Source organism: Streptococcus canis, from assembly GCF_900636575.1.
Classification (GTDB): Bacteria; Bacillota; Bacilli; order Lactobacillales; family Streptococcaceae; genus Streptococcus; species Streptococcus canis.
In genome coordinates this window covers 1,290,514-1,348,184 of sequence record NZ_LR134293.1, presented here as the reverse complement: position 1 = coordinate 1,348,184, position 57,671 = coordinate 1,290,514, and the positions used below count along the sequence as shown (strand labels likewise).

General features: G+C 39.1%; 50 protein-coding genes and 6 pseudogenes (2 of these 56 only partly in view). 7 read left to right on the top strand and 49 right to left on the bottom strand.

All coding sequences use genetic code 11. The annotated features are described in order from the left end of the window. Positions 1-103 carry the 5' portion of a hypothetical protein gene (locus EL097_RS06900; RefSeq protein WP_003044027.1) on the bottom strand. Its footprint begins 104 nt before the window's first position, so only the first 103 of its 207 coding nucleotides appear in the window; it begins with the start codon at positions 101-103; its stop codon lies beyond the left edge, outside the window. Positions 104-343: 240 nt separating this feature from the next. On the opposite strand from EL097_RS06900, the gene EL097_RS06895 reads away from it, so the two are divergent. Next, positions 344-1,449 (top strand): IS3 family transposase gene (locus EL097_RS06895; RefSeq protein ID WP_086014927.1). Its coding sequence is split into 2 segments (ribosomal slippage): positions 344-620 and positions 620-1,449, totalling 1,107 coding nucleotides; the frame shifts between segments, so codons are not numbered across the junction. A gap of 43 nt (positions 1,450-1,492) precedes the next feature. Here EL097_RS06895 and EL097_RS06890 read toward each other — a convergent pair. The 28 genes and pseudogenes from EL097_RS06890 to EL097_RS06750 all read right to left on the bottom strand — a co-directional run. Further along, positions 1,493-3,025: pseudogene (locus EL097_RS06890) on the bottom strand (phage tail tip lysozyme); the annotation flags it as partial. A 1-nt stretch (position 3,026) separates the two neighbouring features. Then, positions 3,027-3,911 (bottom strand): annotated as a pseudogene (locus tag EL097_RS06885) (VirB4-like conjugal transfer ATPase, CD1110 family); the annotation flags it as partial. 82 nt (positions 3,912-3,993) lie between these two features. Beyond that, entirely contained in the window at positions 3,994-5,667 is a 1,674-nt protein-coding gene (gene ltrA / locus EL097_RS06880; RefSeq protein WP_003044036.1) for a group II intron reverse transcriptase/maturase, read from the bottom strand. A 554-nt stretch (positions 5,668-6,221) separates the two neighbouring features. Next, positions 6,222-7,748 (bottom strand): annotated as a pseudogene (locus EL097_RS06875) (VirB4-like conjugal transfer ATPase, CD1110 family); the annotation flags it as partial. Beyond that, on the bottom strand, positions 7,660-8,049 hold the full coding sequence (locus EL097_RS06870) for a PrgI family protein (protein WP_129545002.1): 390 nt from the start codon (positions 8,047-8,049) through the stop codon (positions 7,660-7,662). The gene EL097_RS06870 and the pseudogene EL097_RS06875, both read right to left, overlap by 89 nt. A 3-nt stretch (positions 8,050-8,052) precedes the next feature. After that, positions 8,053-8,316 (bottom strand): conjugal transfer protein, encoded by a 264-nt coding sequence (locus EL097_RS06865; RefSeq protein ID WP_129545039.1) that lies wholly within the window; start codon positions 8,314-8,316, stop codon positions 8,053-8,055. A 17-nt stretch (positions 8,317-8,333) separates the two neighbouring features. Continuing rightward, positions 8,334-9,197, bottom strand: coding sequence for a VirB6/TrbL-like conjugal transfer protein, CD1112 family (locus EL097_RS06860; RefSeq protein ID WP_129545001.1), 864 nt, complete (start codon positions 9,195-9,197; stop codon positions 8,334-8,336). An 11-nt stretch (positions 9,198-9,208) separates the two neighbouring features. Beyond that, positions 9,209-9,424: a Maff2 family mobile element protein gene (locus tag EL097_RS06855; protein ID WP_129545000.1), complete on the bottom strand. Its 216-nt coding sequence runs from the start codon at positions 9,422-9,424 to the stop codon at positions 9,209-9,211. Between the two features lie 3 nt (positions 9,425-9,427). Beyond that, positions 9,428-9,739, bottom strand: a complete 312-nt coding sequence (locus EL097_RS06850; protein WP_129545038.1) for a single-stranded DNA-binding protein — start codon at positions 9,737-9,739, stop codon at positions 9,428-9,430. A 202-nt stretch (positions 9,740-9,941) separates the two neighbouring features. Next, complete coding sequence (locus EL097_RS06840; RefSeq protein ID WP_129544999.1) at positions 9,942-10,250, bottom strand: 4-fold beta flower protein; 309 nt, start codon at positions 10,248-10,250, stop codon at positions 9,942-9,944. 40 nt (positions 10,251-10,290) lie between these two features. Continuing rightward, positions 10,291-12,072, bottom strand: coding sequence for a VirD4-like conjugal transfer protein, CD1115 family (locus EL097_RS06835; protein WP_129544998.1), 1,782 nt, complete (start codon positions 12,070-12,072; stop codon positions 10,291-10,293). Beyond that, positions 12,069-12,554, bottom strand: a complete 486-nt coding sequence (locus EL097_RS06830; protein ID WP_129544997.1) for a PcfB family protein — start codon at positions 12,552-12,554, stop codon at positions 12,069-12,071. The genes EL097_RS06835 and EL097_RS06830 overlap by 4 nt, the downstream gene beginning before the upstream one ends. A 1-nt stretch (position 12,555) precedes the next feature. Further along, positions 12,556-13,566, bottom strand: a pseudogene (locus tag EL097_RS06825) (DUF6017 domain-containing protein). 99 nt (positions 13,567-13,665) lie between these two features. Then, positions 13,666-14,286: a class I SAM-dependent methyltransferase gene (locus tag EL097_RS06820; RefSeq protein WP_129544996.1), complete on the bottom strand. Its 621-nt coding sequence runs from the start codon at positions 14,284-14,286 to the stop codon at positions 13,666-13,668. Positions 14,287-14,326: 40 nt separating this feature from the next. After that, entirely contained in the window at positions 14,327-14,608 is a 282-nt protein-coding gene (locus EL097_RS06815; RefSeq protein ID WP_129544995.1) for a CD1845 family protein, read from the bottom strand. An 18-nt stretch (positions 14,609-14,626) separates the two neighbouring features. Continuing rightward, positions 14,627-16,258 (bottom strand): 23S rRNA (uracil(1939)-C(5))-methyltransferase RlmD, encoded by a 1,632-nt coding sequence (gene rlmD, locus EL097_RS06810; RefSeq protein WP_129544994.1) that lies wholly within the window; start codon positions 16,256-16,258, stop codon positions 14,627-14,629. A gap of 82 nt (positions 16,259-16,340) precedes the next feature. Continuing rightward, positions 16,341-17,840: an LCP family protein gene (locus tag EL097_RS06805; protein ID WP_003044051.1), complete on the bottom strand. Its 1,500-nt coding sequence runs from the start codon at positions 17,838-17,840 to the stop codon at positions 16,341-16,343. A gap of 226 nt (positions 17,841-18,066) precedes the next feature. Further along, a complete protein-coding gene (locus EL097_RS06800) occupies positions 18,067-18,558 on the bottom strand; it encodes a shikimate kinase (RefSeq protein ID WP_003044055.1) in 492 nt (163 codons plus the stop codon). Further along, complete coding sequence (gene aroA, locus EL097_RS06795) at positions 18,551-19,834, bottom strand: 3-phosphoshikimate 1-carboxyvinyltransferase (protein WP_003044058.1); 1,284 nt, start codon at positions 19,832-19,834, stop codon at positions 18,551-18,553. Before aroA ends, EL097_RS06800 begins: the two co-directional genes overlap by 8 nt. Before the next feature lie 129 nt (positions 19,835-19,963). Next, positions 19,964-20,929, bottom strand: a complete 966-nt coding sequence (locus EL097_RS06790; protein WP_003044061.1) for a YihY/virulence factor BrkB family protein — start codon at positions 20,927-20,929, stop codon at positions 19,964-19,966. Between the two features lies 1 nt (position 20,930). Then, positions 20,931-21,791, bottom strand: coding sequence for a methionyl aminopeptidase (locus EL097_RS06785; RefSeq protein WP_003044066.1), 861 nt, complete (start codon positions 21,789-21,791; stop codon positions 20,931-20,933). A 15-nt stretch (positions 21,792-21,806) separates the two neighbouring features. Then, positions 21,807-23,090: a CBS-HotDog domain-containing transcription factor SpxR gene (spxR, locus tag EL097_RS06780; protein WP_099983190.1), complete on the bottom strand. Its 1,284-nt coding sequence runs from the start codon at positions 23,088-23,090 to the stop codon at positions 21,807-21,809. Then, on the bottom strand, positions 23,083-23,637 hold the full coding sequence (locus EL097_RS06775) for a GNAT family N-acetyltransferase (protein WP_003044072.1): 555 nt from the start codon (positions 23,635-23,637) through the stop codon (positions 23,083-23,085). The genes spxR and EL097_RS06775 overlap by 8 nt, the downstream gene beginning before the upstream one ends. Before the next feature lie 480 nt (positions 23,638-24,117). Next, positions 24,118-24,789, bottom strand: a complete 672-nt coding sequence (locus tag EL097_RS06770; protein ID WP_003044075.1) for a FadR/GntR family transcriptional regulator — start codon at positions 24,787-24,789, stop codon at positions 24,118-24,120. A gap of 41 nt (positions 24,790-24,830) precedes the next feature. Next, a pseudogene (locus EL097_RS06765) lies at positions 24,831-25,370 on the bottom strand (glycoside hydrolase family 2 TIM barrel-domain containing protein); the annotation flags it as partial. Between the two features lie 55 nt (positions 25,371-25,425). Further along, positions 25,426-26,685: a UDP-N-acetylglucosamine 1-carboxyvinyltransferase gene (locus EL097_RS06760; RefSeq protein ID WP_003044080.1), complete on the bottom strand. Its 1,260-nt coding sequence runs from the start codon at positions 26,683-26,685 to the stop codon at positions 25,426-25,428. A gap of 208 nt (positions 26,686-26,893) precedes the next feature. Continuing rightward, complete coding sequence (gene metK / locus EL097_RS06755) at positions 26,894-28,090, bottom strand: methionine adenosyltransferase (protein WP_003044083.1); 1,197 nt, start codon at positions 28,088-28,090, stop codon at positions 26,894-26,896. Between the two features lie 536 nt (positions 28,091-28,626). Beyond that, positions 28,627-30,996: a leucine-rich repeat domain-containing protein gene (locus tag EL097_RS06750; protein ID WP_003044086.1), complete on the bottom strand. Its 2,370-nt coding sequence runs from the start codon at positions 30,994-30,996 to the stop codon at positions 28,627-28,629. Positions 30,997-31,171: 175 nt separating this feature from the next. On the opposite strand from EL097_RS06750, the gene birA reads away from it, so the two are divergent. After that, a complete protein-coding gene (gene birA, locus EL097_RS06745) occupies positions 31,172-32,113 on the top strand; it encodes a bifunctional biotin--[acetyl-CoA-carboxylase] ligase/biotin operon repressor BirA (RefSeq protein WP_003044089.1) in 942 nt (313 codons plus the stop codon). Here the strand turns inward: birA and EL097_RS06740 are convergent. From EL097_RS06740 to udk, 5 genes are all read right to left on the bottom strand, one after another. Next, complete coding sequence (locus tag EL097_RS06740; protein WP_081587269.1) at positions 32,088-32,291, bottom strand: DUF3272 family protein; 204 nt, start codon at positions 32,289-32,291, stop codon at positions 32,088-32,090. The genes birA and EL097_RS06740 overlap by 26 nt on opposite strands. Before the next feature lie 212 nt (positions 32,292-32,503). Beyond that, positions 32,504-34,186: a DNA polymerase III subunit gamma/tau gene (dnaX, locus tag EL097_RS06735; protein ID WP_003044093.1), complete on the bottom strand. Its 1,683-nt coding sequence runs from the start codon at positions 34,184-34,186 to the stop codon at positions 32,504-32,506. Beyond that, positions 34,186-34,683 carry a GAF domain-containing protein gene (locus tag EL097_RS06730; RefSeq protein WP_003044096.1) on the bottom strand — a complete coding sequence of 166 codons (498 nt, stop codon included), beginning with the start codon at positions 34,681-34,683 and terminating at the stop codon, positions 34,186-34,188. The genes dnaX and EL097_RS06730 overlap by 1 nt, the downstream gene beginning before the upstream one ends. Positions 34,684-34,804: 121 nt before the next feature. Further along, positions 34,805-35,077 carry a DUF1294 domain-containing protein gene (locus tag EL097_RS06725; protein ID WP_003044098.1) on the bottom strand — a complete coding sequence of 91 codons (273 nt, stop codon included), beginning with the start codon at positions 35,075-35,077 and terminating at the stop codon, positions 34,805-34,807. A 64-nt stretch (positions 35,078-35,141) separates the two neighbouring features. After that, positions 35,142-35,768 carry a uridine kinase gene (gene udk, locus EL097_RS06720; RefSeq protein WP_003044102.1) on the bottom strand — a complete coding sequence of 209 codons (627 nt, stop codon included), beginning with the start codon at positions 35,766-35,768 and terminating at the stop codon, positions 35,142-35,144. Positions 35,769-35,866: 98 nt separating this feature from the next. Here udk and EL097_RS06715 point away from each other — a divergent pair, with 98 nt between their 5' ends. Next, entirely contained in the window at positions 35,867-36,952 is a 1,086-nt protein-coding gene (locus EL097_RS06715) for a DEAD/DEAH box helicase (protein ID WP_003044104.1), read from the top strand. Positions 36,953-37,246: 294 nt separating this feature from the next. On the opposite strand, the gene EL097_RS06710 is transcribed toward EL097_RS06715, so the two are convergent. The 4 genes from EL097_RS06710 to EL097_RS06695 all read right to left on the bottom strand — a co-directional run bounded on the left by EL097_RS06710 (position 37,247) and on the right by EL097_RS06695 (position 42,217). After that, a complete protein-coding gene (locus tag EL097_RS06710) occupies positions 37,247-38,536 on the bottom strand; it encodes a polysaccharide deacetylase family protein (RefSeq protein WP_003044106.1) in 1,290 nt (429 codons plus the stop codon). Positions 38,537-38,621: 85 nt separating this feature from the next. Further along, positions 38,622-40,049 (bottom strand): NADP-dependent glyceraldehyde-3-phosphate dehydrogenase, encoded by a 1,428-nt coding sequence (locus EL097_RS06705; RefSeq protein ID WP_129544993.1) that lies wholly within the window; start codon positions 40,047-40,049, stop codon positions 38,622-38,624. 166 nt (positions 40,050-40,215) lie between these two features. Beyond that, positions 40,216-41,949: a phosphoenolpyruvate--protein phosphotransferase gene (gene ptsP / locus EL097_RS06700; protein WP_003044114.1), complete on the bottom strand. Its 1,734-nt coding sequence runs from the start codon at positions 41,947-41,949 to the stop codon at positions 40,216-40,218. A gap of 4 nt (positions 41,950-41,953) precedes the next feature. After that, positions 41,954-42,217: a phosphocarrier protein HPr gene (locus EL097_RS06695; protein WP_002984031.1), complete on the bottom strand. Its 264-nt coding sequence runs from the start codon at positions 42,215-42,217 to the stop codon at positions 41,954-41,956. 421 nt (positions 42,218-42,638) lie between these two features. On the opposite strand from EL097_RS06695, the gene EL097_RS06690 reads away from it, so the two are divergent. The 4 genes from EL097_RS06690 (at position 42,639) to EL097_RS06675 (ending at position 47,469) form a co-directional block, all read left to right on the top strand. Then, on the top strand, positions 42,639-42,857 hold the full coding sequence (locus tag EL097_RS06690) for a redoxin NrdH (protein ID WP_003044117.1): 219 nt from the start codon (positions 42,639-42,641) through the stop codon (positions 42,855-42,857). 19 nt (positions 42,858-42,876) lie between these two features. Next, positions 42,877-45,036, top strand: coding sequence for a class 1b ribonucleoside-diphosphate reductase subunit alpha (gene nrdE / locus EL097_RS06685; RefSeq protein WP_003044120.1), 2,160 nt, complete (start codon positions 42,877-42,879; stop codon positions 45,034-45,036). 159 nt (positions 45,037-45,195) lie between these two features. Further along, the gene (gene nrdF / locus EL097_RS06680) at positions 45,196-46,155 is read left to right on the top strand and encodes a class 1b ribonucleoside-diphosphate reductase subunit beta (RefSeq protein ID WP_003044124.1); all 960 of its coding nucleotides are present in this window, start codon (positions 45,196-45,198) and stop codon (positions 46,153-46,155) included. 60 nt (positions 46,156-46,215) lie between these two features. Then, positions 46,216-47,469 carry a chloride channel protein gene (locus EL097_RS06675; protein WP_039994688.1) on the top strand — a complete coding sequence of 418 codons (1,254 nt, stop codon included), beginning with the start codon at positions 46,216-46,218 and terminating at the stop codon, positions 47,467-47,469. A 46-nt stretch (positions 47,470-47,515) separates the two neighbouring features. Here the strand turns inward: EL097_RS06675 and EL097_RS06670 are convergent, their stop codons facing one another. The 11 genes and pseudogenes from EL097_RS06670 to EL097_RS06620 form a co-directional block, all read right to left on the bottom strand. Then, on the bottom strand, positions 47,516-48,211 hold the full coding sequence (locus EL097_RS06670) for a CPBP family intramembrane glutamic endopeptidase (protein ID WP_003044131.1): 696 nt from the start codon (positions 48,209-48,211) through the stop codon (positions 47,516-47,518). A gap of 18 nt (positions 48,212-48,229) precedes the next feature. After that, a complete protein-coding gene (locus tag EL097_RS06665) occupies positions 48,230-48,991 on the bottom strand; it encodes a DUF3169 family protein (protein ID WP_003044134.1) in 762 nt (253 codons plus the stop codon). Continuing rightward, positions 48,988-49,203, bottom strand: coding sequence for a helix-turn-helix transcriptional regulator (locus tag EL097_RS06660; RefSeq protein ID WP_003044138.1), 216 nt, complete (start codon positions 49,201-49,203; stop codon positions 48,988-48,990). The genes EL097_RS06665 and EL097_RS06660 overlap by 4 nt, the downstream gene beginning before the upstream one ends. Positions 49,204-49,558: 355 nt before the next feature. After that, positions 49,559-52,177 (bottom strand): alanine--tRNA ligase, encoded by a 2,619-nt coding sequence (gene alaS, locus EL097_RS06655; protein WP_003044144.1) that lies wholly within the window; start codon positions 52,175-52,177, stop codon positions 49,559-49,561. Between the two features lie 384 nt (positions 52,178-52,561). Next, positions 52,562-53,629, bottom strand: a complete 1,068-nt coding sequence (gene prsA, locus EL097_RS06650; protein WP_003044147.1) for a peptidylprolyl isomerase PrsA — start codon at positions 53,627-53,629, stop codon at positions 52,562-52,564. A 62-nt stretch (positions 53,630-53,691) separates the two neighbouring features. Then, positions 53,692-54,399 carry an O-methyltransferase gene (locus EL097_RS06645; RefSeq protein WP_003044150.1) on the bottom strand — a complete coding sequence of 236 codons (708 nt, stop codon included), beginning with the start codon at positions 54,397-54,399 and terminating at the stop codon, positions 53,692-53,694. A 54-nt stretch (positions 54,400-54,453) separates the two neighbouring features. Then, entirely contained in the window at positions 54,454-55,662 is a 1,209-nt protein-coding gene (locus EL097_RS06640) for an L-lactate MFS transporter (RefSeq protein ID WP_003044153.1), read from the bottom strand. 106 nt (positions 55,663-55,768) lie between these two features. Further along, a pseudogene (locus EL097_RS06635) lies at positions 55,769-55,843 on the bottom strand (HAD family hydrolase); the annotation flags it as partial. 17 nt (positions 55,844-55,860) lie between these two features. After that, positions 55,861-56,520: an HAD-IA family hydrolase gene (locus EL097_RS06630; protein ID WP_003044158.1), complete on the bottom strand. Its 660-nt coding sequence runs from the start codon at positions 56,518-56,520 to the stop codon at positions 55,861-55,863. Further along, positions 56,520-57,062 (bottom strand): GNAT family N-acetyltransferase, encoded by a 543-nt coding sequence (locus tag EL097_RS06625; RefSeq protein ID WP_003044160.1) that lies wholly within the window; start codon positions 57,060-57,062, stop codon positions 56,520-56,522. The genes EL097_RS06630 and EL097_RS06625 overlap by 1 nt, the downstream gene beginning before the upstream one ends. Before the next feature lie 222 nt (positions 57,063-57,284). Beyond that, a protein-coding gene (locus EL097_RS06620; protein ID WP_003044162.1) for an NADPH-dependent FMN reductase crosses the window boundary here: on the bottom strand, positions 57,285-57,671 show its 3' portion. It continues 54 nt past the right edge of the window; only the last 387 of its 441 coding nucleotides appear in the window; its start codon lies beyond the right edge, outside the window — the gene reads right to left on this strand; its stop codon occupies positions 57,285-57,287.

The following is a 57,671-nucleotide window of genomic DNA, read 5'->3' as shown; positions in this document are numbered from 1 at the left end:
CGCATTGATTATCGTGCCATTTAACCAGTCCAGCATGTGTAGCATCCCCAATTGCAGTAAAGGTGATTTCTTGTTTAGACCACTTACCTATCGAATCATTCATATGTGATACACCTTTACCTCCTGCTAAGGTTTTTTGGTTCCCATCACTAGATAGACTTTTTACATCAAAAAATGCACCCTCAGCTCTAGCATTTCCATTAACTTCAATTTTTATGTCAGCAATAGCAGTATAGCTACGACCTGATATCGTTTTTACTCCAAAAAGTACAAAATTGAATAGGTTACACTAAACTAGACAGTCTTATAAAGTGTTCTACACTAAAGAAAATAGGAGAATATTATGTCTAGAAAAATACGTCGCCACTTCGCCGACGACTTTAAGCAACAAATCGTTGACCTTCACAATGCAGGGATGAAACGAAGTGAGCTTATCAAAGAATATGAGTTAACCCCATCAACCTTCGATAAGTGGGTACGTCAGGCAAAAACAACTGGTTCCTTTAAAACTATTGATAATCTTACAGATGAGCAGCGTGAGCTGATGGAACTCCGAAAGCGTAATAAAGAACTCGAAATGCAGCTAGATATCCTAAAGCAAGCGGCGGTGATTATGGCACGAAAAGAGAAGTAATCACTGCTAACAAAGACAAATATAGTATTTCAGCCATGTGTCGGTGGTTGGGTATTCCTCGTTCTAGCTATTACTACAAAGCTGTGGAATCCGTATCTGATACCGAGCTTGAAGAAAAAATCAAAGCTATTTTTCTCGAAAGTAAGGCCAGATACGGGGCTAGGAAAATCAAGAAATGTTTGAAAAATGAAGGCATCCAGCTGTCTCGTCGTCGGATTCGTCGCATCATGCACAGACTCAACTTAGTATCCGTTTACCAGAAAGCAGCCTTCAAGCCATATTCAAAAGGGAAGAATGAGGCAGCTATTCCTAATCACTTAGCCAGACAATTTCATCAAGAAAAGCCTCTAAAAGCTTTAGTGTCAGACTTAACCTACGTTCGTGTCGGTAATGGTTGGGCTTATGTTTGCTTGATTATTGACCTCTTCAATCGTGAAATCATCGGTCTGTCAGTTGGTTGGCACAAGACCCCCGAATTGGTCAAACAAGCGATTCAGAGCATCCCTTACGCTCTGACCAAAGTCAAGATATTCCAGTCAGATCGTGGGAAGGAGTTTGATAATACTTTGATTGATGACATGTTGGAGGCCTTCGGAATCACCCGCTCTCTTAGTCAAGCAGGTTGTCCTTACGACAATGCCGTTGCTGAAAGTACCTATCGTGCTTTCAAAATGGAATTTGTCCACCAGGAAACTTTCCAGACGCTAGAAGAATTGGCCCTCAAAACTAAGGACTATGTCCACTGGTGGAATCACCACCGCATTCACAGCTGCCTCAACTACCAAACACCGATGACCAAACGTTTAGTCGTTTAGAAAAAGCACTTTATAAAATCTGTACAGAAAAGTGTTGCCTTTTCATGATAATATTCTCTCCATCAAGAGATACCTTGCCATCCATTGGAGCCACAATGACTTGACCTTCTTTTGCTTCTAAGATGATATGGTGATGAAGCGTTGGTTTCTCATCAATGACCTCATAACCATATCGGTAGGTCATGTTTAAACTATCCTCATCGTTCTGTCCCTGAAAGGGATTGGCCAATTCTTGAAGGGCTAGGTAGTTGCCTTCTTCGGTCAACTCCTTTAGTTCTTCCTGATCCTCATCAGACAGCTTGTAAGCAGGTTCTTTATACAAGTCAGACATGGATTTAATAGAATCACCATCGTTTAAGTATGTCCACACTTGACTGAGAAATGCTTTATAAGTCGCACCACCTGTTTCCATGACATCATCTAACTTGTAGTCTTGGTATTGATGATTCATGTAAACCATGACCTCATCAATCTTGGTGTAATAGGTAATCCCTTTTTCGTTGGTTCTCGTATGCTCCGCATCTTCCCACGTCATGTGGGTATAGGCCTTGGTCAATTCCATTTCATCTTGTTGAATGACACTGCTTCCTGAGACACTCATGAAAAAGCTCAACATCAAAAGGAGTATCAAGAGAATGCCTGAGACAATCCAAGTCAAAGGATTTCCCGCAATAGCAGAAAAGAAGGTCAGACTGCCCTTAATGGCTTGGGCAATCCCCTTAACTCCTGCTAGACTGTGCTTTTTGGCATGCTTTAAAAAGGTTCGGTAGCGTCTTTGTGGTTTAAGAGGTTTCTGCCGTGTGAATCCTTTTCCCTTTTTGAAGTTCTGGAATCGTTCCTTTCCATGAGCCACTTTCGTTTTTGTAAAACGCACACCAGTCTGACCACTTTTCACCGCCACTTTACCTGCTTGATAGGTAAACCTGCCATAGCGTCTGGCTTTCAAGCTAGTATCCTTTAATGTTCTTAGACCATCTAAATCATCATCCTGTGCCACCAAGTCAAGCGATTCAGATGCAACTAAGCCTAATCCAGCTTTGACTTTGGTAGAACTTTTCTTAGACTTTTGGACTTTCTTGAGTTGTTTGACCTCACGTTTGGCAGAACTTACTTCTTTTTCTGCACTTAGTCGATCAAATGATTTTTCTTGGTGAAACTGAAAGCGAGACTTCAAGGAAGGATTTTCTTTTTGGAAAGTAAACTTAGGATTAACTGATTTTGACTTTTCACTTAGTTTCACTTCTGACAAATGTTTTCTTGCCGTCCGCAAACGTTCTTGAGCTTGCGGAAGTCGATACTTCTTGATTTCCTTTACCTTCAACAGTCTAGGAGACACATAGGTAATTTCCTTTAGGAACTTCTCTTCTGCTTCCTTTTGGCTACTGAGTAGATTTTCTTTTAACTCTGTATTCTTTTCCTGAAAAAGAGAATTTCGGGTTGGTTTTCGAAATCGTCCTTTTTTTGGAACAGTCTGTCTTAAGGTCCTAACTTCTTTCCGGTAATACATACGTGCTGATTTTAAGTTGCTTCGAAAGTTTTGTCTGGCTTGTTTGATCAGCTTTTTATCCTCTTTCATCTCATGTCCTCATCTTTTCTGGATCGGTACTCATGATGTCAAAGAGCTTGGTTTGGTGAGGAATCTTATTTTTGAAAGGAACAACTGTTGCCCCTGCTTTAATAAGACCTGCCCCTTTTTCTGGATTGACCAAGTATTTTTCAAGCTCTTTTGATAGCCCCAACATGTGAACCAACTCTTCACGGTCGTTTTTTGCTTGCTTCAAGAGAATCATGAACTCACTATTTGCGATAATACGTCTGCCATTGGCATCTAAAAGAAGAGTCTCTACATTTTGAGTAATGCCTGTTGGAATGGCCCCATACTTACGAACACGACTCCAGAGCTTGAAGAAGAAATCAGAAGCGTACTTATCCAACAACAGAAGCTGCATTTCATCAAAGTAAATCCAGGTCTTCTTGCCAAGTTTTTGGTTTTTAACCACACGATTCCAAATCTGGTCAAAGATGACCATGAGGGCAATCTGCTTCAACTCATCCCCTAACTTTTTAACATTGTAAATGAGGAAATGACTATCGGTTTTGATGTTGGTGTGGTGTGAAAAAATGTCTAGTGAGCCTTCAACATAGAGTTCCATATCGAGTGCCAAGTCCTTGGCTTCTTGTTCAGGCTGTTTAGAGAGAACAAAGACCCATTCTACGAGAGATGGTGTCTCAAAATGCTTATAGGTTAACCGTGTCACACGGTCAATCAGGGACTTTTCTCGACCGTCCATTTTCCGGTCTAAGAGTTTCCCAATCCAAGACAATAGAAATTCAGATTTGACCTTAATAGGGTCTTCATCCATATTGTCATCGGATAAGTCTAAAACGTTTAAGAAAGTGGTAGAGTCAGGCGCAATATCAATGCTTTCCCCACCAAAGGCTTGACCAATGATACTGTAGTCGAGTAGGTCAGTGGTATTACTACCACCTTCCTCTCTAAAAACCGTACGTGAGAGTTTCCCCTCATACGGCTCAAGCATTTCATCACTCTTTCGAGCGGCTCTCAATAAATAGTCGCTGACAATAACGATGCACATAAGCCATATTGTCAACGTCTTCCACACCTCCCTTGGATTTTGGAATTTTGAAGAATATTTCTCTATCTTCTCCAATCTCCATCGGGAGTCCACAGTGATGACAGCGTCCGTCTTGTTGCTTCCAAACAAGTTTAAACCGACCTGTCAATCGTTTCATACCATGATTAAAGGCTCGTTGAGCAAAGTATTCTGTATCCAAGTAAGGATTGGCGTGTTCTCTAACCTTTGTATGTCTGACAATAGCAGTGTGGTCAACTCGAATGAGTTCTTTATCGCCTGAAGCAAATACCCAACTGCGACTGCCTCTTCTATGCCAATACTTGGTCGAAATCCACCATTGACCTTTCTTCGGATGGCGACGTTTTGCCCACCGCCACAATAATTCATATAAATGGTAATCCAGATAGGAGAAGGCTTCACTAGCACAAACGGATTGGTGGTAGTTGGTCCATCCTCGTATCTGTTGATTTAGTTTCATGATTAAGACTTCTTGTTCCCATGCTTTTCCTCGCTTGAGGATGGTTTCTGAGAATTTACCAATGACGGTTTGAATAGAATTCTTAGAAGGTTTGACAATTAATTTACCTTTGTACTTCCGAAAGTTCCAACCAAGCAGGTCGAAACCATCGTTGATATGAGTCACCAGTGTCTTTTCTTCTGATAGCTCTAAGCCTCGCCCAAGCAGAAATTCCTTAATCACTTCTTTAGCTTCCAAAGCAATTTCTTGTGTCGCAGCTGTGACGATAAAATCATCCGCATAACGGACAAGATTGACCTTATGGCTGTTCTTGAATCGAAGGTCGATTTTTCCTAAACGATTGGTATGGAATCTATCCGATAAGACTTGTTGTAACCCATCGAGTGCCATATTGGCAAGAATAGGTGAGATGATACCACCTTGTGGTGTGCCATCTTCCGTTGGGAATAACTCGCCCTTGAATACAAAACCTGATTTAAGAAATTGCTTCAAGATGGATTTGTCCATCGGAATATTCTCCAAGAGCCAATCATGGCTAATGTTATCAAAACAACCTTTGATATCGCCTTCTAAAATCCATTCAGGAGAAGCTTTTCGTGATAGCGCTGTAAAGATATACTCACAAGCATCTTGGCAGCTTCTCCCTTTTCGGAAACCGAACGATTTAGTATCTGCAGTTGTTTCTGCGATAGGTTCGAGCGCTAAGGCATAAAGTGCCTGCATGGCTCTATCGTACATGGTAGGAATCCCTAATGGACGCTTTTTCTTCTTACCCTTTTTGTCGATGTAAACCCGTCTCAGTGGACTGGCTTTATAGCCTTTGTCCGTTAGAGATAAGAGAGCTTCCATCTTTTGAGCAGGTGTCGTCCAAAGTTCACCATCTACACCCGCCGTTTTCTTACCTTTGTTAGTCGTCACTCGACGAACGGCAAGTGCCTTGGCGTAAAAAGAATGTGTTAGTAAATACTGAAGTCTTTTCACTGTGTTTGTATTTTTGGCTTGAGTAGCCTTGACAATCCTGATTTGTAGCCTATTCACTTCTTGTTCTGCCCGCTTCCAATCAATACTTTTCCATTGATTAGCGAGCAGTTGCTTGTGTGATAGCTTCTCAGCTTGTGCTGTCGTTGAATGCTTATCATTCATAGGTTTACCTCCATTTCTTGTCATGAAATACCATAGGATAAGTCTGCACCCTTTCAGGTCAGGGCAAAGTTTGAACCCCTATCTCCTGCCATTACAGCTGGAGCCTTCGCTTTTTATCCTTTCCTCTACCCTCTGTATCATCTATCCCTCTTGCGAGTTCAATACCTTCTAACAAATTAGAAGGAATACATAGGGCTTACCAAGTTCCGTATGATAAATAATTGTGAATACCTTAGGTGCCATCTTTGAGCCGGGAAGAATGTGTCCATTTGTCATTAGGTTATGAAAGCCCCAATGACCTCCTCCGTACCTTTTGGTGTAAGTGTTTCAGCCTTATTTCACTTAGTCCCTGTAACGACTCTTGCAATGATTCACTATCTGTTCACCATAGTATTCTTATCCTAACAGTCCATCTGATTTAGGCTATCAGACTTTCCATATTGTTCCACAGGCTTCCCAACATGACCGTTACCAGTCAAGCAGGCTGTGGTAGGATTACTCCAAATGGATAGAGTAGCTAAACCAGCAATTTATAACACGACTTCTTGTCGCACCTCTCCTTCCGGATCACAGATAATCACATCATCATCCGTTACTAAAATAGCATTTGCCATCTCCCTTTTAGCACTAAAGGATTTACCACTTCCGGGCGTTCCTAAGATAAGACCGTTTGGGTTCTTTAACTTCTTTCTGTCAGCCATAATCAGGTTATGACTCAGGGCATTTAGACCGTAATACAAACTGTTTGATGAGTTGATAAAAAGCTCCTCTGTTGTAAAGGGCATAAAGACCGCTGTTGATGAACTTGTCAGTCCTCTATCTATTTCAATCTTATTTATCCCAAGAGGCAACACACTCACTAAGCCCTGTTCCTGCGTATGGTCAAGTCTTTTCAATTTACAGTTATGCTTATTGGCAATAGAGCTTATCTGGGAGATGGTGTTATCGAGCTTTTGAATTGTCCTTGCAAAGTTCATAAAGACAATACTTACAACAAACATCCTTTCATCTCTTGTTTGTAAGTCTTTTAAGAGGCTTTTGACATCTTCTCCGTAGGTAATAAGGTCTGATGGGAGAATGTCCATATCATAGCCTGACCTTACAGCCTTTTTGTTTTCCTCAATCTTCATCTTATCAATATCGGTATTTTTTCTTTTTACCATCTTGATGGCTTCTGATTGCTCAATTGCCTTTATATGAAAAGAGATATTGATGTTATCATCTATATCCAAAAACTCGGCAAGCATACGGTCTGAAAGCTCACTTGCAAGAATTTGAAAATGACTTGCTGCTCCGATAAACTTTCCAAACTTAAAATACCTTGACGGTGTAAAGTTAAATTCATCTGGAGCAATATATGTCTTTGTACTTTCCTTTTTCTTTAAGTCCTTATATGAAAATTCAAAGGTCTTATTCGGATTTAAAACATCATGAAGTATCTTTAGCCTTTCCTCTCCGTTAAGGCTTTCTGCTCTTACTCCCATACTTTTAAGGCTTGATAATATATCTATCTCCATTCTTTCCAGTTTTGATGTTGCCTGTTCTAAATTATCCGCTTCTACTGTAAAAGTTACATATTTTGATTTTTTCAGTCCGTTATTTCCCTTGACAATCTGACTTTTTAGCATCTCTCGAAACTCAAGGCGTATATCGTCAAAGCCATCTCCTTTGTCCGGTATTTGAATTGCCGATTTCATTTCTTCATTTCTGCCAAGCTGATTGATATACGAAAACTCTATGCTGATACTTGGATCAAAGGAGTTAAGAAAGTTTGCAAACTGATTAAAAATCAAATCCCTATCTTCTTCTAATGCAAGCTGATAGTTTATATCCTCAAAGGCGATACTCTTATTAAAATGATTTTCATCAATCTGACATATCCCACTTTTTAAGAGTCTAAGGTAGGGAATGGTATCTTCAACAGTATATCTTTTTGGTTCTTTCCTAAAGATAAGGTCAAGTAGCCCGCCTTTATCTTTTTTAGATTTTCCCTTATTTTGCTTTAAGTCCTGTCTTTGAATTCTTAACTTCTTTTTGTTTTGCATGAGCTTTAGCTGCTGAATCTTTCTTTTGTCTTTCAAGGTAAACCTCCTTTCTCACTCTTTTCTGTGGCTGATAAAATTTATGAAGGTAAATATACTTAAAATATTTCTCAAAGTTAAGTCCGTCCTTTTCAAAAAGAGTGATGAAAAATATAGGAAGAGTGGACACAATGAGAAATATGACTGCTATATCATTTGGAACTACCTTTCGCATAAATAAATAGATTGGTATTCCAATAAGTCCTGCAATCGTAAAACCGATAAGCTGTCTTTTCGTCAGGTTAAATGCCACCTTTGTTTTTACCTTCTTTAAGTCTTTAGGTATAGGTACATATGCCATAACTTACCTCCCATCTTCTTTTTCCTTTGAAAGTTCTTCTATATGCTCATATACGGAGCCGATTTCTTCCTGAATACTTGCAATCTGTTCATCTGTACTTCTGTTATATCTTTTCTGAATTAAGCAAAAATCATTATGGCAGCTACCAATGTCTTTTGTTCTTTCTTCCAAAGCATTTACCTTGCTGTGAATCCTGATTCTATCCATCACCGCCATAATACCTATTCCAACTACTACTGCTGTAAATACTGTTTTTCTTTTGTTCATCATATCTTTCCTTTCTTTTAGTGTGCATTTAATACGCTTTTGGCCAGTGTTCCGCTCTTTAACATCATTAACCCCAGCAAAACCGCATATCCAAGTATCGTAAAGGTACTTGTGTGTATATCTGTTATCTGTATTGTCTTAACTAATACTGCATATATTCCAAGACAAACCATTAAAAAGAGTCCTTGTAGTCCTATGGCAAATAAGCCTTTGATATAATTTGTTCCAATCTGACCCCACTCTTTGTTTCCCATTGTGGCAAAGGGAATGGCTGAAACCGATGAGTAAACATAAATCTCAAACATTCTTCCGTAAACCACAAGCATGATTACAACAGAGATTACCTGTATAGCAACCTTGATGAGAGAGGTTTCAAAGAGAATCATGACAAGTTCTCCAAGTTCCTTTTCTTTTAAGGTATCCATCATTGCCACTATCTGATCTCCGGAAACGGTGGCAGAGGTGTTTATCACCCCTGCCGCCTTATTTACCATATGTTGTGCCACATCAAAGACCGCCATTGAAAACTCAAAGGCATGAGATACTAACCATACGGCAATCCACATCTTTATGATGTACTTGAAAAATTCAAAGGTATCCGTATCGTGCATATTGTTCTTTTGCATTACCATGTTGATAAGCTCAATACAAAGGACTGCTGTGATGATTAGCCCTGCTATGGGAATAATGACGGAATCGTTAATGCTTTTGATAAAGGCAAATACATCTCCATTCCACCCCATAGGCGTTTTACCTACATCTGTTGCAACCACACCAACTTTATCGTTAATATCAAGAAACATAGACTCTAGATTTGCTTGGATACCGCCCAGTAGAAGTTCTTTAAAAAATTCTTCTATTTTGTCGAATATCCCAAACATAGGCTATCTCCCTACTTTAATACATTAGCAAGTAGTGGAATCAGCTTTAATCCAATTAGAACAATACCTCCACCCGCCATTAGCTGCTTAATCCCCTGAGACTTTGCTCCGGGATTGTCATTACCATATCCTTCCATAAGATTGATAACACCCCACGCTCCAAGTCCTGCACCTACTGCCATTACTAAAATCTTTAATACATTGACTGCTTGTCCAAAAAATTCCATGATTTATTCCTCCTCGTTTTTTTCTTTCTTTTCAATCTTGTTATATGACTTCACAACAAAGTTCTTGTAAGTCTTTCCCTCTTTTTCACGCTTCTTAAAGTAGCCAAAGATATGGATTAAATCGCCTTTTTCAAAGGCTTTTGCTATTTCTGCCTTTTCTCCATAAGCTGCACAGTTAATGTACTCCTTGCCTTTTCCGTACTTTTTTACAAGCGTGAAGTTTGCAACTTCCACTTTTTCTCCCTCTTTTTCAAATTTTGAGAAAGTCGGTTCTGCCAACAAGTTGGCATCAATATTAATCATTTCTTGCTTCATTAAAATTTCTCCTTTTCTTTTAAATAAAAAAAGCGACCGGACTTCATACTTTGCCAATCGCTTATACTCTTACTATTTGATTTTCCTTTAAGTAGGACTTCTTATCCTTATCATCTTGCCTCCTGATTTTAAGTAATAAAAAAGCAGTAAATCTATGTTCCTTAGACTTACTGCTTTCTCAGTTTTTAATAACTTAATAATATTATTTTTTTATAACGATATCTTTTGCACCCGGTGGCAAAGGCTTATAACCAGCAAACCCTGGGTAGCCTGGATAGCCTGGATAACCCGGGTAACCCGGATAACCTGGATAGCCTCTATATGGATGATTTGAAAAATAATAAATTCTATCTTTATCTACAATAGTTCCTAAATAATCGCCTTCCATAGTAACAACATCATTATCTCCCCATGGAAGCCAGCCAATTATATTTCCATTCGTATCCCAAATAAATTTATTAACTTTAAAGCAAATCCATTCTCCAGATGAATTAAATAAATAATCTACCAATATCTTTCCTCCTCTCTTCCTTACTTTACATATACATATATTATACCCTAAATATCCTTGTATTTGGTGTCAATTTTGCTTTTCCTTTTCGCTTCATGTAGCTTTCTATGTCAAATAAATTCTTCTTGTCATAGTCCTCAAGCAGCTTGTAATTCTTATGCTTTGTAATATCGTATTTATCTGAAAGAAATGGTCTGACGCCTCTAAGCTGAAAGATACATTTTCCACCGTCCATAACCGTTATCTCATCTTGGCTCATCAGTTCCTTACCGGTCTTTTGATAATTAAGTCCAAAGCTCTTTTGATTGTTTCTTGTTTCCGATGTGTTGTAAAGGTCTATTGTTTCTTTTCCAAGTGTTTCAGAAAGTTCTTTTAATGTAGTCTTTTCCCTCCCACCAAGAAACAGGGTACTATCACAGTTACCTACAATCGTATCGGCGTTGTCTTTATAGATTGCCTTTAACTGAGATTGTGCTTGTAAGATAATACTTGCTGAAATCTCTCTTGAACGGATCGTTGCAATTAACTTCTCGAATTTTGGAATTAAACCAATATTTGCAAATTCGTCAAGTAAGAATCTTACATGAACAGGTAATCTTCCGCCATACACATCATCCGCTTTATCACACAAAATGTTAAACAGTTGTGAATACATAATAGATACTACAAAGTTAAAGGTATCATCGGTATCGGAGATAATGACAAAGAGTGCTGTCTTTCTATCTCCGAGAGTATCAAGCTCAAGCTCATCTTCGCTCATCAAGTCTCTCAGTTCTTGAATATCAAATGGAGCAAGCCTTGCACCACAACTAATAAGAATCGATTTTGCCGTTTTGCCGGCAGCAAGTTTATATTTTTTATATTGCTTCACCGCAAAGTGCGTAGGCTCTCTTTTTTCTAAGGCTTCAAAGAGTCTATCTATTGGATTCATATAGGTTTCATCATCTTCTCTAACTTCTGAAGCATCTATCATATCAAGGAGTGTTGCAAAGTTCTTTTCTTCCCTTGGAGCTTCATAGAAGATATATCCAATCAGAGCTGTATAGTAGAGTTTTTCAGCTTTGATCCAAAAATCCTCACCCGCTTTTTCTCCCTCTCCTTTAGTATTTGCAATGATTGTTTGCACCAATTTGAGTATGTCTTTTTCACTTCTAAGATAAGCAAATGGATTATACTTCATAGACTTTTTGAAGTTTATGGTATTTAGAATTTTTATCTCATATCCATTATCTTCAAGCATCTTACCACACTCAAGGACTATCGTTCCTTTCGGGTCCGTAACGCAATAGCTACTGTGCATTTGCATTAGGTTCGGCTTGACATAAAACCTTGTCTTACCACTTCCAGATCCTCCTATGACAAGCACATTTTTATTTCTTGCATATTTAGGATTAGCAGGTCTGCCGTTCATGGTTAATCGTTCTGTTTGCGTAAGCAGGATATTGTTTTGAAACTTCTCATCTACATAAGGCTCAATATCTTTCGCTGTTCCCCATCTCGCCGATCCATATTCTTCATTATGACGAAATTTCTTTGCATTTTTCCCTTTTGTATAGACAATGAATTTGATTAAAGCAGCTACTCCTACGCCTATTAGAATATCAGTTGGATGAAGACTTGGAAGAAAGCTCATGGTGTTAAGTTCCAATATACCTTGAAAGATTTTGTCTATTACATCGCCACCAGTATATGCTCTTACATGATGAGAAAAGATATTGCCAACATAGAAAAATGCAAGATAGGGAATGTTCTGCTTTAGAAACTTTGCCTTATCTTGCACCTTAAATAAGACTTTGATGTCTTTTAGTATCTTATCTATCATAGGCTTTGCTCCTTTTGTTTATTTTTGATTTTCTCTTTTGAAATAGAGTTTTTAGCCATCTCTTTGAACTTCTCAATATTCTTGTGAATAGATTCTTTCCTTTCTGCTTTCTTTTCTGATTTTGAAAGAGCGTGCTTAAAAGCTTTATCCATCACTTTCATATCTTTGGCTTGAAAGAATACAGAGTTTTTACCTGTCTCTTTATTTTTCATCACTGAAAATTTAACACCGTATCTATTCAACTCTTTTTTAAGTTCTTTAAGCTCAGATTCTTCCACTGGTATTTCTTCAAGCTGTCCCTTTTTAACCATATCTTTTAGCTTTACTTCATTTCCGTTGGCATTGATCAGTTTTTCAAGTCCTCCTAATTTCTCTGCTTCTTTCATCAATTTTTTTAATAAGTTTAATAGAACTTTTCCAGTAACTTTACCAGCATTTATCTCCATATTTAAGGTCTTTCTTGCTATTTCTTCATTGATCACATCAATATCCTCCTCTCATATCATAGCTTACAAGAGCCGAATAATAGGCATCTATTCCACTTGGTGCATTATAAGCGGCGGTCAGTACAAAAGCTCTTATATTTCTAATCTTATATTCATTTTATCTTAATATTCCTACTAAGTACTCTAAATGTCCTGAATTAAGTTTCCTAAATCTTTCCTTTACTACTTGGACAGATATCTTTGTTTGGTTGATAGTAATGAAAGATTCATCATCTAATACCATTACATCTGCCAGTATCTTTAATATTTCATCAAACTCTTCAGCCACACGCTTATTCCCAATACTCATATGTTCATAATATCCTGTTTGGTGTCGCAATTCTTCTAAACAATTTTGATATATATTTTTATAGCTTATATCTATCCTCCCTCCCTTCATATTCTCTGAAACTAATTGATTCTTTTCTTTGATGGAAGGATGGATGGAAATATATGCTGAATTATTTGTAGTATTATTTGTTGTATTCTCTGGTAATGGTTGGTGCAAATTATCCTTTTGCATTAGTGCATTTTGAACCTGTGCATTAGTGCAATCTGCATTATTGCATTGGCTGATTTTGCCCTTATCCATTGATGCATTTTGCCCTAATGCATTGGGCATAGAATTTTTTAATGCTTCTGTTTGTATTTTTTGTTTTTTTAAATCCATATCCATATATAATTCTTCAAGTTTATCATTATTAATTGTATACCATTTTGTTTTATCTCTTGGATCCTTATTGTAATTTCCAACTAAAAGATAACCTGCTTTTTCTAACTTTGAAAAAGTCCTTTTTACTGTATCAAAGCTCATATAGTCAAAATCATTTTCTTGCCATGCTCTAATTGAATTATATGTCCAGTATTTACCATCATGATAATTCTTTCCTGATTTTTTATTTATTTCTATCCAATAATTAATCTGCTGTAGTATGAGTGCTTCGTTTAATCCTATTTCTCTAGCAAGAGTTTTATTCGCAACAATAGGTTGTTCATCAAATAAATACATACCATCAAACACTCCTTTCTTTTTTCAAATAAAAAGACGATAGTTTTTCTCTATCGCCTTTGGTAACCATTTTTATGAAATTTTTTCATGCAAAGTTTTTTATGCTACTCTTTTAGCAATCATCACACCAACCGGTGCAAGCCCTCCATGTACTAATTTCATTTCAATTACTGAAAATCCATATTCTTCAATAAAATCTTCAAATTCCTTTTTATCCCATTCTTTATACATCTTAAATCCTAAAATAGACATCAAGCTTTTTATAATTTTACTTTGCTTTCCCTCTTTCCACAGAAAAGTAGGGGCAAACAAAACACCATTAGATTTTAACACTCTATATATTTCCTTCATTGCCATATCCGGATTAGGCATAATATGAAGTGCATTAGCGATTACCACACAATCAAATTCTCCATCTGCAAATGATAATGTTGTTGCATCAGCTATTTCAAATGTAAGGTTTTCGTATTCTCCATGCTTTCTTGCTTCCAGAATCATTCGTTCAGAAAAATCTGTTCCAATCCAACTTTTGACTTGTTTCGAAAGATTAAATGACAATTGCCCTGAGCCACAAGCAAGTTCAAGTACATTCATGTCTTTATTCAAATAAGGACAAATATATCCACAAACTTTATCATAAACTCCTTTATCTTTTCTCATAAAAGGAGCATATAGCTTGGCAAATTTATCCCAAAATTTTTTATTGCTTTTATCACCCACTGTCAACACTCCTCTTAATATATATTATCTTGGTGATCATTTATATTGACCTTATTTTCCCATTTATACTTTCTAAAAAAGCTATAACTACTGCTCCAACCATCGGTATTCCATATGGGCTTAATAAAAAACTTAATACCAAAGTTTCTATACCAAGTGATACATCTTTTTGTATAAATGAGCCTATCGTAGCAACTATACACATCAACATCAAAAGGTAAAGAATAGTTGTTCCTATGCCGAGCAGGAATGTCAAAAATGCAGTGAGGATACTTAATACCAAGCTAATTGGAAATAAGATAATTTTTAATATCCATCTCATAAATACCATCCATTTATACTAAATCATTTTAAAATGTCTTAAAGCATCCATGATAGCTTCTTCTTTTTCAGGCGTACACTGTGGGATAGCCTGATTATCTTTTTTAGATTTATTATAATGTTCTCTCATTTCAATCCCACATTTCTTTTTAATTTGAGCAATATAGAGTGTAGAAACTTTTAGTCCAAATTTTTCTAATGCATACTCCTTGATTTGAGCGTATGTTGCTTTACTCTCTGCACTTGTCAAATCAAGCTCATCCAGCTTTATTTCAACATCTATATGCTTATCGACATCGAGTTTGGACAAAAGTGCTACCGTCTCCACGTGATGTGTTTGTGGAAACAGATCTACTGGTTGAACCTTTTTGAGCTGGTAGCCTAGTTCTTCATAACGTTTGATGTCACGCGCCATGGTGGCTGGGTTACAAGACACATAGGTAATTTTATTGGGTGCCATAGCCACACTGGCTTGGATAAAGCTTTCTGTTAGGCCTTTTCGTGGCGGATCTACAAGAATAAGGTCTGGTTTGATGCCATCTTTAGCCCATGTTGCCATGGCATTTTCTGCGGTATCTGCAACAAAATGGGCATTGGTGATGCCATTCAGAGCTGCATTTTTTTGGGCATCTTGGACAGCTGCTTCAATCACTTCAACACCGTAAACTGCTTTAACTGTTTTAGCAAACGATAGGCCGATGGTTCCTATACCTGAGTAGGCGTCTATAACCACATCATCTTTAGATAGTTCTGAGAAATCAATGGCTGTTTGATAAAGCTTTTCTGCCATAACTGTATTAACTTGATAGAAAGATTGGGCTGAAATTTCATAGCGATTCCCTAACATGGTATCGGTAATGGTATCTCTACCATAGAGGGTGCGGAACTCTTTACCAAAGATAGCATTGGTATTCTTATCATTAATGTTTTGGATAATAGACACCACTTCTGGGAAGGCTTCAACAATTTTTTCAATAACTTGGTCAACACGGAATACTTTTGGCCGTGTGGTCACTAATACTAGCATCATTTCTCCAGAGTAATGGCCTCGGCGGACAACAATATTTCTTAAGAGACCTGTTTGTTCTATTTCATTATACGGTTTAACATCAAAGCGACGCAAGAGATCTCGAACGAAATTAATAAGACAATCAATGTCTTTATTCTGAATATAGTAATCTGAAATGGGTACTAACTCATGGGAATGTTTGCGGAAAAATCCTGTTTCTAACTGACCATTAACACGTCTGACAGGGACTTGAGCCTTATTTCGGTAAGCTAGAGGTTCTGCCATACCAAGCGTGCTTTCAATCGCCACGTCGCTGATGCCAGCAATTTTATAGAGACTATCTTGAACTTGTTTCTGCTTGAAAACCAGTTGATCTTCGTAAGCCAGATGTCCAAGGTCTGCAATGCCTGTTCGTAAATAAGCTAAATTGACATCTCTATTTCTAGCTGATGACAGGCGATGATAGGCTTCTACTTTGCCAAAGCCCCTGTTTTTATTAATCTTTAAGACACGCATGTCAATCACTTCTCCGGGCAAGGCATTGTCCACAAAGAAAACAAGGCCATCGTGTTTAGCTACACCTACTCCTTCATGGCTTAAATCTGAAATTTCAACTTGGATAATATCATTTTTTGTCAACATTCTTATTCTTTTTCCTTTTCTAGGGCTAATCATTGCTCATAAAAAGAAGAGCAACTTTAGTTACTCTCCATTATACCATATTTTAGCGCAGTCCTAATTTAGCTAACGTTTTTTGATACTTGTCAAAATCAATGTGAAGGGCTTGGCCACCATACATATCATATTCATCAACCCAATCGCCATTTTCTGGGATGGTAACGTGCTCAACCCCATTTTTTCCACTGCCTAAAATAGAAACCCCGTTTTTGAGGACAAAAGGAAAGGAAACATTGGTCGAAGTCAAGGCATAAATTTTACCAATGGCTGCAGAACCTGTAAAGAGTTTAGCTGGGTCCTTAATTTGGGACATAACAGCTGACATGACCTGTTGCTGACGGACGGTTCGTCCAAAATCTCCCTCATCATCTTTACGAAAACGGGCATAATTCAACAAGGTTCTACCGTCCATCTGTTGTTCTCCAACGTCGATGGTTTGGTTGGGAACAACCCCATCTTTCATTCGTAAATCATCTGGAACTTCTACGGAGTCAACGGCTACACCACCTACTGTTGCAAATTTAGCATCAATTGTAACACCATTAGGGAAAAGTGTGTCAATAGCTTCTGCAAAGGTTTCAAAGTCAACCATCACATAATACTTGATGTCAATGTCAAAATTATGTTTGAGGGTTTGGCGAACAAATTCTGCCCCGTGATGATTTTCTTGTTCTCCTAAATTGAAGGAAGTGTTTAACTTAAGGTCATAGGAATCACTATCATTATAACTATATCCTGGAATGTTAACCAAGGTATCTCGCATAAAGGAGACCATTTTGGTTTTTTTATCTTTATTGCCGACATTAACAACCATAATGGTATCTGTCCGAGCTTCGGTAGAGCCTTGGGTAACCCTCTGATCAGAACCTAGAATAAGGATATTGGTTCCGTCTTTGGTCTCTTTGCCGTTAAAGGCTTGAGAAACAGCTGGCTTGTAATTGACTTTGTTAGTAGACACCTCAAAAATGCCTTTGGCAAACATGAAACCGAGCCCTAAGACCATGACCAGTAACAGTAAGCCAATCAGTTTAAAAAACCCCTTCAGGTAGCTCTTTTTCTTGCGGCTTCTTTTTTTAGTCTTTGGCAGTGGTGTTGGGTCAGCATAGTCTTCTTGATAAGTATAATCACCATATCTCGGGTTCAGGTCTTGGGGATATTCTTGACAATAGCCATAGACTGGTTCTTGGCTAACCATGGCTTGACGAGTGGCTACTTTAGCCTGTCTTTTTGAGCGGCGGTTTTCTTCCCTAGGATATAAGGGCAAGCCACTAGGACCTAAGGGTGCTCCTTCTTCAGTGTAAGTCTGGTCTAGGTAAGTTTTGGGATAATCCCCTTGGTAGTAACCGTCTACTGGATAGGAAGTCGGCTGCCTTACCTCACTTCGACTTTTCGAAGAACTAGAGTGGGTACGACCAGCCTCCATTTTTGACTTTAAAAAAGCAAACTCTCTTTTTTCATTCTCACTAAGGTAAGTTAGGTTCCTTAGGAGATAAAAATAACGCAATTCTTCATGGTGACTAAGGCCACCGCTGGTGTATTTTGTCATATCATGTCATCTCTTAGTATTACAATACAATCTATTCTTTTTAACTAGCACTTCTATTATAACCTATAATGGTCAGATTGTCCTCTCAAAATTTTAATGATAGCAGATTAACTAGTTTTATTTACTGATTTTTTAATAAACAACTATTAGAACCTTGGTGTTCTAATAGACCTTCCAAAAAACAGCTGACCTCTGTGACATTAACTATTTTGCCAAAGAAACAAACTTAAAAAGCGGCAATTAGTTTTGCGACTTCTTCAGGTCTACGATAATCAACATGAATCACTAAATCTGCTAGACCTTCATAAAGTGCCATACGACGCTTGTAAAGCTGATGAAACTCTTCTTTAGTGTATTTGAGAAAAAGAGGCCTTTGAGATAGGCTATCCTCTTGCAAGCGTTGGTAGAGGACTTCAAAGGAAGCAACCAGTAGAATATTATGCTGCCGATTTGCTGCCAACAAGCGACGATTTTCTTCCGAAACCACAACACCGCCACCTGTAACAATCACAATATCCTCTTTTTCCAAGAGCAGCTGTCTCAAAATCTGGCTTTCAATCTCTCTGAAGGTTTCTTCTCCATACTGATCAAAAAAACTCGCAATTGACATGCCAATTTGAGTCTCAATGATGGCATCCATATCTTTGCACTGGCCGTCCAATTGTTTTGAAACGGTTGTTTTGCCTACTCCCATAAACCCTAATAAAACTTTAACCATGGCATAACCTTTCCAAATCGGTGAAAAAGCTTGGGTAAGACGTCATGATAGTCTCTTCTCTTTCCAAAATAACTTCCCCTTGTGATACGAGTAAAGCTGCAATAGCTGTCATCATGCCAATTCGATGATCTCCAAAGGTACTTGTTTGGGTTCCATGAAGGGGGGTCGGACCTTGAATCATCATACCATCAGCTGTCGCTTCAATATTAGCACCCATACTATTAAGAATATCGGTTACCACTTGAATACGATCTGTTTCTTTGACCCGTAATTCTTGGGCATCTTTAATGTGAGTAGTACCTTGTGCCTGTGTGGCCATCAGAGCAATAACGGGCAACTCATCAATCAATCGCGGAATAAGTTCTCCTGAAATCGTGGTTCCTTTTAAATGAGAATATGTCACACAAAGGTCAGCAGCTTGGGACTTTTCCTCAATGTTTTCGTAAGTGACCTGTCCACCCATTCGTTCAATCACCTCTAAAACACCCGTCCTTGTAGGGTTGATCCCGACATTTTTGAGAAGAATAGCTGAGCTGGGAATAATCAGCCCTGCCACTAACCAGAAGGCAGCGCTGGAAATATCTCCTGGTACAGTCACTTCTTGCCCTACTAAGGTCTGAGGACCAGTCAATCTAATCGTTTTTCCTTCAACAGCAAGTTGCCCACCGAATTGCTCAATCATTTCCTCGGTATGATTACGGGTTATTTCTTTTTCAATCACCTGTGTGGTTCCACGTGTTTGCAGAGCTGCCAATAAAATAGCTGATTTTACCTGAGCAGAAGCAACAGGTAGAGAATAGCTTATTGGTCGTAAATCATGGCTTCCTTTTAACTTAAGAGGGGGGAAATGCTTAGCACCTTCTCCTGATACCTGAGCACCCATTTGAGTTAAGGGAAGAACAATACGATCCATTGGCCGCCTTGATAAACTATCGTCACCCGTCATCATCACTTCAAAAGATTGTCCTGCCAATAATCCAGCCATCAGGCGCATGGAGGTACCAGAATTTCCCATATCAAGAATGCGATTGGGAGCCGTTAGCCCTTGAAAGCCTTGACCATGTACGATAAGTTGATCCTCTATTTCGTCAATACGAACACCTAAATCTCTAAAGGTTTGTATAGTAGAAAGCACATCTTCCCCCTTTAACAAACCTTTCACTCTTGTGTCTCCTTCTGCTATGGCCCCTAAAATCACTGCTCGGTGACTAATAGACTTGTCTCCCGGAACCTTAATTATTCCTCGCAAGGGGCCTGCATTTGTTTGTAATTTCATCGTTTTGCCTCACTGTTTCTTATCTTTTAGGCTCCTTCAACCGCTGAATGCTCTGCCAGTCAGAGCCTGTTGATAAAAAATGAAGTAAGAAAGAACTTTCCTACTTCATTCATCGTTGACATGCTTTCTTTAATCCCTGTCGTCTTCATCAAAAGAGGAAGCTTGGGACTGGTCAGCGTCATTGCCCAAGGTTTTTTTGAGAATGGAGACCACATCACCACTGCGTCCTTCAAGCTTGCCCATGGAAATTTCCTGATAGGTAGCGTTAAAGACGGCTCCCAAAATCAAAATTCTGGCTAAGAAGATAAACCATAACATGATAATGAAGATCATCACCGAACCAAAAGTTTTGATATCCACCATTCGTTCAACGTTATGCACCACATAGTTGCCAACCATATTACTCAAAAAAGTCATGACAAATGATGTGAATAAGGTTCCCGGTAAAATGTAACGAATTTTTTTAATCTTAACATTGGGTAGCAAAAAATATAATAGCATCAAGCCGACAAAAATAATCAAAACGGTAATCGGCTGAATTAAGAGTAAGAAAACTGTCGTGATATTATCACTCAAATGGTAATGGTTGTCCAACACTTGAATGGCCGCCTTTGAAAAGGTTGAAAAAATTAAGGCAAAGGCTAATAAGAACAAAATAATCAAACTGGTCAATAGACCAACCAGATGACCGATAAAGAAATCTCGATGTTGAGAAGCTCCATACGCCTTATTAACAGCTTTTTGCAAGGAGGTCAAACTTCGTGACATGGTCCACAAACCCGTCAAAGTCGCCACTCCCAAGACACTGCCAGAAGGTTTAGAAAAGATATTGACCACAATCGAAGAAGCTGGCCTAAAAATATCTTTAGGTAGGTTTTGTTTCATCAAACGCAAGAGGTCTGAAATATCAATATTGAGGTAAGGAAAGATATTGGCTGCAATAATAACCAATGGAAAGGCTGTCAAGATAAGGTAATAGGCAACCGCAATGGCAGACAAATCCATCTCTGCACTTTGAAAATGCCTCATAAAAGCTTGAATTGGTTCATATTGCCACTTGGACATCACCTTATCAAAGAATTTTTTTTCTGCCATTTTAGTAAGTTCTTTCTTCCCCCTGACTTGTTAAGATAACTGGACCATCTTTAGTAATCACAAATTGGTGTTCATACTGGCAAGATAAGCCACCGTCTAGGGTTTTGTGAGCCCAACCTGTTTTGATGTCAGTGTCAATTTCCCAAGTTCCTGTATTAATCATCGGCTCAACGGTCAAGACCATTCCTTCTTTTAGCCGAAGACCACGACCCGCTGTCCCATAATTTGGTACCATCGGCTCTTCGTGCATGGTTGGTCCAACACCGTGTCCTACAAGGTCACGCACGACACCATAACCAAAACTTTCCGCATATTCTTGAACAGCTGCGCCAATATCGCCGATACGATTGCCAATCACTGCTTTTTCAATGCCACGGTACATGGCTTCTTTGGTCACGTCCATCAATTGTTTCACTTCGTCAGATGGTGTTCCAACGGCATAAGCCCAGCACGAATCAGCTAAACCACCTGTATAAGACTCTGTCCATTTTTTCATCTCAGGCACATTATCAAAATCTAAAGCTGCTACATCAACAATTGATTTATCCAAAGGCTCGCTTAATACCATGTCAACTTTAAGCAAATCCCCTTCTTTAAGAATGTAATGTCGGGGAAAGGCATGCGCTACTTCGTCATTTAAGCCGCAACAGGTCGCATAGGGATAGTCCATCATGTGACCATCAACCCCAATTTGCAAAGGAAGAACGTTGTCTTCTTTACAACGGCGACGAACGTATGCTTCCACTTCCCACATGTCCACACCAGGCTTAATAATCTCTCTTAAGCCAATATGAATACCTGCTAAGAAGTCTCCTGCTCTATCCATCGCTTCTATTTCGCGGGCAGATTTCAATGTTATCATTGTTTTGTTTCTCCTCTAATTTATTTTCGTTGTAATAATAGCTTTGGCAATCACTTGAGCATCGACAAAAATTTCGATATCAATAGTACTGCTTCGTCTATTTTCCGTAATAATTTTGGGATATATCTTTAATTGATCATCAATTTGAACAGCATGTAAAAAGTATATCATCATTTGTTCAATAATGATATTTTTTTGATGCTTTTTCGTCAGCACTCGAACACTGATTTCTTTGAGAAACTCTGAAATAACCCCATTTGACATGTTACCAGTGCTATCAATCATGGTCGGCTCAATCAGTACCTGATAATAATCAAGAGTCTCTTCAAGGCTTGACAAAATCTGTTCACTGTATGTATATAGGTTACTTGGTTGGCTGTTAGGAAGGTTTTCCATGGCTTGTCTGCGGGTAATAATCCCCAGCAAAGCATGCTCTTCATCAACCACAGGTAACATGTTTAGGTCTTCAAAAATCATTTTTTGACTGATATTTGCAAGACTGGTATTTGGTTTAGCTGTAATTGGATTTTTAGACATGACCTTGGTAAGCTTGGTAGTTGGCAACTGATCCACCACATCACGCATACTGACCACACCAATTACCTTTGCCTTGTGATCTAGTACTGGAAACCTTACCTGTCGTGTCTTTTTGATGAGAGTATTGAATTCTTCAATGGCATTATCCTCATACAGACAACCATAGTCCTTGACAGGAATCATGACCTGTTCAACAGTTTTAAGGTCTGTTTTGATGCGGATATTAGACAAGGCATGGTTAATCATGGTCGCAACTGTAAAGGTATCGTAATTGGTCACCATTACAGGGATTCCTTGACTATCTGCCGTTTCAATGACACGTTTAGAGACTGGAAATCCACCCGTTACCAAAATGGCATTATGATTTTCCAGAGCTAGCAGCTGGATATTTTCACGGTCACCAACAATTAAAAGCCCTCCTTTAACGAGGTAGCGGCGAATATTTTGTTGGGTCATAGCACCAATCGAGAACTTGCTAAACTCATGCCCCAAGCCAGCATGCCCAGCTAGCACTTCAGAATCACTAATGCGAGCAATTTCAGCGTAGGTGAGACGGTCAATACGTACTCTGCCCTTTTTCTCAATACGGACAGTTCCACTCCTTGGCTTGGTTTCGACAATGCCTCTATTTTCTGCTTCTTTAATAGCTCGATAAGCCGTTCCATCGCTAACCTTTAAATGGTTTGAAATACTTCTCACACTCACTCGTTTGCCAATAGCTAATTTTTCCAAATAATCTAAAATGTCTTGATGTTTACTCATAATGATTATCACCTATCGTTAGTTGGTATGCTTTATAATCACGCATCTTGTGGGTATTGCGGTCACTGCCTTTAAAACGTTTTTGAAAATGAAAGCCAACCTTTTCTGCCACTCGTTGACTAGCAGTATTTTCTAAGTGAGTGATAAGCTGCAACTGTTTTAAGCCAAAGGTTTGAAAAGACAAGAAAGCTAACGTTTTTAAAACTTCAGTCATGATACCTTGTCCCCAATAGGTTTGATGCAAAAAATAACCAATCTCAGCACTAGCCGTTTTGGCATCGTAGTGTTCTAATCGAATAGAACCAATGAGCTGGTGCGTCAGCTTATCTTCAATCGCCCAAACACCTAAAGGCGCCTTCATAAATCCATGCACCAAAAGGTAATCACTCTCTACCTTGGTCCTTGTGTTAGGAAACACATAATGAAGGTGTTTGGTATCAGTAACCATCTCATAAAAAGCTTGATGATCCGCATATTGAAAGGGTCTCAAGACCACTTTTGGCGTGTCGAAAAAAGCAAATGCTGCCAGTTGTGTCCAAATATCCATGTCTTACCTTTCAAAATACCTGTATTAGTTCTATTATAACAAATATCCTCTGAATATTCTATAACAGTTTGAAGCTTTCTCAACGGTGCCACACTACAAAGTTGACCTTTTCACTTACTCTTGATAAATTTCCTTCGTAACAACCCTCCTTATCTGTACCAGTTTTAATCAATACAAAAAAGAAAAACTCCTAAAACAAGATAACATAAGCGTTTCAAGAATTGGTTGACATCATGATCATTCAATCGTTTGCGTTGACACCTTCTAAAAATAGACTTTATCTTCAATCTGGGGAGTGGGAAAGAACTCATAGCAATCAACAAAGAGTTCGTTTTCCCACCCCCGCACAGTTGATTAGGCTATCTTTGAAGATTGACAAGAGAACAAAGCTGCCAATCAACCACTGCGTCTTGCAATGCTAGCTTAAATAAAATTAGGAGTTGGACTTTTTACCCAGCTCCTTTTCTTTTCTTCTTTTTCCTAAGGTAAAAAAGCTGTACGCTTAACTGTCATAATATGTAAAAGCATAGCATCATGCGCTGCAATAGGGTTTCTTTCCTTGATTGCGGTTAAAATATCTCGGTGGGCTTGTAAGGAACCTTCTTTCATCTGGTGATTTGTGTCATTCGCATTTATCAGATGAATTGACTTGTTAATGACAGGCAATAAACTATCCATGGCAATATTGCCACTAAATTTAGCCATCATGGAGTGGAAAGTCACATCCAACTGCAAGTGTTTAGGATCTCCAGCTGCTACGGCCTCTTCAATTTCCACAACGATTTTTTCCAACTCTTTAATTTCTTTTGGGGTGGCATTCTGGGTTGCTAATGCTGCAATGCGTGGTTCCAATAAAAGGCGTAACTCAAACAAATCAGCTGTCAATTTTGCCGTATCCTTAACCAAAGAAAATCCAAGTGGATCCTCTGACACACCTTTTTTAGAACTGACATAGGTCCCAGACCCTTGTCTTACTTCTAACACATTGCGGGTTGCCAAACTTCTGACAGCTTCACGGATGGTACTGCGACCCACATCTAAATCTTGAGCCAATTCATACTCATTAGGGAGTTTGGCTCCCACCTCATAACCACGTTCTAAAATCAGATGCAATAAGCGCTCAGCTGTTTGTTCAACTAATGGTCTAGCCATAGTGTAATCCTCTTCCTGTTTCTGTTGTTTCCTATTTTACACTATTTTTTCTTGTAATTGTAGTTAGGAATAGCCGTCCAACGTTTTTTGAACTCTCTCACAACCTGTTTAGGTTGACGATTTCGTGAGAATAGTCCTTTATGGTTTCCTTGCACACGGAAAATCATCAAGTTGGTTTCAAAATCTGCAAAATTCCACACCTGTTCCCCAACAAGGTTAGGAATCTCATCAAACACACCGTGAGTCATCTCGTAAAAACCACATTGAAATTCTTCTGTATAAGGAATATCCCACATGGAATGTAAACCAGGCAGGGTATCTGCCCCATACTCAGTCATGAGGATGGGTTTATCTGGGAACTTGCTCTGCCATTCTAACAACTCCTTGCGAAGACCAGCTTCTCCCCTAACGAGATCACCGTGATCCACATACCAGGCGTAGTAACGATTTAAACAGATGACATCAACCAAGTCCATTACCTCATCACGGTCTGGTGTAGCCATTAAAATGTTGACCAATGTCACTGGACGTTTTTGTGGATCTAATTCTTTATAAAGAGCAACTAGAGGTTCAAAATAAGAATCAGAGACAAAAGTCATCTCAGCCCACAAAAAAAGAGAAGCTTGTCGCTTCTCCCTAGTCTTCGATTAATTGAATATCTGCTCCTAAAGCTGTTAACTTAGCAATAATATTGGCATAGCCACGCAAAATAAACTCAATATTTGTGATTTCAGTCCTACCTTCAGCCATCAGACCTGCTGTCACTAGAGCAGCCCCAGCACGCAAATCAGTCGCCTTAACGTTGGCACCCGTCAAGTCATTTGGCCCTTGATAAACAATTTTGCCACCAAGAACAGAGATACCTGCTCCCATACGAGCTAATTCAGGCACATGGTTAATGCGTTTTTCATAAATGGTATCAATAATGCTACCTCGTCCCTCTGCTTTTAGCAATAAAGGTGTTAAGGGTTGTTGTAAATCAGTTGCAAACCCTGGATAAGGGGACGTTTTGATGGTCACCGCCTTGAGGGTTTCTTGCTTTTCAACAAAGATGGCATCTTCTTCCACAGTCATGCGAACACCCATCTCTTCTAATTTAGCAATGAAACTTTCTAAGTGCTCATAAAGGACATTAGTCACTTTAACCCCATTTCCAATAGCTGCTGCTAAAGCAATATAGGTCCCCGCTTCGATACGGTCTGGAATCACTTGATGTCTGGTTCCATGTAATCTATCAACACCTTCAATAGTGATTATATCTGTTCCCGCTCCACGAATATGAGCTCCCATATTATTCAAAAGGGTTGCAACATCAATAATTTCAGGCTCGCGTGCGGCGTTTTCAATAACCGTTTTTCCTGTTGCTTTGGCTGCTGCAATCATGGTATTAATAGTTGCCCCTACGCTAACAGTATCCATGTAAATATGAGCCCCATGAATCTTTTGACCATTGGTGGACAAATTCATGTTTTCTCCCTCATAAGATACAGTAGCTCCCATTGCCTCAAAAGCTTTCAAATGTAAATCAATTGGTCTTGGCCCTAAATCACAACCACCAGGTAAGCCAACAACAGCCTGACCAAAGCGTCCCAAAAGACTACCATAGAAATAATAGGAAGCTCGAAGGCTATTGATTTTACCATAAGGCATCGGAATATCTTGTACCCCTCTAGGATCAATCTCTAGAGTGTCCCCGTGGTAGTTTACCTTAGCTCCCATCAATTCCATGATTTCAATCAGACTATCTACATCACTAATAGCAGGAACGCCGTCTAAGGTTACAATATCATCTGCCAAGATAATCGCTGGGATAAGGGCAACAACACTATTCTTTGCTCCTGAGACTGCCACTTCCCCAGACAAGGCTTTTCCGCCATTAATAACAATTTTACGCATACATTCAAAACTTTCTTATACTAGAATTCAACCTTTTCATTTTATCACAAATCATGTCAACTGACAATTGTTAACGTCTTAATTTTTAATAATTTCATTAAAGTGCTTCATTTGGAAAGTTCTAAAATGAAGTTGGCCACCTAAGGGTATCAAAAAAGCGGAGGAGACTGAGTAGCTCTTCCACTTTATTCACTCATCATACCAAAGATTAAGACAATGTTTTAACAACTTCGGTTAAGGTGTCTACCTTATCTAAACGTTCCCACGGCAAGTCAATATCTGTTCTTCCCATATGTCCATAAGCAGCGGTTTGTTTGTAGATAGGGCGTTTTAAGTCAAGCATTTGAATAATGCCTGCTGGACGCAAATCAAAGACTTGGCGAATAGCCGCTTCTAAAATACCTTCAGAAACCGTAGACGTACCAAATGTATCTACCCGAACAGATACAGGCTGAGCAACCCCAATCGCATAAGCCAATTGCACTTCTGCCTTGCTTGCAAGTCCTGCTGCCACAAGATTTTTAGCAATATAGCGAGCAGCGTAAGATGCAGAACGATCCACTTTTGTTGCATCTTTACCTGAAAAGGCACCGCCACCATGGCGTGAGTAGCCTCCATAGGTATCCACAATAATCTTACGTCCGGTCAAACCAGAGTCCCCTTGAGGGCCTCCGATAACAAAACGACCTGTTGGATTAATGAAGAACTTTGTTTCATCATCTAAATAATGCGCTGGAATAATTGCCTTGATGACTTTTTCAATCACGTCCTGACGGATTTGGTCATTAGTAGCTTCTGGATCATGTTGCGTTGAGATAACCACTGTATCCACACGGACTGGTTTATCATCTTCGTCATATTCAACGGTTACTTGCGACTTGGCGTCTGGGCGTAGATAACTCATCTCATGTGACTTACGTAATTCGGCTAAACGACGCACCAATTGATGAGCTAAGGAAATAGGTAAAGGCATCAATTCTGGTGTTTCATCGATGGCAAAACCAAACATGAGCCCTTGGTCACCCGCTCCAATATGGCTAAGGTCATCAGTATCACCTTCTCTGCTTTCAAGAGCTTCATTAACCCCCTGAGCGATGTCGCCAGATTGTTCCACAAGTGATGGGTGTACTCCTACTGATTCTGCTGAAAAGCCATATTCTGCTTCTGTATAACCAATTTCTGCAATGGTGTCACGGACCACACGGTTAATATCAACGTATGCTGTTGTTGAGATTTCTCCAAAAACATGGACGGAACCTGTGTAAACACAAGTTTCTGCGGCCACATGGGCTTCTGGATCTTCTGCTAAAATAGCATCCAAGATAGCATCTGAAATTTGGTCTGCAATCTTATCTGGATGCCCCTCAGATACTGACTCAGACGTGAAAAGTTTACGTTCTGACATAAAAATGTCCCCCCTAATATGTTAATTCTTCCTTTTGCAGTCACATTGACCACAAAGCAAGAAGTTGCCTAATCCTTTCTTCCTAAATGATTGAGCAAGTTGATCGGTCAAAACCAAACTTAGCTAATCAGTTACGGTTTTATTGGTAAGACAACTAACTAGACCACTGACGTGGCTAGCGTCCATTGACCAGATAAAGAGTGTCTGACAATAGTGTTGAGTTACAAAGAATCCGGTCTCCTTGTTGAGAGGAAGTCACCACAAAATAAGTCTTAGACGAAGTAATTTAGCCAAAGGGAGAGCGACTATTCCCCAAGGTAAGCCAACAACGTCTCAAAAACATTTCGTTCGACAGACCGTCTTATCGGGACTCAATAATAATCTATTATAACATGTTTTCGCCACTTAGTTGCCATTCTTTTCACTCATTATCCTATTTATTTCAAAAAAACCTCAAGTTATTCTTGAAGGTTTCTTGAAATTCAGTGATACTGTTATCAGGACGATTCAGTTGATGGGGTTATTCTTAGATTAGCTTAGTGAGTATGGTTGTGCTCTTCGTTAGCTTCATCTTCAGCCTCATGGTCGTGATTATGGTTGTCTCCGTGCTCGTGATTATGGTCTTCCTCATCTTCATGTTCATGGCTGTGGCCATGTGATTCCGATGCTTCTTGGACACTTTCTTTCGCTTTAGCAGCCATTGCTGCTTTTTCTTCAGCTGTGCCATTACCCACCATAGAACCTTCTTGAACCGCTGGGAAGTTTTTCGCAATTGCTTCTGGAATATATTGCGCATTTAGTTTAAGGTCTGACAATGGGATATTGTTATGACTAATATCAATGTTAGTAACTGTCTTATTAGGTTCAGACAGATTGACATTTGTTAATTGGTTTTTAGACACGCTTAAAATGTCAAGTGCTGTAAAGTTATTAACTCCTTCTAGAGAAGTCAACTGGTTTCCTGTCACATCCAAGAAAGTGAGTGACCCTTGTTTGTCTTTAAGCACAAGCGATTTGATTTGGTTACCTTCTGCTTCTACTCTAACAATAATACTGCTTGCTTCAATACCTTCAAGTGATTGCAATTGCGCACGGTTAATCGATAGGCTAGATAGACTAGGATTATTTTTCAAGAAATCCAAATGAGTAACCTTGGTATCATTGACCATTAACGTTTCTAATTTTGGCGCTTTAAGTGTTGCTAAATCAACATTAGCATTTCTTGATAAGTCAACAACCATCAATGATTCTTTATGAGAAACAGGACTTAAATCTGTAATCTGATTATTATCAATGTGCAATTCTTGCAATTGACTTAATGATGATAGTGGGCTCAGATCAGAAATCATATTATTGCTCAATACGAGGAATTTAAGGTTCGGTAATTGACCAAGAGGTTTAATATCCTTAATATCATTATCCGCAGCAGCTACTAAGGTCAAGTTTTTGTATTTGCTCAAGAAACTAATGTCTTTCAAGTTATTTTGAGAAATATCAATACTTTCCAAGTGCGGCATCTGATCCATAAAGGTGTAATCTGTCACCCCTGTTTTTGTCATTAACAACTGTTTCAATTTTTTAAATTGTAAAACAGGTGAGATGTCTTTAATTGGGGTAAAGCCAATTCCTAAGATTTCAAGGTTAGGTAATAGGGATAATCCTTTACGTTGCAATGGGTTTTCCCGGCTACCCAAGTCAAGTTTGATAACAGTTGCCAACCATTCTTTCATCTTATTAGAATCTTTTTCATTTGATGGGAATGGGGTTGGAGCATCGTGAGTACGAACGATATCCAAAATAACTTCTTCATCAAAACCTAAAGCACGTAAGGTATCCATGCCAATCTTGTGTTTTTCCAATTCACGAGCATGTTCAATAGCATGTGGATCTGGAATGTCTTTTCCGATTTCAATATCAGACAGCATCAATACGTGTGCATGGTCGTGGTGAGGGTATTCCAAACCGAGTTTCCCATCTTGTGTTTCCACTCGTTTGATGGTTGATGGATCAATGCCCAATTTTTCTGCCAGATAAGCTAATTTTTCTTGGTAGTCTTTTTCACGTTCAGACTGCTCTGGGGTGTGATGAGCTTCCGCTGGCTTTTCTGCTTTTTTAAAGGGATCGTATTGATCTGCCACATGTGCCCAACCACCTTGACGAAGATCAGCAAAGGAAATTGGGTGTAAATGACCATCATGATTAACTAGAATACTGTCTTTTGTTACCCCAACAATTCCTTGACCATTAAACTTAAAGCCATCTGAAGTTGGAAAATGCAAGCCTGGAATACCATTAGCTGTGGCTGTTGAAACAGGTCCACTGATTTGTGGTAAGCGATTAGCAACCTGTTTAGCTTGTAGCTGCGCCTGATCTGATAAGCTTGACTTCAAAATATAATGGAAGTGATCACCGTGGCGAACCGTGTAGCCTAAAGCATCTTCAGCCACAATATCCGCTGGATTAAATTCATAATGGTGATGAGGATCTGCTGCTTTAGAAATCCCTTGGCTAGCTGCTTGCTGAGCAACAGCTGGCTTAGCTAAACTTGCTCCTTTTGGAATAAGGTATTCAAATTGGCTCCCCTTCAAATCAGCATAAAAAATAAAATGTGAGTGACCATCGTGGTCAACAACGATTCCCTGATCTGTTTTTGATAAAATTTTTGAGTCTTTGGTTAAAATAAACCCATCATCTGTTGGGAAATCTACACCCCCCACACCTTTGTGAGCTTTTTTAGGATCTCTTGCTTTTTTAGCCATCTTCGTTTTTTTTGTGGCTGTCTTCTTGCTAGACTGTTTCGTTTTAGGATGATTGGGTTGATGATTAGTTTGTGATTGACAGGCTGCCAAACACAAGTGACTTGCTACTAGTAAGCCTGCTAAGGCCATCATTTTTTTCGTTTTCACGTTTTTCCTCCATAAATTAACCAGTTAATCAGAATATTAACTAGTTAATTATAACAGAAAAAAATGATTTTACAATCTTTTTTTTAGATTCAAATCACTTTATTAAAGTTCGTTAATAAAGAGGTCTCTGTTTTTTTCTACTTGAAATCTCGAACTTTTATACTATACTAGAGATATGAAAACATCCGAAAGAATTTATCAATTACTAGCACAAACCGATGACTTCATAAGTGGGGAATATTTAGCAGAACAACTTAATCTTTCCCGCACATCTGTTTGGAAATCCATCAAAAGCCTCGAAAATCAAGGCCTGCAAATTGAGTCCTTAAAACATAAAGGCTATCGTATGCTTCAAGGGGACATTTTACTCCCCAAAATCATTAGTCAAGATCTTGGTATTCCCGTTAGCTACAATCCTAAAAGCCAATCTACCCAGCTGGATGCCAAACAAGGGATTGAAGCTCATAAGAGTGCTCCGAGACTTTATCTGGCTTCTAGCCAAGAAGCTGCCAGGGGGCGTCTCAATCGGCAATTTTTTGCAGCTAGCAACGGTGGCATTTACATGTCAATGCACCTAAAACCCAATGTCCCTTACACCGATATGCCCCCTTATACCATGATGGTTGCTTCCAGTATTGTCAAAGCCATCTCGCGATTAACAGACATTGATACAGAAATCAAATGGGTAAACGACATCTATCTCGGTAACCATAAAATTGCAGGGATTCTGACAGAAGCCATTACTTCTGTTGAAACCGGCTTAATCACCGATGTCATTATTGGGGTTGGCCTCAACTTTTTTGTAACTGATTTTCCAGAAGCCATTGCCAAAAAAGCAGGCTCTCTCTTTACCGAAAAACCAACTATCACGCGCAATGACCTTATCATTGACATCTGGAAATTATTCTTATCTATTCCTGTCAAAGACCATGTCAAAGTTTACAAAGAAAAATCACTTGTTCTTAATAAACAAGTGACTTTCGTTGAACATAGTCAAGAAAAACATGCTACTGCGATTGATTTAACTGATCAAGGACACCTTATTGTCCAATTTGATAATGGTGACCTTCAAACCTTGCGAAGCGGCGAAATCAGTCTTTCTTCTTGGGAGAATTAGCGGCCTTGATAAGGCTTTTAGTAAATTGATTAATGGCATATACCCGTCTCAAATCTCTAAAGAGTAATAACCCCCAAAATAGAGCAAAGAGATAGTCTCTAGAAAGTAACAAATCGTTGAAAAAATAGGTTTCAAAGGCACAAACAAAGGCCATAAAAAGAAATTGTCGAATAGTCATAGACCTATTATAACAAAAAAACACGATTCTATGAAGAATACCCTCTAGATTGAAGTGAACTTGGTTTTCCAAGACAGTTTCAATCTTTTTTAGTTTCCTTACTTCTCACTACGTAAACCAAGGAATTCAGCCCTCCCATAAAAAACTCCAAAGGCAAGGATAATAACCTTATCTTTGGAGAGAATTGTTATCTCAGTATGGCATGAGAAGTTTTAATCCTCAACAGCCCTAATTTTATCGGCCAAAAAATCAAAGCCTTCTGGAATATCAAGTGGTACTTCTTGCTCTTTTTGAACACCCTCTTTTTGCGATTTCATTTGCTGGGCAAATTCTGAACGGATATGATGAAAATCTGCTTTTGGCACTGCTAAAATATTAGGGGAAAAGCCAGCAGCCTTGCTCATGATATTGCCAAACATAGCGTTGAGGTCTGTACGGTTCATAGCTTGTTCCGCATTAAAAGCAGCTTCAAAGGCTAAAATGGCATTTTCACTATTAGCCAAGACGGGCTCTGATCCCATTAGTAATGCTCGATCTTGGGCAGAGATACTGTCTAAAATTTCATTCCAAGCATTTTTAAGAGCTTCTAAATACTGGCGAGATTGCTGGCTATTTTGAACTGTTTCTTCCATGATTTTCAAAATGGTAACCCGATCAACCTTGTAACTAGCGGTTTTAGGTCTAGTTTTACCTGATTTACTGGACGCTCCTGCCAGCAAATCAGGACACGATTGGAGCTGCGACAATTGTTGTTTAAGTTGTGCCAACTCATTTTTGAGAATTTCAATCTCTGAAGTTAGCTCTCCTGACAAACTCGCTTGGAGCGACGCCAGTTCTTTCTTAGCTAACTGGATGGTCATCATCTCAGCATAAATCCGAGGATGGGTTCCTTTTTTAATTTCAGACAGATGACTAGTAACCACTGTTATCATTTGGAAAATACGATCCATCTCAAGAGACAAATTGACATCAAAAACAGCTGACTGACGCTGATTTTCACCGCCAGCTTTGACCACCAATAAATCACGCAGATAGGTCAGTAAATCTGTCGCAAAGCGGCTCATACTTTTCCCACTATCATAAATAATCTCTAATGCTGCCAGAGCTTGTGTAGCCTGTTCTTGAGAGACATATTGGACATAGTCATCCAGAGCAAGCATGGAAATGGAACCTGTGATTTCTTCGGCAATAGCAATGGTGACCTGATTATCTGGTGACAAACTCAAAGCCTGATCTAAGATAGACAAGGCATCACGCATGCCTCCTTCTGCCCGCCTTGCAATAAGATTCAAGGCATCTACCTCGTAGGCAATACCTTCTTTGTCCAAAACCCAAGCTAAATGCTCTCGAATAGCTTTTTGCTTAATAGCCTTGAATTCAAAGCGTTGCACACGTGATAAAATAGTGGCTGGAATTTTGTGTAATTCTGTTGTCGCTAAGATAAAAACTACATTTTCTGTCGGTTCTTCCAAGGTTTTCAAAAGCGCATTAAAAGCCCCTGTTGATAACATGTGAACCTCATCAATAATATAAACCTTGTAGGTTGCTCGACTCGGAGCATAAGTTGATTTATCTCTAATGTCACGGATTTCATCAACACCATTATTAGAGGCTGCGTCGATTTCAATCACATCTTCCAAGCTTCCATTAGTAATATCACGGCAAATATCACATTGATTACAGGGCTCACCATTGACTTGGTTAGGACAGTTCATGGCCTTGGCAAAAATCTTTGCCGCACTGGTTTTTCCAGTCCCTCTAGGACCTGAGAATAAATAAGCATGGCTAATCTTGCCAGATTCAACTGCCTGCTTTAAGGTTGTAGAAATAACCGATTGTCCCACCATTTCATCAAAGGTTTGACTGCGGTATTTCCGATAAAGGGCTTGATACATCAGTTTTTAACTCCAAACATGTCAAAGGTAAACGTGGTCTTTTCAAGAAGTAGGTCCACAAAGGCTTCTAAATATTCTTGATCAACCTCATCATAATCAGCCACAAGGCTAGAATCCAAGTCTAGCACCCCAAGTAAATGGCCATCTTTCACCATAGGAACAACAATTTCACTCATGGCTGCCGCATCACAGGAAATATAGTTGGCATGCTGCTTCACATCATCTACAATAATGGTCCGCCTAGACTGGGCGGATTCTCCGCAAACACCTTTACCAAGCTTGATATGGACGCAAGAAACCCCTCCCTGAAAAGGTCCAAGAATTAATTCTTTCCCATCAAAAAGGTAAAATCCTGTAAAAACAGAATTGGGTAGGGTCATGTTTAAAAGGGCACTGGCATTGGACAAATTAGCCATAGCATTTGATTCTTTCGCAAATAAGCCTTGTGCCTGCACTAACAGTAATTGGTATTGTTCAATTTTTTTGGTCTTAATCATAGTAATTATTATAACATACCTAGGCTAATTCAGGCAGTTTTTTCTAATACTTCAGCTGTCTTAAATCATCTAGTATTTCAAATAAAAACTCCTTAATCCAATAAAAGTTGGTTAAGGAGCTTCAGTTTAGCACTTTTAAGATAGCATACGTAAAGAGTAAGGTAAGCAGCATTCCCAAATACCAAGTCAGGACAAAATACCACTTTCTCGTTTTATGGTGACAAGACTTGGCGGCTAACCAAGCACCTAGACCACCGCAAAAAAGCGTGGTGAGCAGTAAGGTTTTTTCACTAATCCTCCATTGTCTCTTGATAGCTTTTTGTTTATCAAAAGCGTAAAGGGTAAAAACAAAACTATTCCACAAAAAGAGAACTAATCCCCATTTTAATAACATCTTTATCCTTCCTATTATGACAACTTAAAAAGAGCAGATTCAGACAATCCACTCAATCTTTTTCTTAAACTTCGCCAAGAATACTTGCAATTTTACTGTTGATGACATCAATAGCGACCACATTACTGACTCCCTCTGGAATGACAATATCAGCATAACGTTTACTTGGCTCAATAAATTGATGATACATCGGCTTCACCACACTTGTGTACTGATCAATAATGCTTTCTAAACTTCTGCCGCGTTCCATCATATCACGCTTAATTCGACGAATAATACGAATATCATCATCTGTATCCACGAATAATTTGATGTCCATTAAGTTGCGAAGACGTTCATCTTCCAGAACCAATATACCTTCGACAATAATAACATCCTGAGGATCTTGACGAAAAGTCTTATCACTACGAGTGTGCTCTTTGTAGTCGTAAATAGGAATATCCACCGGTCTTCCCGCCAATAATTCTTTTAACTGCTGAATCATAAAGTCAGTGTCGAAAGCCAAAGGATGGTCATAATTGGTTTTGACCCGCTCCTCAAAACTCATGTGCGACTGATCTTTATAGTAAGAATCATGTTGAATCATCGCAATACGAGCATTTGGAAAACTGTCCAAAATTGCGCGTGACACACTTGTTTTACCACCACCGGAACCACCAGTTACACCAATAATAATCGGTTTTTTAAGCATTTTAAACTCCAAATCTAAAAAGTCTTCCCCACTATTTTACCAAATTGAAGCCTATAATGCTATAATGACTATAGAAACAAATAGTAAAAGGAAGACACATGATCACTAAATTTCCCCCTCAATGGCAAGAAAAACTTGACCAAATCGCATTTACCCATTTAACGCCAATCCAAGAGCAGGCCTTTCAACCCATTTTTGATGGCAAAAATCTCCTTGGCATCAGCCCTACTGGAACAGGCAAAACCTTGGCCTATCTCTTTCCAAGCCTCCTATCGTTGACTCCTAAGAAATCCCAGCAACTGCTCATTTTAGCACCTAATACCGAATTAGCTGGTCAAATTTTTGAAGTTGCTAAAGAATGGGCAGAGCCCCTAGGGTTAACTGCACAACTTTTTATTTCTGGAACCAGTCAAAAACGTCAAATCGAACGTCTCAAAAAAGGCCCAGAAATCCTGATTGGAACCCCTGGACGCATTTTTGAACTGATTAAGGTGAAAAAAATCAAGATGATGTCTATCAACACCATTGTTTTAGATGAATACGACGAATTATTAAGTGATTCTCAGTATGATTTTGTTCAAAAAATCAGTCGCCATGTTCCTCGTGACCATCAAATGATTTACATGAGCGCTACTAATAAGGTGGACCAAACTTCCTTAGCTCCAAATACATTCTGCATCAATCTTTCAGGGCAAACCAACGATGCTATTCAGCATTTTTACCTCATGGTTGACAAGCGCAAGCGAACAGATTTACTACGAAAATTTGCTAATATCCCTAATTTCCGTGCCTTGGTCTTTTTTAATAGCTTGTCTGATTTAGGAGCTGCTGAAGAACGCCTACAATACAATGGTGCCGCAGCTGTTTCTTTAGCCAGTGATATTAACGTCAAATACCGCAAAATCATTCTTGAAAAATTTAAAAACCATGACCTATCCCTCCTACTAGCCACAGACCTCGTTGCTCGAGGGATTGATATTGATAACTTAGACTACGTGATTCATTTTGACCTTGCCCGTGATAAAGAAAATTATACCCACAGGGCTGGGCGAACAGGTCGAATGGGAAAATCTGGTGTCGTGATTACCTTGGTTAACCATCCTGAAGACATCAAAAAACTCAAAAAATTCGCCAAAGTTTCCGAAATACAACTGAAGCATCAGCAACTCCTCCCTAAAAAGTAACTGGCTATAAAGAAGTCAATGCACAATAGATAAGCCTACAACTACCTCTTAGTAACAAGATGAACTTATCTTGCCCTAGAAGGTTACTATCGTACCCATGCCTAAAAATCACCTCGTTTATAACCGTTTACCTATCACTTGACCATCGTTTTTCTTGGCTGTGATAGGTTCTTTGAGTTTCTTTTGTTTATTTTTTATACCAATGGTTAAAAAACAGCCCAACTGCTATTGATTGCAATTGGGCGACTTTTTATTACCGAAAAGATTAACTGTCTAAGGCCTACAAATGACCTTTTAGGTATGGTCATAAAGTTCAGACAGGGTCACACATTGGTAACCTTCTGCTTTTAAATACTCCATTACTGTTGGAAGAGCATCAACTGTTGTTTGGTGAATATCATGCATCAGCACCACACCACCAGGTTGCAATTGTTTTTTGAGATTAGCCATAATTCCCTCAGTACTGTGGTTTTCCCAATCTCTCGTGTCAACTGTCCACAACATTTGTGTCAACCCTGAGGCCTGTTGAACCATTGCATTCGTGGCTCCATACGGAGGACGTAAGTAGAGAGGTTTCTTTCCACAAGCTTTCTCAATGGCCTGATTGGTCCTGTTAACCTCACTCTGAATCTGATCCACAGGTAACTTGGTTAGGTTAGGATGATCCCAAGTATGATTACCAATGTCATGGCCAGCTTCGCTAACTCGTTTAACCAAAGCCTCATTATTGACTACCTTTGATCCCATCATAAAGAAACTTGCTTTAGCATGGTATCTGGCTAGAATATCTAAAACCTGAGGTGTTGTGGCAGGGTCTGGGCCATCATCAAAAGTCAGTGCAACTATTTTTTTAGGATGCTGGGCTTCTTCCTCTGCCTTCTTCTTAGCCAAATACTCATCATAGGCAACCTTATCAGCTGCTTCTAGAAAATCTGGATTAATCACATCAAATAAACTTGCTAGGGAAATGGTGATTTCTTTCCCCAGAGTCAGTTGCCCCTCATTGACATCAAAATGATCACTCAATAAATGATTACGATCACTCAAATTGTCATAGTCAGTGATATGGAAGGGCTTATCTGGATATTTTTTACCAACCTCTTGTTCAATGCGCTCTAAATGACCCGATACCAAATCCTTTAAGTGAAAAGGTTGAAAATCCTTTGTGATATGATAGGAGCTAACCACTTTTTCTGATAGTTTTGTCAAATGAAATAACTTTTTCTGATAGACCTTCTTAGAAATGATTAATTTCTGAACAGACTTCAACTGTGATGCTTGAAGTTTAGGTTTTAAGAGAATAACTGCCTTGTCAACCGCTTCATTCTGGTACATAGAAACCGGCAAATTGTTAACAAAGAAATCATCTGCGTTGGCAGTCGGTGAAAAATAGTAATAGTCTTTTTGACCATTTTTAATATGCTTAACTGTTTTTATCGTTAAGTCTGATGTGCTTTTTTTCTTTTCAGCTAATACTAAACGCTGACTATCTTCTTTGGTCTTCCAATGATTAATGGAGATTAGCACCAGACTCAACATCGCAATACTTAATAAACTAACAAGAATAAAATTTAATTTTTTCAATAGTCGCCTCCACTTGTATTACCATTTTAACACAGCCAAGTTAAAAAATAAACCAAAAAAGTTAGGCTAACCTAACTTTTTTAGCTTACTGAATATCAAAAACGACTGATTTAACACTTGTCATCGCTTCAATAGAGTACTTCACTCCTTGAACACCCGCACCAGATTTTTTAGCTCCTAAGAATGGGAAATTATCTGTTCCACGTTGTGTTTTATTATTAATATGAACTGTTCCAACCTCTAGTTGCTCTGCAATGCCAAAGGCTTGTGGAAAATTAGTTGTAAAAATAGAAGCTTGCAAGCCATATTCAGACTCATTAGAAATCTTGATAGCTTCTTCCACAGAGGCTACACGAATAATTGGTAATACTGGACCAAATGGCTCTTCCCAAGCCAAACGCATGTCAGTTGTTACATGGTCAAAGAGGATAGGACAAATAAGATTACCTTCTCGTTTAATATCTGTATGAGCCGTTGCACCCTTGTCAACTGCATCCTTGATTAATCCTTCAACAAAATCAGCAGCTGATGTGTCAATAAGTGGTGTGATGTCTGCATTATCTTCCGGGTTACCAATTGTCAATTGCAAAACCTTATCCCGAATCTTTTCAACCAAGTCATCTGCAACACTTTCCATGACAAGAACACGTTTAACCGCTGTACAACGTTGTCCTGAATACCCAAACGCACCCGCAACAATATTTTTAGCTGCCAGATCAAGGTCAGCATCTTCTAATACGATAGCAGAATCTTTACCCCCTAGTTCTAGCATGATTGGACGCATACCAGCTAGTTTTCCGATACGCTCTCCAATTGGCGTAGAACCTGTAAAGTTTATAAAGTTAACCGCTTCGTGCTCAACGATATAGTCACCAATGACAGAACCACGACCAGTAATTGTATTAAAGACTCCTCCTGGAATACCAGCTTCCGCAAAAGCTTCTGCAAGTAATAAGCCAGAAATAGAGCCTTGTGTAGGTGGTTTAAGGGCAACCACATTTCCTGCAATAAGAGCTGGAGCAATCTTAGAACCTGCCAAGTTAACGGGATAGTTAAAAGGTGAGATGGCAAGAACTAAACCAACTGGCTCACGACGAACAATGGCAATTTTTTTCTTACTAGCAGCTTCAAAGCTACCACCCTCAAGAACTTCACCTTCCATACGAAGCCCTTCTTCTGCTGCATAGTTAATGATTTCAGCGGTACGAATAACTTCGCTAACAGCTGCCTTGTGACCTTTGGCTACTTCTTTTGAAAGAATTGCACCGATCTTTTCAGCATCACGTACTAAAATATCAGCAGCTTTATGAAGGAAGGCCGCACGTTCTACATAAGAAAGAGCCCTCCAGCCTGCCAAGGCTTGACGAGCAGCACCGTAAACAGCATCAACCTCTTCACGAGACATGGCAGGGACACTACCTAATTCCTCACCTGTTGCTGGTGCATAAATCTTAATCTCGTTTTCTGACAATTTCCATTCACCGTTCACTAAATTTTTATATTGTGTTGTCAACGTTTTATCTCCTTTTACGATAGTAATCTTATTCTATCACTTTTCCATGATATTTCAACAGTTGGATATGTAAACTATCTGAAAATTTTGACAAATTATTTGAGTTTTCAAATTGTTTTACTGAAAAAACAAAAAAAGAGCTGGAAAACACCAACTCTTTTTGTGGTTAATCTTCAGAAACGTATTCTTTAGAAAGTTCAAGAACTTCTTCTGCAGTTGAACATTCTGTAAGCGCCCGATTTGCGTATTCTTCCATTTTAGCAGAATCAAGTTTCTTCATTAAGCTACGTGTACGAAGAATAGATGTTGCTGACATAGAAAACTCATCGAGTCCCATTCCGACAAGAAGTGGAACAGCTTGTTGGTCACCTGCCATCTCACCACACATACCTGCCCATTTGCCTTCAGCGTGTGCTGCTTTAATAACGTTGTTAATCAAACGGAGGATTGATGGGTTATATGGTTGGTAAAGGTATGAGACTTGTTCGTTCATACGGTCCGCTGCCATAGTGTATTGAATAAGATCATTTGTTCCAATGGAGAAGAAGTCAACTTCTTTTGCGAATTGGTCTGCAAGCATAGCAGCTGCAGGAATTTCAATCATGATACCAACTTGAATATCATCAGCAACCGCAATACCTTCTGCAAGCAAGTTTGCTTTTTCTTCATCAAAGACAGCTTTTGCAGCGCGGAATTCTTTAAGAAGGGCAACCATTGGGAACATGATGCGAAGTTGACCATGAACAGATGCACGAAGAAGCGCACGAATCTGTGTACGGAACATGCCATCTCCAGTTTCAGAGATGGAAATACGAAGAGCACGGAAACCAAGGAATGGGTTCATTTCTTTTGGAAGGTCAAAGTAAGGAAGTTCCTTGTCTCCACCAATATCCATGGTACGAACCACAACAGGCTTGCCATTCATGCCTTCAAGCACTGCCTTGTAAGCTTCGTATTGCTCGTCTTCCGTTGGGAAGTCTTGAGAATCCATGTATAAGAACTCAGTACGGTAAAGACCAACTGCTTCTGCACCATTATCATTAACACCTTCAACATCTTTTGGGGTACCGATGTTAGCTGCCAATTCAAAGTGTTTACCATCAGCTGTTTCAGTATGAGCATCTTTAAGAAGAGCCCACTCAGCTTTTTGTTTTGCGTAAGCAGCACCAGCTTCTTTGAAAGCAAGGATTTGGTCTTCACTTGGGTCGATAATAACTTCACCGGTGATACCGTTAACGGCAATCATATCACCATCTTTAACACGTTTTGTAATATCATTTGTTCCAAGTACCGCAGCGATCTCAAGTGTACGTGCCATGATAGCTGAGTGACTTGTACGACCACCGATATTTGTAACAAATGCTTTTACAAATTGTTTGTTAAGTTGAGCAGTATCTGAAGGTGTCAAATCATGTGCAATAACGATTGATTCCTCATTGATAGTCGCAGGATTTGGAAGTTTTACACCTAAAAGGTGAGCCAACACACGTTTAGCAACATCGCGGATATCCGCTGCACGCTCTTGCATGTATGGGTTGTCTTCCATGCCTTCAAAGATGGTGATGAACATGTCAGTCACTTCCTTAAGACCTGTTTCTGCATTTGTTTGTTTTGCGCGAATAGTTTCTTTAATTTGGCTGATCATTTCTGGGTCAGCAAGAACCATCAAATGTGCATCAAAAACGGCTGCTGCTTCTTCGCCTAAGCTTTCTACTGCCTTTTCGCGGATAACAGAAAGCTCGTCTTGTGAAGCTTGGAGTGCAACATCAAGGCGAGCTTCTTCTGCATTTGTATCTTCGACTGTTACAGTCTCAAATGACAAATCCGGCTGAACTAGTAGATATGCTTTAGCAACAGCAACACCATCAGAGGCTGCGATTCCTTTAAGCATTTCTGTCATAGTCTTATGCCAATCCTTCTTTAGTCATAGTTTCTTCGATTGCTGCGATTGCATCTTCAGCGTCAGCACCTTCAGCTGAGATCGTCACGTCAGCACCTTGGCCAACACCAAGACTCATAACACCCATGATTGATTTAAGATTTACTGCTTTACCTTTATAGTCAAGTGTGATATCTGAAGCAAATTTGCTAGCTGTTTGAACAAGCAAGGTAGCTGGACGTGCATGAATACCTGTTTCTGCAACGATGTGAAAGTCTTTTGAAGCCATATTATGGTTCTCCTTTTAAGTTGTGTATTTTTGAGCCATCACATGATAACCCTTACAATAACAGATTATAGCATAATGCTTTTTTATTTTCAAGATTAAATATCTGAAGGCCAGAAAAACTTGAAACTTTTTTCTTTTATTTTCATCTTCTTATCAGCTATATTTTTCAACCTTTATAAACTTATTTTAAAACATAGAATTATCTATTTTCAAACATTTTCATTTATTGAAAACCAATCTTTTATAGGTTATTGAAAGTTAGCAGCAACACAATATTTTGTTTTTTTAGTTTTATATAAACACAATATGTTGTGTTTTATTAGGGGTAAATGGCTTGCTTTTTATTTCTATTTTTTATATGCTATTATAGTAATTCCGTTTAAGTAAATGGAATCATGACTAATTTTAAGAAGGACAAGACATGATTACAGTATATTCCAAAAATAATTGCATGCAGTGCAAAATGACCAAGAAGTTTCTAGAACAACATGGTGCTGACTTCCAGGAAATTAATATTGATGAGCATCCCGAAAAAGTGGATTATGTGAAAAGTCTTGGCTTCACGTCTGCTCCTGTCATCGAAGCTGACAATGTCGTGTTTTCTGGCTTTCAACCTGCAAAATTAAAAGAACTGATTTAATAAGACAAGGAAAAATAATATGAGTCTAAAAGATCTTGGCAATATTTCTTATTTCCGCCTAAATAATGAAATTAACCGTCCTGTTGATGGTAAAATTCCACTTCATAAAGACAAAGAAGCTTTGACAGCCTTTTTCACCGAAAATGTGCTGCCAAACACAATGCCCTTTGCCTCCATTACTGAAAAAATTGAGTACTTAATCTCAAATGACTACATCGAATCAGATTTTATTCAGAAATACCGTCCTGAATTTATCACTGAATTAGCTGACTTAATCAAGGCAGAAAATTTCCGCTTTAAATCATTTATGGCAGCCTACAAGTTTTACCAGCAATATGCTTTAAAAACAAATGATGGGGATTATTATTTAGAAAGCCTTGAAGATCGTGTCATGTTCAATGCTCTTTATTTTGCCGATGGGCAAGAGGAATTGGCAAAAGACTTAGCCATTGAAATGATTAATCAACGTTACCAACCTGCTACCCCTTCCTTTTTAAATGCTGGACGAAGTCGTCGTGGGGAATTAGTTTCTTGTTTCTTGATACAAGTGACTGATGACATGAATTCTATTGGACGCTCAATCAACTCTGCTTTGCAGTTATCCCGTATTGGTGGGGGAGTTGGTATTACCCTATCTAATCTGCGTGAAGCTGGTGCACCAATCAAAGGCTATACTGGTGCGGCTTCTGGCGTTGTTCCTGTCATGAAATTATTTGAAGATAGTTTTTCTTATTCCAACCAACTTGGACAACGTCAGGGAGCTGGAGTTGTTTACCTTAATATTTTTCATCCCGACATCATTGCTTTCTTATCTACTAAAAAAGAAAATGCTGATGAAAAGGTGCGTGTTAAAACCTTGTCACTTGGGATTATTGTTCCTGATAAATTTTACGAATTGGCTCGTAAAAACGAGGACATGTATCTCTTTAGCCCTTATAATGTTGAAAAAGAATATGGTATTCCATTTAACTATCTTGACATTACCGAGATGTATGATGAGCTAGTAGCTAATCCTAAAATCACTAAAACTAAAATTAAAGCTCGTGATCTCGAAACAGAAATTTCAAAATTACAACAAGAATCTGGTTACCCTTATATCATCAATATTGACACAGCCAATCGAGCTAACCCAGTTGATGGTAAAATTATTATGAGTAACCTGTGTTCTGAAATTTTACAGGTACAAACACCTAGCTTTATCAATGATGCTCAAGAGTTTGTAGAAATGGGAACTGATATTTCATGTAATTTAGGTTCAACTAATATCCTTAATATGATGACCTCACCAGACTTTGGACGTTCTATTAAAGCCATGACACGTGCCCTAACCTTTGTTACTGACTCATCAAACATTGAAGCAGTGCCAACCATTAAAAATGGAAATAGTCAGGCACATACTTTCGGTTTGGGAGCTATGGGACTGCATTCTTACCTTGCTCAACATCATATTGAATACGGTAGTCCCGAGTCTATCGAGTTTACTGATATTTACTTTATGCTCCTGAATTATTGGACCTTGGTTGAATCCAATAACATTGCTCGTGAGCGCCAAACCACCTTTGTTGGTTTTGACAAATCAAAATACGCTGACGGTACCTATTTTGACAAGTATGTGACAGGTCAATTTGTACCAAAATCTGAACTCGTAAAAGATCTATTTAAGAATCATTTTATTCCTCAAGCTTCAGACTGGGAAGCCCTTCGTGCGGCTGTTATGAAAGATGGGCTCTATCACCAAAACCGTCTAGCAGTTGCTCCAAATGGTTCTATTTCTTATATCAATGACTGTTCTGCTTCCATTCACCCAATCACACAACGGATTGAAGAGCGTCAGGAAAAGAAAATCGGGAAGATTTATTATCCAGCAAATGGGTTGTCCACAGATACCATTCCTTATTACACGTCTGCTTATGACATGGACATGCGCAAAGTTATTGACGTTTATGCTGCCGCAACAGAGCATGTGGATCAAGGCTTGTCATTAACCCTTTTCCTTCGTAGTGAGCTGCCAATGGAGCTCTATGAATGGAAAACAGAAAGCAAGCAAACCACTCGTGATTTATCCATTCTACGAAACTACGCTTTCAATAAAGGCATTAAATCTATCTACTATATCCGTACCTTTACCGATGACGGAGAAGAGGTCGGTGCTAATCAATGTGAGTCTTGTGTGATTTGATTGAGAAGGATACTTGATTGATACAAGTATACTGGTTATTCACTAAATCATCAGTATCAGAATTGATAATAAAAAATGCCAGTAGTCCACTCAAAAATGACTGACTGGCTTATGGTATCATTAATTATATCTTGATTACCCTTTAGGAGAACATACTGAATGACAACATATTATGAAGCAATTAACTGGAATGACATCGAAGATGTCATTGACAAGTCAACCTGGGAAAAGCTGACGGAACAATTCTGGCTTGACACTCGCATTCCCTTATCAAACGATTTAGATGATTGGCGTAAACTTTCTGACCTTGAAAAAGATTTGGTCGGCAAGGTCTTTGGGGGGCTTACACTCCTTGATACCATGCAGTCAGAATCTGGTGTCGAAGCCATTCGTCAAGATGTCCGTACACCTCACGAAGAAGCTGTCCTGAATAATATTCAATTTATGGAATCGGTTCACGCTAAATCTTACTCGTCCATCTTCTCAACCTTAAATACTAAAAAAGAAATTGAAGAGATCTTTGAATGGACCAACAATAATGAATTTTTACAAAAGAAAGCTCAAATCATCAATGAGATTTACGAGCATGGTGATGCGCTGCAAAAGAAAGTGGCCTCTACTTTTCTTGAAACCTTCCTTTTCTATTCAGGCTTTTTCACTCCTCTCTACTACCTTGGTAATAACAAACTGGCAAATGTCGCTGAAATCATTAAACTGATTATCCGCGACGAGTCTGTTCACGGAACCTATATTGGTTACAAATTCCAACTTGGTTTCAATGAGTTGTCAGAAGCTGAACAAGAAAGTTTCCGTGACTGGATGTATGACCTGCTTTATCAGTTATATGAGAATGAAGAAAATTATACTAAGAGCCTTTATGACGGTATCGGCTGGACAGAGGAAGTGATGACTTTCCTTCGTTACAATGCTAACAAGGCTTTAATGAATTTGGGACAAGATCCTCTGTTCCCAGATACTGCCAATGATGTCAACCCAATTGTGATGAATGGTATTTCAACAGGAACGTCTAATCATGATTTTTTCTCACAGGTCGGAAATGGCTATCTCCTTGGTTCTGTGGAAGCCATGTCTGATGACGATTACAATTACGGACTCTAATCTTTTGAGGAGACTGGGGATAGGTCAGTCTCTTTTTTTATCTTTTGTTATAATAGTTTTATGAAACGACATTTTTTACTTTGGACATGTTATCTCTTTTTGACAGGCATAACCGCGGGACTTGTTGCCTTTTGTTTAACAGGGGCTATTCATCTGATTCAAACACTCAGCTTTGGGTTTAAGCAGGGTTCATTTAGCACAATGATTGCTAGTATTCCCCCATATCGACGAGCTATCTCACTTGTATTGGCAGGGCTACTAGCTGGCGTTGGATGGCACTGGCTAGCCAAAAAAGGCAAAGTCATACAATCCATTCAGCAAACCCTTCACGACAATACTCTATTTAGTCCATGGACACAATTTTGGCATGGCTGGTTACAATTAACCACCGTTTCCATGGGGGCACCGGTTGGCAGAGAAGGAGCCTCACGGGAAGTTGCTGTTGCCATGACATCTCTTTGGAGTCAAAAGTGCAATCTTTCTAAAAAAGATCAGAAGCTTTTATTGGCTTGCGCGTCTGGAGCAGCTCTTGGAGCTGTCTACAATGCTCCCCTAGCCACCATTATTTTTATTCTAGAAGTTATTCTTAACTGTTGGTCTCTAAACAATGCTTACGCTGCTTGCCTAACGAGCTATGTTGCGGTAGAAACGGTTGCTCTATTACAAGGTAAGCACGAGGTTCAATACTTAATGCCCCAACAAGATTGGACCCTGACATCTCTTCTTTGGGCTACTTTTGCTGGACTTTTCCTTACTCTCATGGCTCATGCCTACAAGCACCTTTTGGAACATCTTCCTAAACCTGATGCTAAAAGTCAGTGGTTCATTCCTAAAGTTCTCTTGGCCTTTAGCATCATTGCGGGACTCAGTATTTTCTTCCCAGAAATTTTGGGGAATGGCAAAGCTGGATTACTCTTTTTCCTTCATGAAGAACCGCACCCTAGCTATATTAGCTGGTTATTGGTTGCCAAAGCTGTCGCTATCTATCTCGTTTTTGCTTCGGGAGCTAAGGGTGGGAAAATTGCCCCCTCTATGATGCTAGGAGGAGCCAGTAGTTTGCTCTTAGCCAGCCTTAGTCAACATTTCTTTTCCCTACCTCTATCAACTACGCTAGCCATTATGATTGGCGCCTCCCTCTTTTTAGGTATTGTCAATAAGATGCCTTTGGCTGCACCACTTTTTCTGGTAGAGATTACCGGCCAATCCCTACTAACTCTTATTCCTTTAGCCATTGCTAGTCTAGCAGCTCATATCGGTTATCACTACTGTCAAATATTAATCAAACCATTAAAATCCTTCAAAACGTTCAGATAGCCTTTATGACCTTAAACGCTCCGACCATTCAGTCGAAGCGTTTTTCTTATAGGATACCTAAGCCTGTCAGTAATAATATAATAGCCGGTAGTAAATTATTGAAAATATGTAACAAGATAGAATCCTTCAGATTTCCTCGTCTTTGATAAGCAACAAAAAGGAGAAGTCCCATACAGGTGTACATGATAAATTCAACTAAATTAGTGGCATGTGGTAATGCAAAAAGGAGAGAGGTTAATAGGCCTGCCACTTTAAGAGATTTTCCTTTAAAAAGATAGGTTGTTGGAAATCCTCTAAAAACTAATTCTTCCATAATCGGAGCGATAAAAGCAATCGTAAGTACGAATAAGGCAGTATAAAGCGGAAAACCACCCTTGATAAAACCAGCTAAGGTCTGTATCGCAGCATCATTAGCACTCACTTCTTGACCAGACCATAGCTGGTTAAAAAGAGTTCCTACAATGGCAATCACACGCCCTATTAGCCAAAATAATGCTAAATAACCCCAGTCAACCAATCTCATTTTTTCTTGTTTAATAGAGGCTTTCTGTTTAGCTTGATAAAGACGCCATAGGACGATGATAACACCTCCAACAATAACTAAGTAGAGAATACCGATTCCCCAATTAAGGCCCGTAGGAATATCATGTTGCTTTTGCAATAAGATCATTGGAAAAGCATTGAAAACCATAGCCAGAATAATAAGCGCTACTATTTTTAAACAATTCATAAACATTTTCATAGAAAATCTCCTTTTTGGCTAACGGTAAAATTGCCTGGTCATTGTTGCACTTTTTACGAGTAAATAGAGCTGAATTAAGACCAATACTAAGATAGCTGTTAATTCCACTTGACCAGTGAATAGATAGATAAAAAATAAAATCACATACAAGGAAGGGATAATGAAACCATTTAGGGATAACACACTTTCAAACGATGTCTTGTGATAAGCTTGTAGCTCTGCCTCATCTAGAGCCATAACATTATGTCGTATTTCCTTCAAATTTGGAAAATATGGAACATTGGTTCCCCGAATGGCATTGTAACGTTTCATGGCTAAAGCTTGGAAAGGAATGGTCATTAGTAATAAAAGGATATCCAGCAGAGGAAAGACCAGCAGAGCATGCCATGAATCAATAGTTAAGGTCAAACTAAGTAGCACATTACACATGGATAAAATAGAGGCTATCGCAATCAATAACATGGCATAAGCATGCTTTTTATTCAGCTGACGATAACCTTTTTCAGAATAATCATCTTCTTCAATTGTGTTATAAACAGCTGTCTCTTTTTTCAATTGCGTTAAAAAAACAAAAGAGAGTATGAATCCTGTGACGACTACCAGACGGTTTAATAAGAGAATCAGGTTAATCACATCGTCTTTTAGGAACGTGAGCTGATCTAATCTCCCTCCATGGTAACCTAAAAAGGCTCCAACCATGCCACCTATAATCCCTCCCGCTAAACTTGATAGTAATAACATTTTTAACAAGCGTAAAAAACTATTTTGCTTCTTTTTCATCCCTCGACCTCCACTAGACGAAATACCTCTTCAACTGATTCCTGAAACACCTTAGCAATTTTCATGGCAATTACAACTGATGGGGTATACTCGTTACGCTCAATGAGACTGATGGTCTGTCTCGATACACCTGCAAGTTTTGCCATTTCTGTTTGATTAATACCATCTCTGGCTCGTAATTCTTTGAGTCGATTTTTAAGAATAACATCCATTGGTAGCTCTTTTGCCCTCCTCTAGCTCATTTTCTAAAATAAGAAAAAACAGTCAATGTTAAGGTCAGCCCTGTACAAATCAAAACCAAATAACTCAAGGGTACGCCAAACCAAATTACCCTGATAAGATGGTAGCTTAAAATAAAGAATGTCAATACACTTGTCCAAAAGCAGATTTTCCTACACTGAAGGTTTAGCTGATGATTCATATTTTCAGAACCCCTTTACTTCTTCTTTCACACTTATTGTAACACATCTTTTTCTTATTGACAACTATCATAGTCAAAAATATTATGATAATAGTCATTTCAAATACAAAAAAACCAAGTTCTTTAAAACTTGGTTAGTTAACAATTTACAATGTTTCTGGCACTGCTGCTAGAAGTTCTGTCATTTTAGAAGCATCTGATCCACCAGCCATTGCCATATCTGGTTTTCCACCGCCGCGGCCTAACACAATAGGTGCCAACACTTTAATCATATTACCTGCGTGAACTTCTTTGGACTTGCTTGCCACGAGGACATTAACTTTCTCACCAATTGCTGCTGCTAGAACTAGTACGTCTGAATAGTCTTTTTGTTTCCAATTATCAGCAAAGGTACGTAGAGCACCTGCATCAGATACAGAAACTTGACTAGCAATATAGCGCAAGCCATTTACTTCCTTGACATCTTTAAAGACATCACCAGCTTGGGCTGCTGCTGCTTTTTCTTTAAGCTCTGCATTTTCTTTTTGCAAATCGCGGAGCTGTTCGCTTAGGCTCACGACCTTAGCAGGAACTTGATCCATTTGTGGGACTTTCAATGTGTGAGCAATCTCTTTCAACGCATCTTCTTGCCTGCGGAAGCTTTCAAAAGCTTGTTGACCAGTAACAGCTAAAATACGACGTGTTCCTGAACCAATACCTTCTTCTTTAAGAATCTTGAAAAGACCAATTTCTGAAGAATTGCTTAAATGAGTACCCCCACAAAGTTCGACAGAGTAATCACCGATTTGAACCACACGAACAGTTTTGCCGTATTTTTCACCAAAGAGGGCCATAGCTCCCATTGATTTAGCGGTTTCTACATCTGTTTCAGTTGTGGTGATGGCAAGTGCTTTCCAAATTTGTTGGTTGACTTCTTCTTCGATGCGACGAAGTTCTTCTGCTGTTACAGCTTCAAAATGGGTGAAGTCAAAACGCAAGAATTCTTCTTCGTTTAAAGAACCAGCTTGGGTCGCATGCTCACCGATAATGCGGTGAAGGGCTGCGTGCAACAAGTGAGTTGCTGTGTGATTTTTCTCAACAGCATAACGACGCTTGTGATCAATATCAAGGGTGTAGATAGTATCAAGGGCTAAGCTAGCTAAGACCTCCACTGTATGCAAGGCTTGACCATTTGGTGCTTTTTGAACATCTGTTACACGAGCAACAATATCCCCGTTAGCATTTTTAATGACCCCATGGTCAGCAACTTGTCCACCCATTTCAGCATAGAATGGTGTTTGGTCAAAGACGAGTAGCGCTTGACCTTCTGAGACGACTTCACTACGTTCGTTATCGACAATAATAACGGCTAGACGAGCATCAACAGTTTCGGTTTCATACAAGAACGTTGATGACTCAGTAATTCCAGCAAGGGTTTCATTTTGCATCCCCATTGAGCCACCTTTAACAACAGCTGCACGGGCACGGTCCTGCTGTTCTTTCATGGCAACTTGGAAACCATCATGATCAATTTTGTAACCAGCTTCTTCTGCCATTTCCTCGGTCAATTCCACAGGGAATCCGTAAGTATCGTACAATTTAAAGATGTCTTTACCCTCTAGGGTATCTTTACCAGCTTCTTTTAACTGCGCTAGCAATTGGTCCAAATGACCTGAACCTGCATCAATGGTACGAGCAAAAGTTTCTTCTTCACGTTTAACAATTTTCTCAATGAAATCACGTTTTTCAAGGATTTCTGAATAGTAGGAAGCCATGATTTCCCCTACAGTCTGAACCAGTTTGTAAAGGAAGGTTTCTTTGATACCAAGTTTACGTCCATGCATGACCGCACGACGAAGCAAACGGCGAAGCACATAGCCGCGACCTTCATTACCTGGAAGAGCGCCGTCACCGATCGCAAATGATAGAGCACGAATATGGTCTGCAATGACCTTAAAGCTCATGTTGTCTCCGTCTTGATCGTAAGTTTGACCAGACAATTTTTCGACTTCCTTAATAATCGGCATAAAGAGGTCTGTTTCAAAGTTTGTTTTAGCCCCTTGCATCACTGCCACCAGACGTTCTAAACCAGCACCCGTATCAATGTTTTTATTTGGTAATTCTTTGTATTCTGACCGTGGTACTTCCGGGTCTGCATTGAATTGGGATAAAACAATGTTCCAGATTTCAATGTAGCGATCATTTTCCAAGTCTTCTTCGAGCAGACGAATGCCAAGGTTTTCTGGGTCAAAAGCAGGGCCACGGTCAAAGAAAATCTCCGTATCAGGACCTGAAGGACCCGCACCAATTTCCCAGAAATTTTCTTCTAAAGGGATGAGGTGACTTGGCTCAACGCCAAGAGCCAACCAACGGTTGTAAGAATCCTTATCTTCTGGATAGTAGGTCATGTACAGTTTTTCTTTTGGAAAATCAAACCACTCTGGACTTGTTAGCAATTCAAAGCCCCACTCAATTGCTTCATCACGGAAATAGTCTCCAATAGAGAAGTTTCCAAGCATTTCAAACATGGTGTGGTGACGGGCTGTTTTACCTACATTTTCAATGTCATTGGTCCGAATTGATTTTTGCGCATTGGTAATCCGAGGATTCTCAGGAATAACAGAGCCATCAAAATATTTTTTGAGGGTAGCCACACCAGAATTAATCCAAAGCAGAGTGGGGTCGTTCACAGGAACAAGGTTAGCTGATGGTTCAACCGAATGGCCTTTTGATTGCCAAAAATCTAACCACATTTGACGAATTTCAGCAGATGATAAGTGTTTCATAAAAATAAGATACAAAGAGTAAGGCAAACTGTCATTAAACAAGTGTTTCTATGTAATCACAGAAATTTACACAGTTCCTTTTTCGCCTAAATCACCACCCACAAAGGCGTATTCTTTAGGCTACTCTATTCCTTTCGTTGATTTCAAATGGTTATCAAAATAAAACAAGTCCATCTCACAGAGGGCGAAAACCGCGGTACCACCTCTATTCAATGAACTTGTCATTCTTATTTTGTTATAGCAATTGTCATAAAGTTAAGTAGCATGTCTATCTAATTGTCCATGACTTGCAGCAACCGTCACTTTTCTGAATCCAATCCTTAATAAACAATTCTTAACTAAATCATTATAAGTTTTTTTGACAGATTAGTCAATGAAAACTTATTATTGAGCGGCTGATTCGCTTGTTTGAGAATCAGTAGTTCCTTCGGCTGGTGTTGCTTCAGATTGTTCTTCTTGTGGCTGACTAGTTTCTGTTGATTCTGAAGCAGGTTTTTCTTCTGATGGTTTTGGAGTTGCTGAGTTGGAACTTGATGATTTTGCTTTTTTATCAAGATTAGCGTATTGCGCTAAGATATTAGCAAAGGCTCTGTCCTTAATTTTAACATTAGCTTTGTCTAAAGCTTTAGCGATAATTTTGTTTTGGAAGTTTATGTCTCTTGTTTTTTCAGCTAAAATGATAGCTTTCAAACGTTTTTTATAAACTTTCCAGTTAGCTTTTTTCTCAGCTTTCTTGGTCACTTTAACAATGTAGAATTTACTTTGATAAGTGGTAGGGTCCAAGACAGAAATAACTTCTGACATGTCACCTTCTTTTAGACCTGAAGCTGCCTTAACAACGTCCTCTGGTAAAGTTGTAGCTCCTGAATCAAATTTGTAGACAACCTTTTTCTCAGCAGCTGTTGTTTTTTCTTTAGCAATCGCAGCAAAATCTGCACCTTCAGCTTTTAGTTCTTCCAAGACAGACTTAGCTTTTTCTTCACTGTCAAGGGTAACCACTTCTGCTGTCATGGTCGGGGTATATGACTCGTAAGCTTTTTTGTATTCTTCAGTGGTTAATTCTTTTTTAGCTGCTTCTCGCACAGCATACTCCACTAATTTTGATGATCGAATCTGACCTTTATAAGACTCTGGTGTTAAACCAGACTGAGCCAATGCGGCAGAGAAAGAACTTGCATACTGATCAGCAGTTTTATTATAAGCTTTTTCAACTTCTTTATTAGAAACTTTATCGCCATATTGCGCTTCAAAAACACGACTAATCACAAGATTTAACATGGCTTTTTGAGAAACTTCTGTGTGCTTGGTTTCATTGTAGAAGTCACTAACACTAATAGTATCACCTTTCATTGAGATGACTTTGGTATTATCGTTAGTTGATTGACAAGCCGCTAAAGTCATTACTGATGCTAAGGTTACGATACCAGCAACAAGTCTATTTGATTTTTTCATTTACTTCTGAACTCCTTTTTATCATTAACTAATATATTATATCACAAATTCTTAAACGTAACTTAATCCGATAAAGTAATATTTGCTTGATTTTTACGAATCATCAAAAGGCCATCGCTAAGGGGGACGAGGCTTGCAGTCAAATCAGGATGATCTAAGGTTGCATCAAACAAGGCTTGCAACCCACGGTAAATGGTACGCTGCCCACGACGGATTTCTTCAATAGGCTTAGCAATATCACCGCCTTGGAAAATATCATCTAACACAATCACCCCACCCACTCTTAACCGCTTTAAAATCTCTGGAAGAAAAACAATGTATTTTGACTTAGCAGAATCCATAAACACAAAATCAAAGCTTCCTTCAAGGGTGGATAAAATATCCGCTGCATCTCCTTCCAGCAAGCTAATTTGCTGGCGACTGTCATATTTGGCAAAATTTTCCTTAGCAAAGCCAATCATTTCAGGATTTCGATCAATGGTCACAATAGTGGCATCTGGTGCATTTTCAGCCATCAAAAGCGCAGAAAAGCCAATAGCTGTCCCAATCTCCAAAATGTGTTTTGGCTGCAGGCTCTGCAATAAAAATCTAAAATAAGCCACTACTTCATGTTGGATAATGGGAATATTTTCTTGTCTGGCAAATTGCTCCAATTCTGCTAAAAAGCCTGTAGTTTGTTTCTGACGTGTCCGCATATAATGAACAATTTCTTCTTTCACCACAGGACGACGCATGTTGTGATTTGCATTTTTACTATATGATTTAACCATGGAATTAATTATATAAAAAAACTCTAGGCATGGCTAGAGTTTCGGTTAAAATTCTTAGTGATTGGTTGACCTTTTCAACCAGATGGTTAAACCTAAAGCCAGTACATATAGGAGAATGAAGACCTGTAAGGTAAAAAGGTAACTTTGAGTCCATTCAAACGTCAATGATAATAACATAGGGCCAATCAGCGCAGCCATTGCCCAGGCAGTCAAAATATAACCGTGTAATGTTGCCAGCTCTTTAGCGCCAAACAGATCACTAAGATAGGGCGGAATCAAAGAGAAGCCCGCACCATAACAAGTCATCAGTATTGCCATAGCCACAACAAAAAAGAAGGGCTGGTGAAGAAAAATAAGGCAGCTTGTCATGGCGATATTGACCAAAAATAAGAGCGCAACCGTTAAGGGACGTCCGATATAATCTGATAGACCAGCCCACAAAAGGCGACCAACCCCATTAAAGATTCCCATCAGCCCTACCACAACAGCTGCTGTTTCTGGACTCATGCCAGCTAGGTCTTGAGCCATTGGTGCAACAACTGAAATCAGACCTAGTCCACAAGCAATATTAATAAATAAAATCGCCCAAAGAAGGTAAAAGAACTTGGTTTTTAGAGCCTCTTTAGCAGTCATTCCCTTGGTCAAATCATTGTTGCTCCTTGTGCTTTGCGCCATCAGGCTTGCTAATTCACAATCTGTTGGTTTTTTAATAAACTGAGAGGCTAGCAACATCACCACAAGATAAACGACACCTAATCCATAAAAAGCAGTCACTAGTCCTTTACTAACAATCAGCCATTGTGCAACTGGACTCGTCAGCAATGAGGCAAAACCAAATCCCATAATCGCTAAACCAGTTGCCAAACCTCTTTTATCTGGAAACCATTTGATGATAGTGGATACTGGTGTAATATAGCCAGCCCCGAGACCCAGACCTCCAATAATTCCATAGCCCAGATATAAAAGCCAAACTTCTTGACGATCAATAGCTAAACCAGTCAATATATTTCCTGACGCATAGAGAACAGCAGACAAACTTCCTGTTACACGAGGACCAAATTTTTCAACTAAGGTGCCCATAAAAGCCGCTGACAAGCCTAAACAAAAAATGGCCAGAGAAAAAGCAAAAGCAACAGTTGCTTGATCCCAACCTGTTTCTTGCATAATTGGATTTCGATAAACACTCCAAGCATAGGTTGATCCTAGCATTAAATGAAGCAGAACACCTGCTGTCGCAACCACATAACGGTTTGTTTTTTTCACAAAAAACCTCTTTCTATTTAACGAACATTTATTGCGTTCGATTAATCAATGTTAGGTTTTTAGTTTATTATACCTGACAGTTAATGTCAAAAACGGTGCTCAGCTATGTTTTACTTGACAAAAAGGTGTATTCTGAGTCAACAATGACCCCATCCATGTTAAAAATAATGACTTGAATCATTTCCCTTCCTCCTGCTGCTACCTAACAGTCAAGCTCTCCAAAGACTCCGTTGAGACATCAAGCATGTCTGGCAAAAGATCTAAAATAGCCATCAAGTCATCAATGTGCTGGTTGATGTGATTACTTGGACAAGACAGATTCAAAGATTGTATGCCTGCATTTTCGGCAGCCTGCTGATCCAAAGGTCTATCCCCAATGTAGTAGGTGTGCGCTTTAGTCATCTGATACTTTTCAATCAGGTAATGGAGAGCCTCTGGATCTGGTTTACGTTTAAACCCATTTGCAGCTGTCACCACTTCCTCAAAATAGGCTGCTATTCCTAAACGCTCTAAAACAGGAGAGGTCGTTGCTCCTTTATGCGTCAGAACATAATGCTTGATACCATTTTGAGACGTTTTTTCCAAAACGGCTTTGGCACCTGGCATTGCCCTAATCATATCATCACGCGCTTCTTGTTCTCGATTGAAAAAAGCCAACAAGTCCTTAGCAGATAGGCCTTCTTCTCTTGCCAATTTCTGCAATAAATCCCCAATCGATTCTTGGATAATGAAGGTCATGACCCAATCCTCATCAAAAGGCAAATGATAGGTCTGATAAAGCAAAGCTAACACTTCTCTAATCGCTTGACTAGACTCCACTAAAGTTCCATCAAAATCCCAAATAAAATGAACAGTCACTACTTTTCTCCTAACATAATCCAATAACGGGCAAGTTCTTGACCTGCCAGTGATGACACGTTGTAATCCATAGGTACCTGAACAATATCTTCTAAGATACCTCCTACTTTTTCAATGGTTCGCCGACTAGCGATATTATAACGGTTTGCCGTGATAAGGACTCGCAAAATCCCTCTTTTCCGATAACATTCTAATGCAAAGAGTAGTAACTCTGTCATAATTCCCTGTCCACGGTAATCTGGTCGTGTCACGTAACCAATATGTCCTCCAAACCTTTCCAAATCTCCCTTTTCCAACTGCCAGCGGCAACCAATACGAGCCACCAACTCATCATCTAGAAAATAATAATAATTCGTACTAGTAGACCAATCCGGATGATCTGTTTGCGTTTCAAACCGTTTAGATTTAGCAACAAAAGCTGGAAAATCAACGACCTTTTTAGTTTCAACAAAAGGATTTCCAGCAGCTTTTTCTGCTAATAACATAGCTTGAAACTTTTCAAAAGCTGCTTGGTCACTTAACTGAATGCGACGTATTACCATGGTAAAACCTCCTTAAATGTTCCCATTATAACATAAAAAACAGGGATAGAATGGACCTGTGAGTCAATCCAAACCATCACTACTTATGAAATGAGCAATACTAATTCTTTTGCCTTAAGTCTAATCTTCAAACCGTTTAGCAAAAGCAAGGTAGGCATCAACCACATTTTATAAAAATCCCTTTGTGTCTTCGTCAGATAATAGTCCCTGCTCATCAAATAACTAACCAGCTTGTACCAAGTAGCATTCTGGTTGCGCTAAGACAGGGACATTTAAGAAAACCAAACTTTGACGCAATTGGTGATTGGCACCAAAACCTAAGACATTCCCAGTAGAGTGGGACACAATAAGGTTTGGTTTGCCATCAAAAACACCATCTACTAGAGGACGAGAGCCCATATCAATGGTATTTTCATTGCTTCTGGTGAGCTGCAATGATATTCTGCTGTGATAATCTTGTTCTTTCACAGCCTGACAAAAACGAGTGTAACTTTCAGGCACATCTCCTTCATCAAGGTCTAGATGATAAAGGGGTAAGTCAGCAATAGGAATCTCCTTAACAATCATGTCCTCTGAGAATAAAACTTCAACAGCAGCTGCTACTTTTGG

Coding starts and splice junctions, on each gene's coding strand:
- ltrA (WP_003044036.1), bottom strand. CDS start 5,667: ATGAATGATAAGCATTCAACGACAGCACAAGCTGAGAAGCTATCACAC.
- EL097_RS06870 (WP_129545002.1), bottom strand. CDS start 8,049: ATGGCATATGTACCTATACCTAAAGACTTAAAGAAGGTAAAAACAAAG.
- EL097_RS06865 (WP_129545039.1), bottom strand. CDS start 8,316: ATGAACAAAAGAAAAACAGTATTTACAGCAGTAGTAGTTGGAATAGGT.
- EL097_RS06860 (WP_129545001.1), bottom strand. CDS start 9,197: ATGTTTGGGATATTCGACAAAATAGAAGAATTTTTTAAAGAACTTCTA.
- EL097_RS06855 (WP_129545000.1), bottom strand. CDS start 9,424: ATGGAATTTTTTGGACAAGCAGTCAATGTATTAAAGATTTTAGTAATG.
- EL097_RS06850 (WP_129545038.1), bottom strand. CDS start 9,739: ATGAAGCAAGAAATGATTAATATTGATGCCAACTTGTTGGCAGAACCG.
- EL097_RS06835 (WP_129544998.1), bottom strand. CDS start 12,072: ATGATAGATAAGATACTAAAAGACATCAAAGTCTTATTTAAGGTGCAA.
- EL097_RS06815 (WP_129544995.1), bottom strand. CDS start 14,608: ATGAGATGGATATTAAAAATTATCTTATTTCCAATTAGCTTGGTATTA.
- rlmD (WP_129544994.1), bottom strand. CDS start 16,258: ATGTTGACAAAAAATGATATTATCCAAGTTGAAATTTCAGATTTAAGC.
- EL097_RS06805 (WP_003044051.1), bottom strand. CDS start 17,840: ATGACAAAATACACCAGCGGTGGCCTTAGTCACCATGAAGAATTGCGT.
- EL097_RS06800 (WP_003044055.1), bottom strand. CDS start 18,558: ATGGTTAAAGTTTTATTAGGGTTTATGGGAGTAGGCAAAACAACCGTT.
- aroA (WP_003044058.1), bottom strand. CDS start 19,834: ATGAAATTACAAACAAATGCAGGCCCCTTGCGAGGAATAATTAAGGTT.
- EL097_RS06790 (WP_003044061.1), bottom strand. CDS start 20,929: ATGGCAGAAAAAAAATTCTTTGATAAGGTGATGTCCAAGTGGCAATAT.
- EL097_RS06785 (WP_003044066.1), bottom strand. CDS start 21,791: ATGATAACATTGAAATCTGCCCGCGAAATAGAAGCGATGGATAGAGCA.
- spxR (WP_099983190.1), bottom strand. CDS start 23,090: ATGAGTAAACATCAAGACATTTTAGATTATTTGGAAAAATTAGCTATT.
- EL097_RS06775 (WP_003044072.1), bottom strand. CDS start 23,637: ATGGATATTTGGACACAACTGGCAGCATTTGCTTTTTTCGACACGCCA.
- EL097_RS06770 (WP_003044075.1), bottom strand. CDS start 24,789: ATGGCTAGACCATTAGTTGAACAAACAGCTGAGCGCTTATTGCATCTG.
- EL097_RS06760 (WP_003044080.1), bottom strand. CDS start 26,685: ATGCGTAAAATTGTTATTAATGGCGGAAAAGCCTTGTCTGGGGAAGTG.
- metK (WP_003044083.1), bottom strand. CDS start 28,090: ATGTCAGAACGTAAACTTTTCACGTCTGAGTCAGTATCTGAGGGGCAT.
- birA (WP_003044089.1), top strand. CDS start 31,172: ATGAAAACATCCGAAAGAATTTATCAATTACTAGCACAAACCGATGAC.
- EL097_RS06740 (WP_081587269.1), bottom strand. CDS start 32,291: ATGACTATTCGACAATTTCTTTTTATGGCCTTTGTTTGTGCCTTTGAA.
- dnaX (WP_003044093.1), bottom strand. CDS start 34,186: ATGTATCAAGCCCTTTATCGGAAATACCGCAGTCAAACCTTTGATGAA.
- EL097_RS06730 (WP_003044096.1), bottom strand. CDS start 34,683: ATGATTAAGACCAAAAAAATTGAACAATACCAATTACTGTTAGTGCAG.
- EL097_RS06725 (WP_003044098.1), bottom strand. CDS start 35,077: ATGTTATTAAAATGGGGATTAGTTCTCTTTTTGTGGAATAGTTTTGTT.
- udk (WP_003044102.1), bottom strand. CDS start 35,768: ATGCTTAAAAAACCGATTATTATTGGTGTAACTGGTGGTTCCGGTGGT.
- EL097_RS06715 (WP_003044104.1), top strand. CDS start 35,867: ATGATCACTAAATTTCCCCCTCAATGGCAAGAAAAACTTGACCAAATC.
- ptsP (WP_003044114.1), bottom strand. CDS start 41,949: ATGACAGAAATGCTTAAAGGAATCGCAGCCTCTGATGGTGTTGCTGTT.
- EL097_RS06695 (WP_002984031.1), bottom strand. CDS start 42,217: ATGGCTTCAAAAGACTTTCACATCGTTGCAGAAACAGGTATTCATGCA.
- EL097_RS06690 (WP_003044117.1), top strand. CDS start 42,639: ATGATTACAGTATATTCCAAAAATAATTGCATGCAGTGCAAAATGACC.
- nrdE (WP_003044120.1), top strand. CDS start 42,877: ATGAGTCTAAAAGATCTTGGCAATATTTCTTATTTCCGCCTAAATAAT.
- nrdF (WP_003044124.1), top strand. CDS start 45,196: ATGACAACATATTATGAAGCAATTAACTGGAATGACATCGAAGATGTC.
- EL097_RS06675 (WP_039994688.1), top strand. CDS start 46,216: ATGAAACGACATTTTTTACTTTGGACATGTTATCTCTTTTTGACAGGC.
- EL097_RS06670 (WP_003044131.1), bottom strand. CDS start 48,211: ATGAAAATGTTTATGAATTGTTTAAAAATAGTAGCGCTTATTATTCTG.
- EL097_RS06665 (WP_003044134.1), bottom strand. CDS start 48,991: ATGAAAAAGAAGCAAAATAGTTTTTTACGCTTGTTAAAAATGTTATTA.
- EL097_RS06660 (WP_003044138.1), bottom strand. CDS start 49,203: ATGGATGTTATTCTTAAAAATCGACTCAAAGAATTACGAGCCAGAGAT.
- alaS (WP_003044144.1), bottom strand. CDS start 52,177: ATGAAACACTTATCATCTGCTGAAATTCGTCAAATGTGGTTAGATTTT.
- prsA (WP_003044147.1), bottom strand. CDS start 53,629: ATGAAAAAATCAAATAGACTTGTTGCTGGTATCGTAACCTTAGCATCA.
- EL097_RS06645 (WP_003044150.1), bottom strand. CDS start 54,399: ATGGTTAAATCATATAGTAAAAATGCAAATCACAACATGCGTCGTCCT.
- EL097_RS06625 (WP_003044160.1), bottom strand. CDS start 57,062: ATGGTAATACGTCGCATTCAGTTAAGTGACCAAGCAGCTTTTGAAAAG.